Genomic DNA, 57,365 nt, shown 5'->3' with positions numbered 1-57,365 from the left:
AGAGCTTCGTCAGCAGACGATCGCGAACCACTGTATTTTGCTGCCGCACCGGGCGGCTCAATTTCGACGGGATCAGCATTTTTTTCGATTCTTTTGACGGTAGTCAGGAGGCGTAATAATTATTTCGCAGCGTGTAATTAATCACTTTTTCTAAAGTCCTCCTTTGAAACATTGATTGCAAGAATGTTACGTTTTTACATGCCGTTAAGTTGCTCTGCATCACACTTCTAAATACAAATTTTCAGAGCTTCCCCCTGATCCCCCGTCTCCTCCGGCTACGCCCCGTTTCTCCTCCCTGCCTAATCTTTGGCAGGATGATGCTGCTCACAGGCACAAGCGTCAGCATAGTGATAATCAACATCAGACTTCCCTACAAATTCCCGGATAAAGAGGCATGTAATGCAGGTGACTTTGGATAAGACGCAGTTTTTAGCCGCGCTAAAACGCCAGTGGCAGGGATTCGGTTTGCAACAGGCACAGGATATGACACCGCATCAGTGGTGGCAGGCCACCAGTGCCGCGCTGTCCGAACAGCTGAGTGCGCAGCCTGCGCCTGAAGCGACAAAACAGCCGCAACGGCACGTAAACTATATTTCGATGGAATTTCTGATCGGGCGCCTGACCGCGAATAACCTGATCAACCTCGGCTGGTATGAGACCGTTAACCAGGCGCTGAAAGAGCAGGGCGTTGAGCTGGCCGATGTGCTGGAGCAGGAAACCGATCCGGCGCTGGGTAATGGCGGACTAGGGCGTCTGGCGGCCTGTTTCCTTGATTCGATGGCGACCGTCGGACAACCGGCGACCGGCTACGGCCTGAATTATCAATACGGTCTGTTCCGTCAGTCGTTCAGCGAAGGCAAACAGCAGGAAGCGCCGGATAACTGGCATCGCGAAAGCTATCCGTGGTTCAGCCACAACAGCTCGCTGTCTGTTGACGTGGCGTTTGGCGGCAAACTGACCAGGAACGAGAATGGCGAAGAACAATGGCGTCCGGCGTTCTCCCTGCGCGGTGAAGCCTGGGATTTGCCGGTGGTCGGCTATAAAAATGGCGTCACCCAGCCACTGCGTTTGTGGCAGGCGACTGATGTGCATCCGTTTGATCTGACCTTGTTCAACGACGGTGAATTCCTCAAAGCTGAGCAAAAAGGCATTGATGCGGCGAAGCTCACCAAAGTGTTGTATCCGAATGACAACCACGACGCCGGTAAACGCCTGCGCCTGATGCAGCAGTATTTCCAGTGCGCCTGTTCGGTAGGCGATATCCTGCGTCGTCATCATTTCCTCGGTCGCAAAATTGAGGATTTACCGAAATTCGAAGTTATCCAGCTCAACGACACGCACCCGACCATTGCCATTCCTGAACTGCTGCGTATTTTGCTCGACGAGCATCAGCTGGACTGGGACGCTGCCTGGGCAATCACCAGCCAGACCTTTGCGTATACCAACCACACGCTGATGCCTGAAGCGCTGGAATGCTGGGACGAAAAACTGGTACGCAGCCTGTTGCCGCGCCACTTCTCGCTGATCAAAGCCATTAATGCCCGCTTCAAAAAAGTGGTCGAAAAGCAGTGGCCGGGCGATAAAGCGGTGTGGGAAAAACTGTCTGTTCACCAGAACAAACAAGTCCGTATGGCGAACCTGTGCGTGGTCAGCGGTTTTGCGGTGAACGGTGTGGCGGCGCTGCACTCCGAACTGGTGGTGAAAGATCTGTTCCCGGAATATCACCAGCTGTGGCCGAACAAATTCCATAACGTCACCAACGGCATTACGCCGCGTCGCTGGCTGAAACAGTGTAATCCGGCACTGTCTGCGCTGATTGACGACACGCTGAAAACCGAATGGGTGAACGATCTTGATGCCCTGAAAGGGCTGGAAAGTTTCGCCGACGATAAAAAATTCCGTCAGCGTTATCAGACGATTAAGCGCGAGAATAAAATAAAACTGGCGCACTACGTGAAACAGGTGATGGGGCTGACGCTTAACCCTGACGCGATTTTCGATGTGCAGATCAAACGCCTGCACGAATATAAACGTCAGCATCTTAACCTGCTGCACATTCTGTCCCTTTACCGTCAGCTGCGTGATAACCCGGAAATGGACATGGTGCCACGCGTCTTCCTGTTCGGCGCGAAAGCGGCACCGGGTTATTACCTGGCGAAAAACATCATCTACGCTATTAACAAAGTGGCGGAAAAAGTGAATAACGATCCGCTGGTGCGCGACCGCATCAAAGTGGTGTTTATTCCGGATTACCGCGTTTCTGTCGCTGAACTGATGATCCCGGCCGCAGACGTTTCCGAGCAGATTTCGACCGCCGGAAAAGAAGCCTCAGGCACCGGCAACATGAAGCTGGCGCTGAACGGCGCGCTGACCGTCGGCACGCTCGACGGCGCGAATGTCGAGATTGCTGAAGAGGTCGGGGAAGACAATATCTTCATCTTTGGCAACACGGTTGATCAGGTCAAAGCGTTGCAGGCGAAAGGCTACGATCCGCTCAAGATCCGCAAAAAAGACAAGCACCTGGATAAGATCCTCAAAGAGCTGGAAAACGGCTTCTTCAGCGATGGCGACAAACAGGCTTTCAGCCTGATGCTCGACAGTTTGCTGGGTGGCGGCGATCCTTATCTGGTGCTGGCTGACTTTGCCGATTATTGCGCCGCGCAGCAAAAAGTTGATGTGCTGTATCGCGACCAGGAAGACTGGACGCGCAAAACCATTCTCAACACGGCACGTGTTGGGATGTTCAGTTCCGACCGCTCGATCCGCGATTATCAGCAGCGGATCTGGCAGGCGAAACGTTAAGGAGCCCGCATGGAGAACAAAGCACTGGAGCAGGCCGCCAGGGAGGCGGGTATTTCCTCTGGTTTTATCAACGCGCACGGTAAGCAGCAGGCGATTGCGCCCGAAACTAAGCGTGAACTGTTAGCCGCAATGGGTTGGGTGGCGGAAAGCCATCTGGTAGTGACGCCGGTTCCTGCGGTGAAAGTGTTCGTTTCCGGCAGCCGTCTGGCATTGCCAGTCGGGGGGGAAGGTGAATATGCCTGGACACTCAAACTGGAAAGCGGCGCAATCCAGCAAGGGCGAATCAGCGGCAAAATGACCCTGGCGCTGCCGGGCAAAATCCCTGCCGGTTATCACCAGCTGACGCTGACACAAGATGCGCAGCAGTGGGATTGCCGGGTGATTGTCGCCCCGAAACGCTGCTATGAACCTGATGCGTTGCTGGCGGGTAAAAAGCTGTGGGGCGCGTGCGTGCAACTTTATACGCTGCGTTCGGAAAATAACTGGGGGATTGGCGATTTCGGCGATCTCCGGTTGTTGCTGAAAAAGGTCGCTGAGCGTGGCGGTGCGTTTGTCGGGCTGAATCCTATTCATGCGCTGTATCCGGCCAATCCGGTGGCGGCCAGCCCTTACAGTCCGTCGTCGCGCCGCTGGCTGAACGTGATTTATATCGACGTCAGTGCCGTCGACGATTTCAGGCTGAGCGAAGCCGCGCAACAGTGGTGGAATCTGCCGCTGACGCAGCAACGGTTACAGGCCGTACGCGCCAGCGACTGGGTGGATTATGGCGAAGTGATGCCGCTGAAACTCGAAGGTTTACGCCTGGCCTACGCGCAATTCCTGAAGCGTAAAGCGCAGGATGCGCAGGTGAAATCGCTGGCCGCTTTTGTGAAACAGGGCGGGGAAAGTCTGTATCTGCAGGCGGCGTTTGACGCGTTATACGAACATCTGGCGAAAGAGACGGATGTTGCGCTCGGCTGGAACCGCTGGCCGGAGCAATATCATGATGCGCGCGGACCGGCCGTTCGCGCTTTCTGCGAACAACAAGCGCAGGATGTGGAGTTTTACCTCTGGCTGCAATGGCTTGCAGAAACGCAATTTTCCCAATGCTACGAGGTCAGCCAGCAGGGCGACATGCCGATCGGTTTATACCGTGATCTGGCCGTCGGCGTGGTGGAAGGTGGCTCGGAAACCTGGGGCGATGGCGAATTGTACTGCCTGAAAGCCTCGGTCGGTGCACCGCCGGATATCCTCGGGCCGCTGGGTCAGAACTGGGATCTGCGCCCGATGGATCCGCATGTGATGGTGAAACGCGGCTATCAGCCGTTTATCGATCTGCTGCGTTCAAACATGACCAGCTGTGGCGCGTTGCGTATTGATCACGTGATGACGTTATTGCGTTTATGGTGGATCCCGGCCGGTGAAACGGCGGATAAAGGCGCGTATGTGCAATATCCGGTAGACGATCTGCTGGCTATTCTGGCGCTGGAAAGTCAGCGTCACCGCTGCATGGTGATTGGTGAGGATCTGGGCACGGTTCCGGTGGAGATCGTCAGTAAGCTGCGCGAAGGCGGGGTGTATTCCTACAAAGTGCTGTATTTCGAGCGTGATGAGGAAAACAACTTCCGTGCGCCGCAGTCGTATCCGGTTCAGGCGATGGCGACCATCACCACACACGACCTGCCGACGCTGCGCGGATACTGGCAAAGTGACGATCTGGCGCTGGGTAAATCGCTGGGACTGTACCGCGATGAAGATGTGTTGCAGGAGCTGTACGCCGACCGCGCCCGTGCGCGTCAGGGGCTGCTTGACGGCTTACACCACTACGACTGCATCCCTAAAAAAACCGGACGTAAAGCGGCATTGACGGAGATGACGCCGGTGCTCAACCGTGGCCTGCAACGCTACGTCGCTGACAGCGCCTGTGCTTTGCTCGGCCTGCAACCGGAAGACTGGCTCGACATGGACGCGCCGGTCAACGTGCCCGGCACCAGCGACGAATACCCGAACTGGCGCCGTAAACTGTCCACCTCCCTCGAAGAGATGTTCGCCGACGAGCAGGTGAATAAGCTGATTAAAGACCTCGATAAACGCCGCCGGAAAGTTTCGGTAAGCTGAGGTTTAGAGAAAGACAAACTAAGCCCCGTAAGGGGCTTTTTTGTGAATGACTTAAAAAGAAGTATGCGTTTCTGCTTCTGCGTTATTAGCAAGAATACCTACCAGAATTTCGCCGGGATCGAGGATAGCAAACATCATGTCGCCAACGATGCGGCGCTGATCTTTAGTCCGATGATAATTAGCCACTATTTCTGGAGGTAACGTTCTTAAAATCTCTTCAATGGTTCTCATAACTATTCCTTTAGTGTGAATTAGAACACTCTACCGTTTTAATAATTCATTTCCTATACCGGTTCAGTTAAGCCCTTCTTCAGGCCATTCAAAATCGTGTACTCCCCCTCGTTGTCCCAAATGGCGTAATTTATTTAACAGATTTGATTTGTTAACTTTCATATCGCCATGCTCGTCATAAATAAATCCCCAGTACTGGTAAAAAGAGGCCAGCCCTGAAACAGGTCTGTTTATTTTCAGAACTATTACACCAACAATATCTGCAAATAAATACGCGGCAAAAAATGCACAAAAAGCCATGCGTTTTTCTAATGCTGACTTTAAAACGGCATTTTTAAAATGTTCCAGCATGTGAATAGAAACCTGGTTAGCTTTAACATCGTAAGAATATACCGCTGCGCCAATCACTATGGGCGGCCTGCCTTTAGAATGTATTGCCAGGCTGAAGCGGTTTTCAAGAATGAAGTGTTCTTCTTTAAACCATAATCGCCAGTCTAGCATCGTCCGCATGAGTTCAAGATCAATAGCAGAACGCTTATCCAGAAAATTTACCTGAACATTTATCTGGTGATCGTTGAGCCTGTTTTGTAATTCGTTAAATGCCAATTCGGCAATGTCATAAACCCATCCTGAAGTATTCACGGGGACCTCCTTTTAACCGTCTGTCCCGCAGGCATGTTAAGAGGAATACTGGGCAATACCATCCCAGAGAGCCGATCCTGATACTTATTTATCATTCCTGGAATATGTCTACGAAAAGTAGAATGCAATGGAAAGCGGTTTGCATAAGCACAGACACAAAAAAAGGCGGCTTATTCAGCCGCCCAAGACACAGGTAATTGATCAAGTACTACAAAGCGCATTAGCCTTACATTTAACCTTTCACACCGCCTGCAGTTAAGCCGCCGACCAGCCAGCGTTGGGCGATCAGGAATACTGCCGTAATCGGGATGGCGGACAATATTGCCGCCGCCGCGAAATCGCCCCACAGGTAGTTTTGCGGGTTCAGATATTGCTGCATGCCGACCGCCAGGGTGTAGCTGTTCACGTCACGCAGCAGTAAAGATGCCACCGGCACTTCGGTGATGGCTGCGATGAACGACAGAATGAACACGACGGCCAGAATCGGTACCGACAGCGGCAGCAGCACCAGACGGAAAGCCTGCCACGGGGTGGCGCCATCCAGTGCGGCGGCTTCTTCCAGCGAGCCGTCGATGGTTTCGAAATAGCCTTTGATGGTCCAGACGTGCAGGGCGATGCCGCCCATATAGGCGAAGATCACGCCGCCGTGAGTGTTCAGGCCGAGGAACGGCACATACATGCCGAGGCGGTCGAACAGGGCGTATAACGCCACCAGAGACAGCACCGCCGGGAACATCTGGAAGATCAGCATCCCTTTGAGCAGCGAACTTTTACCGCGGAATTTCATGCGGGCAAACGCGTAGGCGCAGGTGGTGGAAAGGGCGACGATGCCGACCGCGGTGATCCCGGCGATCTTGATCGAGTTCCATAACCACAACATCACCGGGAATGGCGGCGGCGTGATGCTGCCGTCGCTGTTGGTGACCGCGATGCCGAGCGCCAGTTTCCAGTGATCCCACGAGACCTGATCCGGGATCAGGCTGCCGGTAGCAAAGTTACCCGGACGCAGCGAGATGGCGAATACCATCAGCAGCGGGAACAGGATCAGCGCCAGAAAACACAGCAGTAAAAGGTGCGTGACCAGCAATCTGACTTTCTGCGACTTAGGTTTAACCATGGGCATTGTCTGTTTCTCCTTAGTCGAATTTCATGCGTGAGGCTTTCAGGTTCACGACAGCCAGCGCACCGACCAGCAGGAAGATCAGCGTGGCAATCGCCGCCGCCAGCCCGAAGTCCTGCCCGCCGCCGCCTTCGAAGGCGATGCGATAGGTGTAGCTGACCAGCAAATCGGTATGACCGGCAGGTGTCGTAGTGCCGAGCATGTCCGGCCCGCCGTTGGTCAGTAACTGGATCAGCACGAAGTTATTAAAGTTAAAGGCAAAGCTGGCGATCATCAGCGGCGTCAGCGGTTTAATGAGCAAAGGCAGCGTGATGCGGAAGAAGTTCTGCATCGGCGTGGCGCCGTCCATTGCCGAAGCTTCATAAAGATCGTCAGGAATGGCTTTCAGCAGGCCCATACACAGGATCATCATGTACGGATAACCGAGCCAGGTGTTGACGATAATGATCATGCTTTTGGCGGTCCACGGATCGCTGAACCATGCCGGTTTAATGCCGAACAACGCGCTGAGCATCAGGTTGATCTCACCGAAACTCTGGTTGAATAACCCTTTGAAAATCAGAATCGAAATAAAGGCAGGCACCGCATAAGGCAGGATCAGCAGGATGCGGTAAGCAGCTTTGCCTTTCAGTTCCTCCCACTGTACGACGCAGGCCAGCACCATGCCGACGGCAACGGTCAGGATCACGGTCAGCAGGGCAAAAACAACGGTCCAGACGAAAATCGACAGGAAGGGTTTCTGGATCCCTTCATCATGCAATACGCGCAGGAAGTTGCCCCAGCCGATGCCGACGGTAAAGCCCGGGCTGAGTTGTTCGGCCTGCCATTCGCCCTGAGCGTTTACTGCCTGATAGAAGCCGGTTTTTGTGTTCGGGCGGTAGATTGTGCCGGTTTCAACGTTAGTCAGCTGCTTTTCATCGTCGCCCAGTTTGTACAGCGGCTGGGTGCCGGAGAACTGGCGCAGTGAACTCATGCGCAGCGTTTCGCCGTCGGGTAATTTCGCCGAGAGTTGTCCCAGCGCCGCACGGTTTTGTGTCACCACGCGCAGACCGGCTTTTTCCGTCGAAGGGGCGGTCTGCGGGAGCATCTCCAGCGTTTGTGGCGCGGAAGCGTTAAAGGCAAAAGGTGGCGAAACCAGCGTCTCGCTGTTATCCGCAGACGTCAGTGCCAGCTGCCATTTATCACCGGCAGACTTTTCACCAGCAGGGAAGAGCGCAAAATTAAGTGCTTTTCCGCCCTGAAATTGACGGTCCATCAGCACCGACTGCGCACGTTCAAACGTCAGCTGGTTGGTGCTGCTGTAGTTGGTGAACGCAATCGCGATGGTGCAGACCAGCGGGAACAGCACAAATAAAGACATCCCGGCGAGGCCAGGATAGACATAGCGCCACGAATAGGCGCGGCGGTTGCCGTAAATGTATAAACCGACGCTGGAAAGAATCAGGGTCAGAACGGCAAAAAGGGTTTCGCCCTGCGCATACATCAGCACGATCAGATAACCGGTAAAGCAGGCGAGCAGGGCGATGACCAGCCATTTGAACGCATTGCTGAACGGCCGTTTTTTGGCTCTTGGCATAAGGACAATCCTTGTGGTGGCGGTACGGAACCCGTGAGTCCCGCACCGTTCATTGAGCTAATGCTTCGGCATTACTTGGTAATGCGTGTTTCTACGTCTTTCAGTGCTTGCGGAACAGTCTGGCGGCCATTCACCGCATTGATGATGGCGCTGCGTTCTGCATACCAGAAGGCGCTCATCTGCGGGATGTTAGGCATGATTTCGCCGTTTTTGGAGTTAGCCATGGTGGCGGCGATGCGCGGATCTTTCTCCAGTTGTTCCTGATACGTTTTCAGTGCCACAGCGCCCAGCGGTTTATCTTTGTTGACCACCGCCAGACCTTCGTCGGTGATCAGATAGTTTTCCAGGAACTCTTTCGCCAGTTCTTTATTCGGGCTGGCGGCGTTGATACCCGCAGTCAGTACGCCAACGAACGGTTTAGACGGTTTGCCGTGGAAGCTTGGCAGCAGCGTCACGCCGTAATTGATTTTGCTCTTGTCGAGGTTTGACCAGGCCCACGGACCGTCGATAGTCATCGCGGTCTGGCCTTTGTTGAAGGCGGCTTCGGCGATGGAATAATCGGTATCGGCGTTGATGTGTTTGTTTTTCACCAGATCGATGATGAATTGCAGGCCAGCCTGAGAACCTGCGTTATTCACGCCCGTGTCTTTGATGTTGTATTTGCCGTTTTCATACTTGAACGCATAACCGCCGTCAGCGGCGATGATTGGCCAGGTGAAGTACGGTTCCTGCAAGTTCCACATGATGGCGCTCTTGCCTTTGGCGCGCAGCTCTTTGTCCAGTGCCGGGATTTCTTCCCAGGTTTTTGGCGCTTCTTTAATGATGTCTTTGTTGTAAATCAGTGACAGCGCTTCAACCGCGACCGGATAGCCGATCAGCTTGCCGTTGAAGGTCACTGCATCCCAGGTGAACGGGAACAGTTTGTCTTTGAAGGCTTTATCCGGGCTGATTTCAGCCAGCAGGCCAGACTGTGCGTAACCGCCGAAACGGTCGTGCGCCCAGAAGATAATGTCAGGGCCGTCGCCGGTGGCCGCCACTTGCGGATATTTTTCTTCCAGCTTGTCCGGATGTTCTACCGTGACTTTAATGCCGGTGTCTTTCTCAAACTTCTTACCGACTTCCGCCAGGCCGTTGTAGCCTTTGTCACCGTTGATCCAGATGACCAGCTTTCCTTCTTCTATTTTGGCAAATGCGGAAGATGACAGCACCAGCGTAGCCAGCGCTGAGAGTGCCAGTGTTTGTTTAACAATCTTTTTAATGCTGAGAGTCATAATCCAATCCTTTTTATTTCCTGTGAGGAGTCGGTTTTCTGTCGTCTGAGACGGGAAAAGACAGGGTACGACGCCAGTGTGGATTCAACCCGACAACGCTTCATCATCCCCCCCTCTACGCCCCCGCCTCTCAGAATGTGATCCCGCCGACACTCTCTGGCGTTATGTGGTTCATCACTCAAAAATATGCGTCGTTTTTTGCCATTCAGATCACGAATTTGATTTTTGCTGTGAACTTTCATCCGGTTGCGCGAATCCGTCATCCTCCCTGCTCCTCCCCCATGAAAAACTTTGTTACGGATGATTACGCTTAGCGGCTATTCCTTCACTCTTCGTTGCATTGAGTTTTCTCGCTGGCAGCAAGTACAGGAGTTCAGGATGGCGAGCGTTTCCCTTAACAGCGTGTACAAAGCCTTTGGTGAAACCGTGATTTCCAGCGACATCAATCTGGAAATCGAAGAGGGCGAGTTTGTGGTGTTTGTCGGGCCATCCGGCTGCGGTAAATCAACCCTGCTGCGCATGATTGCCGGTCTGGAAGACATCACTTCCGGCGAACTGAAGATTGGTGATAAACGCATGAATGAAGTGCCGCCCGCAGACCGCGGCATCGGCATGGTATTTCAGTCTTATGCGCTTTATCCGCACCTGTCGGTGGCTGAAAACATGTCTTTTGGCCTCAAGCTGGCCGGAGCGAAGAAAGCCGAAATCAATCAGCGTGTGAATCAGGTTTCTGAAGTGTTGCAGCTGGCGCACCTGTTAGATCGTCGTCCGAAAGCGCTTTCCGGCGGACAACGTCAGCGCGTAGCGATTGGCCGTACGCTGGTGGCAGAACCGACGGTTTTCCTGCTCGATGAACCGCTTTCCAACTTAGATGCCGCGCTGCGTGTGCAGATGCGTATCGAAATTTCGCGCCTGCATAAGCGCCTGAAACGCACCATGATTTACGTGACCCACGATCAGGTCGAAGCGATGACGCTGGCCGATAAAATCGTGGTGCTCGATGCCGGACATATCGCTCAGGTCGGTAAGCCGCTCGAGCTGTATCACTATCCTGCCAACCGTTTTGTCGCCGGTTTTATCGGCTCTCCAAAAATGAATTTCCTGCCGGTGAAAGTCACCGGTGCTGAACCTGCACGTGTGCAGGTCGAGTTGCCAAACCGCCAGCAAGTCTGGCTGCCTGTCGAAGGCACCGACGTCAAAGTCGGCAGCAACCTGTCACTGGGTATCCGTCCTGAACATCTTCTGCCAAGCGACGTCGCGGAAGTGACGCTTTCCGGTGAAGTGCAGGTCGTCGAGCAACTGGGTAACGAAACACAGATCCACATCCAAATTCCGGCAATTCGTCAGAACCTGGTGTACCGCCAGAACGACGTGGTGCTGGTAGAAGAAGGTGCAACATTCGCCATCGGGTTGCCACCACACCGCTGCCATCTGTTCCGCGAGGACGGAACTGCATGTCGCCGGTTACATCCCGAATCTGGTGTTTGAAAGCACGCGATCCCCTACAGGAGAAAATGATGATTACAATGCGTAGTTCTTCCCTGGCGCTGGCAGTGGCTGCCGGAATCCTTTCTACACAAGCAATGGCAGTCGATTTTACCGGTTATGCCCGTTCGGGCATCGGCTGGACTGGTAGCGGCGGCGAGCAGCAATGTTTCAAAGCGACAGGCGCTGACAGTAAATACCGTCTGGGTAACGAATGTGAAACCTATGCGGAGTTAAAACTCGGTCAGGAAGTGTGGAAAGAAGGGGATAAGAGCTTCTACTTCGACACCAACGTGGCGTATTCCGTATCACAACAGAATGACTGGGAGTCAACCGATCCGGCTTTCCGCGAAGCAAACGTGAAGGGTAAGAACCTGATCGAATGGCTGCCGGGTTCCACCATCTGGGCCGGTAAGCGTTTCTACCAACGTCATGACGTTCACATGATCGACTTCTACTACTGGGATATTTCAGGTCCTGGTGCGGGTCTGGAAGATGTGGATCTGGGCTTCGGTAAACTGTCTCTGGCAGCGACCCGTAACACCGAAAGCGGCGGCTCATACGGCTATATTGCTGACCAGCGTAACGAAGTGCCAACGTCCAACGACGTGTTCGACGTTCGTCTGGCAGGCCTGCAAACTAACCCGGGCGGCGTGCTGGAGTTAGGTGTGGATTACGGTCGTGCCAATGCGCGTGACGGTTATTCCTTCGCGGACAATGCGACCAAAGACGGCTTCCTGGTGACTGCAGAACATACGCAGAGCATCTACAACGGCTACAACAAATTCGTCCTGCAATATGCCTCAGACTCTATGACTGATCCGGGTCAGGGCGCAGCGAACGGCCACTCCAACGGTGCAGCCATCGACAACAACGGCAGCATGATCCGTGTTCTCGACCACGGTGCGATTGACTTCAACGATACCTGGAGCCTGATGTATGTGGCGATGTATCAGGATGTTGACCGCGATAACAATAACGGCACAACCTGGTATACCGTCGGTGTCCGTCCGATGTACAAATGGACCCCGATCATGAGCACCTTGCTGGAAGTCGGTTACGACAACGTGAAATCCCAGCGCACCGGCGACAAAAACGGTCAGTACAAAGTTACCCTGGCGCAACAATGGCAGGCTGGCGACAGCATCTGGTCACGTCCGGCCATCCGCGTGTTTGCAACCTATGCAAACTGGGATGAAAAATGGGGCTACGATACTGACAGCGGCGCAAACAATGGCTTAGCGATGAACGATACCAGCACAAGAACCTTCAGCCGTGGTAATGACGACGAAGTCACCTTCGGCGCCCAGATGGAAATCTGGTGGTAATCCTCTTCGTCCTTTGAGCCGCAGGTACGTTAGCTGCCCTCACTCACCCCGGTCACATACTTGTGTATGCTCCCGGGGATGAGTTCAGTTGCCGCCTTCCTGCAACTCAAATGACTTCGAGGCCTGTGCCAGTTTTTAAAAGTACAAGCAGTAAAGAAGATGTGCTGGCTGGCGGATTATCGCTGATAACCGCCAGCCTTCATGGTGATTTCAAAGGAAACAATAATGAAAAAGAATCTGCTGTCACTGTGTCTGTCGCTGAGCCTGCTGGCTGCTGCACCTGCGGTCGTGGATGCGGCGCAGAATGATGCGAATACCGCACCGGCGATTTCCAGCCAGACCTTACGCAACCTTTCATGGACGCCGCTGGTCCCGCCAGTGACGCAGGATGTGACGCTCGGAACGTCCAGCGCACAGATTAATCAGGGTCAAATTCAGGGCGCCGTCGGGGCATTCGCATTGCCTGCCGACCGGGGTTCACTTGAAATTACGCTGACCAGTATCGCGACCGGTAAAACCGTGTATGCGCCAAATGTTCTGGTGCTGGATGAGCAGATGCGTCCGGCAGCCTTTTATCCTTCCAGCTATTTCCCATATCAGAAACCGGGCATCGTCTCCAGTGACCGTCTGGAAGGCACACTGAAACTGACGCCAGCGCTGGGTCAGAAACAAATTTATCTGCTGGTGTACACCACTCGTCAGGATCTGGCTGAAACGACGCAGATGGTGAACCCGGCTAAAGCCTTTGCCGCGGGCGTGGGTAACGCGGTACCGGATATCCCGGATCCGATTGCCCGTCATACCCCAACCGGCACGCTGAGCCTGAAAGTCACCGCCGAGCAGAAAACCGGTAACGTGATGATTGGTCAGTTCCTCCCGTCATCTGCACCAGCAGCAGCGGCGCCAGTGGTTGTCGGCAGCACCCAGGCACCTGCACCTGCGGCAGCCCCGGCCAAACCGTCTGAACCTATGCTCAGTGATTCCGAAACCTATTTCAACGACGCGATTAAGAAAGCGGTGAAAGCAGGGGACGTGGATAAAGCCCTGAAACTGCTGGACGAAGCTGAACGTCTGGGTTCTAAAACTGCCCGTAAAACCTTTATTGAAAGCGTGAAACACTAAGTTTTCTTAGCGCCTCCCTGCGAAGGGGAGGCGCTAAATCTCCTCATTTCATTTTCTCCCTTCTATTTGTTACCCTGTTGTTAATTCATTCAGCGGGGGATTTATGGCGTCTGCAAACTGGGTCGATTTATCGAAAGATAAAGACAGCGGGATCGAGACGATCCACGCCCATTTCGAAGGCCATGCTTACGATCCTCACTGGCATGACAGCTATCTGGTCGGCGTTACGCAATACGGATTGCAGCAGTTCAGCTGCCGGCGCCAGAAGCACCAGAGCCTGCCGGGTAAAGTGTTTATGCTCGAACCGGGCGAAATCCACGATGGCGATGCCGTGCAGCCCGGCGGTTTTACTTACCACATGCTGTATCTCGATCCGCAATGGCTGAGCCGCGAACTGGCGGCGCGGCGCGATTCTCTGTCGTCTGCCGGTGATCCGAGTTTCGAAAACACCTTAGCGCAGGATCCGCAGCTGGCGCAGGCGACGTCGCTGGCGTTTCAGGCGTTGCATGGCAAAGAACTGCGCATTGTGCGGCAGACCGCGCTCGACGGATTACTCAGCGCGCTGGGTGGACATCTCACCTGGCAACCGCCGCGTTTGCAGGGCGAAGCGCCATGGTCACGTGTGGCGAATCAGGCGCGGGAATATCTGCACGCCCATCTGCACGAGGACATTGGCCTCGAACAACTGGCGGCGGTGACCGGCGAAAGCCGCTTTGTGGTCAGCCGTGCGTTTAAAGCCGAATTTGGATTGCCGCCTCACGCTTATCTTATTCAGCTGAAACTGACCCGCGCCCGCGAAGGGTTAGCGCTGGGACGCACGCCGGCAGCGGTGGCGGCAGACTTAGGGTTTGCCGATCAGAGTCATCTCGGGCGCTGGTTCCGCCGTGCGTATCAGCTCACGCCCGCGAATTACCGGCGTCTGTGCACAAATCTTCCAGATTGAGAAAAAGTGACAGGTTAAGCTCAGATTTCAACTGAACCGGAGCCTGTCACCATGAATACCCCTGCCACAATTTTGCCCTCATCCCCTGAACGCTGCGTTATCGTGATCAACCAGCAACTGGCCGCCGGACACGCCGCCAATGCCGCTGCGGTACTGGCGCTGACGCTCGGACAACGTCATCCGTCTCTGGTTGGCGCGCCGCTGATTGATGCTGATAACCGGGAACATCCGGGGCTGATCCCGATTGGTATCAGCGTGTTAGTGGCCGATGCTCAACAACTCACACAACTTCATCAGCATCTGCTTAATGATGATGAAATGGATGGCATTATTTTCCCGGTGGAAGGGCAGCAAACCACTGATTACGCGGCATTTCGTGAAGCGGTATCTGTTGTGCCGACGGATAACCTGCAACTGCTCGGCATCGCGCTGGCGGGGAATAAAAAAGTGGTGCGTAAGCTGACCGGCAAACTGGGATTACTGGGCTGATGCCTGTCATTTAACCGTCACATTTTTTCTCTATTCTCCTGATATTCAAACTAATATCAGGAGTTTCACCGTGCGTAAGTCCCTCGTCGCTCTGCTGCTTTTCACTCTGGGTTCCACCTTTGCTGTTCAGGCTGCTGAAGAAGCCAAACCGTTTATCACCAGTCAGGAACTGGATCTGACCCAATATCTGCCAGCGCCACCGGCGGATGATTCGGCACAGACCAAAGCTGAGCTGAAAGAATTGCTGGAAATTCAGGCCACCCGTACGCCTGAGCAAGAGAAAGCCGCGATTGCCGATGCCGAAGAAAATGTCTGGCGTTTTGCCAATGTAATGGGCCCGGATTTTGATGCCGCGAAACTGCCGAAAACCGCCGCGCTGTTTGAGCGCATTGTGGCGACAGAAGACGTGGTGGACGATCACGCCAAGAAAGCGTTTAACCGTCCACGTCCTTACATGCTGGATGAACAAATTCATCCGCTGCTGAAAAAATCTAAATCCGGTTCTTGGCCTTCCGGTCATTCCACTATCGGTTATCTGATGGCGACGGTACTGGGTGAAATGGTGCCGGAAAAACGCAATGAACTGTTCACCCGCGCGGCCGGTTACGCTGAAAATCGTCTGGTGGCCGGTTTCCATTACCGTTCAGATACCGTGATGAGTCGTACCGGCGCGGCGCTGATCGCCCAGAAGATGGCAGAGCAGCCTGATTTCAAAACGGAATTTGACGCGGCAAAAGCCGAACTGCGTGCGCAGCTGGGCCTGAAATAATTGTCGTCAGTTCCTGCCTTTCCGGTAAAGTGTGGGGCGTAAAACTCGCAAAGGAAGGGACTGATGGAATACAAATTCAAACGAATGGCATCACCGGTCGGGCTGCTGACGCTGGCGGCAAAAGGTGACAAACTGACCGCCATTTTGTGGGAATGTGAAATCGACGGGCGTGTGCCGTTGGGCGACATGATTGAAGACCCGTCGTTTCCGATCCTGCTGAAAACCGAGCAACAGCTGAACGAATATTTCGCAGGCGAACGTACGCGCTTTGAGCTGGAACTGGATTTCACCGGCACGGAATTTCAGAAAGAAGTCTGGGCGGCGTTGCTGGAAATTCCCTTTGGTGAGACGCGCAGTTATGGCGATATCGCCCGCCGTATTGGCCGTCCGAAAGCCGTCCGCGCCGTCGGTGCTGCCAATGGTCGTAACCCGATTTCCATTGTGGCGCCTTGCCATCGTGTCATCGGTGCTTCCGGTAAGTTAACCGGCTTTGCTGGCGGCCTCGATAACAAAGCGTTATTACTCAAGCTGGAAGGGCGCAAATCCTAGGGTTTTAATCGGGTAAATAAATCACTTGATGTCCGCTTGTCAGTCGATGCATAGTCAAAAAATAAGCAGTAAATAAAAAAGACAACATCACTTACAGACGGAGTTTTAAATCAATGGATCAGATTCAATCCCTCGAACAGTTCTTATCCTCAGTACAACAACGCGACCCGCATCAGGTCGAATTCTCCCAGGCCGTACGTGAAGTTATGACCACGCTATGGCCTTTCCTCGAACAAAATCCGCAATACCGCCGTTCTGCTTTACTCGAACGTCTGGTGGAGCCGGAGCGTGTCATTCAGTTCCGCATCGCGTGGGTGGATGACAAAAATCAGGTGCAGGTGAACCGTGGCTGGCGCGTGCAGTTCAGCTCGGCGATTGGCCCGTATAAAGGCGGCATGCGTTTCCATCCGTCGGTCAATTTATCAATCCTCAAATTCCTCGGTTTTGAGCAGACCTTTAAAAATGCCCTGACCACGTTGCCAATGGGCGGCGGGAAGGGCGGCAGTGATTTCAATCCGAAAGGCAAAAGCGAAGGCGAAATCATGCGTTTCTGTCAGGCGCTGATGCTGGAACTGTACCGTCATCTCGGGCCGGATACCGATGTGCCTGCGGGTGATATCGGCGTCGGCGGGCGTGAAGTCGGGTATATGGCGGGGATGATGAAAAAACTCTCCAATAACACCGCCAGTGTGTTCACCGGCAAAGGGTTGTCGTTTGGCGGCAGTCTGATCCGCCCGGAAGCCACAGGTTATGGCTTGATCTATTTCACTGAATCAATGCTCAAACGCCATGGTCTGGATTTTGAAGGTATGCGCGTTGCGGTATCCGGTTCCGGCAACGTGGCGCAATACGCGATTGAAAAAGCCATGTCACTGGGCGCACGGGTGATTACGGCGTCAGATTCTAACGGTACTGTCGTCGATGAAGCAGGCTTTACTCCTGAGAAACTGGCGCTGCTGACCGAAATCAAAGCCAGCCGCGACGGGCGTGTGGCCGATTATGCAGAAAAACTCGGGCTGACCTATCTCGAGGGCCAGCAGCCGTGGAATGTGCCGGTGGATATCGCGCTGCCTTGCGCCACACAAAATGAACTGGATGCCGATGCGGCACGCGTGCTGATTGCCAATGGCGTGAAAGCCGTCGCCGAAGGCGCGAACATGCCGACAACCATTGAAGCGACCGACTTGTTCACCGACGCGGGCGTGTTGTTCGCACCGGGCAAAGCGGCGAATGCCGGTGGCGTGGCGACGTCAGGTCTGGAAATGGCGCAGAACGCTGCACGTCTGAGCTGGAAAGCCGAAGAAGTGGATGCGCGTCTGCGTCACATCATGCTGGATATCCATCACTCCTGCGTGGAGTACGGCGGTGAAGGTAAACAGACGCAATATGTTCGTGGCGCCAATATCGCCGGTTTCGTGAAAGTCGCCGATGCCATGCTGGCGCAGGGCGTGCTCTGATTTTAGGCAGCCACTTTTGAGGCAATTAATTTAGCTAACAAAAAAGCCACTTCTTGCGAAGTGGCTTAATCGTTTGAATCTGATACTAAAATTTGGTGGCCCTTGCTGGACTTGAACCAGCGACCAAGCGATTATGAGAATTATGCTAGTGTCAATAAATTAAATTATTTCATTATATTTCAGATGGTTAATGCATCAATATTGGTTCATATTGGCTAGTATGCCTAAGTTTGTGCGACACTTTTGAGACACTTACCTGTATGCTGTCATTATCAGCCTTTCGATTCTGTATTTCTGGAAACCGCTTAGTTCATCTGCTCTGAGAGTTAATTCATTTTTTACTTGAGAGAACCATGGTTTTTCGCTTTTTAAATCATTCTCAAGCTGGCCTGCGTCATATCTTAACTTGAGGGATAAAGCAATTACTTGCCAATTTGAATGCTTACTTGAAAGCCAAGCATTAACAAATTCCTTAGCTGGAATGGATGGTAATAAATCCATGTTGCTATATTTTCCTGCACCCTCATAAGAGACACATACCAACTTTCTAAAATTATCTCCATCATTCTTTAAGGCGTCTAGTATTTCTTTGTTGAATTCAGGGTATTTATTTTTTAGGGACTCTGACATCTGCTCAGTTAGATATTTTTTGATATTTTGTATGTGTTCATAATATTCGTTTTCTATCCAAAATCCGTGGCCGCCGTAACTATCACTCCGAATCATTATGTTATAACTATTTGGGTTTTTTGGGGGGAGGAGACCTTTTTGTAGTAGTTCGTCAATATACATTTTGCAATCTGAAAAAACTTTTTCAAAGTTGTCTGAAATAATGTTTTTTAATGACATTAAAAATTTCAAACAAAAAATGTGTATCAACTCCCCATAATTTTTAAGTTCTCTTTTGCTAAATTCAGTATTAAATTTGATGATTAACGACTCAACAACGTCGTCTTCTAAATCATCAAAAGACATTAATTGAAGCCAGGTGGGTTGTTCTTTCTGTGTGCAAAAATAATTGCTATTACTAATGCATTCGTTTATTTTTTTAGAATTATAATAACCTTTTATTAGCGTGTTTATTAGTTCTTGTGTGTTAATTAAATCGCTATTTAGTTTTATTTCTTTATGTTTTTCAGATAAAATATTGAGAGGGTGTGATGGCGTTTTGTTATTCTCATCCGCAATATTGTTCTTGTTAAAAGCAGCGCGAAGTTTTATCTTAAACGCCTCCTCTCTTTCTGCGAGGTGTTTTTCTTTAATTTTCCCTATTCTTATTTCTATGCTCAAAGATGTAAATAATGAGAGTAATTCACTCATGGCTGAATCATTGTGTTTATATTCATTATTTATACATGAAATTAATCTCTCACAGTCATTTATGGTGTGTTTTAAAATTCGAAGTGATTTTGAACCTGAATTTTCAAATGACCGTATTACGATTGGTTTGATCTTGCGCAAGAATGTTGAATTTTTCAAATTATCAATAAATGAATCAAATACTGCGTCAATATTCGATTCAACTCTTATTGTATGTCCAAATACTTTTTCTTTAGTTGAGTGAAATATAGCTGCAATTTTATCATCATGAGCAATCGCGATTACTTTGCAATCATTTTGATCGACATATTTATTTATGGCTCCAAGTATTTCATTGGGTTTTAAAAGGCAACGTTCTAAATCATCAAAAACTATAATTTTGTCATTCTCGACGGTCTCTTTTATAAATGCATTAGCTAAACCGCCTATTAAGCCAACAACCCCTAGACTAAACCCGCCAGCTTCAAGCGTTGTTTCGCTAACCTTTTGGGTCGCTTCTTTAGCAAGTCCTTTAATGGGATGCATTTTTGCATAAACACTAGCATAAATATCAGCTTGGTTTTTTATTCCAAAGAGACTTACATAATGCATTTCTTCTTTATCTAAAAGTTTCTTTATTTGATATGTTTTACCTGATCCCCACTCTCCAGTGATCAATACTGCATAACCAGGGGATTCTTCATTTTTATAAAAATCTAAATATTCTTTTAAATAATTATTTTCCATGTTTTACTCCTGATTATTATTTTTGACGAACGAGAGAGGGTTTAATTTTAAAGCATCTTCAAAGTGTTCTGGGGCGAAATGAGAATAACGCATGGTCATTTTTATATCAACATGCCCCAGGATTCGTTGTAATACTAAAATATTTCCACCATTCATCATGAAATGGCTAGCAAAGGTATGTCGTAATACATGGGATAATTGTCCGTCCGGAAGTGAAATGTCAGTTCTATTTAAAGCCGAACGGAACGCATAATAGCAAGGGGCAAAAAATACCCCTGATTTCTTCCTAGGCAATGAATTGGCAAGCTCATCACTTATAGGGACTGTTCGATTTTTCTTGCCTTTAGTTTTAGTAAAAGTGATTCTATTATCTGAAATTTGAGATTTTTGCAGGCTTTCCGCTTCACTCCAGCGTGCGCCTGTAGAGAGGCAAATTCTCACAATCGTTTCCAAATCTTTTGCACTGCTTTTTTTACATTCTTCCAAAAGGTTGGTTATTTCTTCTTGAGTGAGAAAGGCCATTTCACCTTCCTCAGTACGAAAAGCTCTGACATTTTCTAATGGGTTTGGTAGTTGCCATTCACCTAAACGCCGAAGTTCATTAAAGGCAGCGCGAAAATAGGCCAACTCTAAATTTATAGTACGTGGTGTGACTTTCGAGATTCGTTTTGTTCTGGAAAATTCACCAGATAATCGCTTTGCCCTATAGGCCGAAAAAAGCTGAGCATTAAACTCAGTAGCAAGTGGATGTCCCATACATTCTGAAGCCCACTCCATTGCATCAAGCCTTCTCTGGCCATCCTTTAAAGTGGTGCCATGTCGCTCATACCAAAGTTGAGCAATATCTTTTAAGCGTCTGGTTTCTTTCTTTTCGCCATTCCACGGAGAGTTCTGCGCTTTATCTAATGTATAACGCTCGAAAGCAAGAGCCTCGCCTTTGGTGCTGAATTTCTTGCGAACACGTTTACCGCGTTTCCCTGCACTGCGGTTCTCAGTATAAAAATCGGCTTCCCATTGGCCGTTTTCAAGCTTTCTTACGGGCATGATTATTTACACGTCATAACAATGCGGCCGAACACTGTTATGTCGTCCAGATTGCAATCAAAAGCCATGCCGACGCCACTAACCCGAACTCGTTTCACCGGGACTCTTGTCAGTGTTCTGATGCTTACCTTTCCTTCAATATCTACCAACCACTCACCATCATAAATCTCAGGGAATTTTTGCTCGACGATGAATTGTGTTGAACCATCAATTACGCAGATTGGATCTTCTGGTGTCTGAGTACCAGGAAGGAACAAAACTTTATCGAACAGTAAATAGCCTGACTCATACAGTTGGCCCTCTATTAGCTTTTTGCGAGGGAATCGCATGATGTCCAATTCGCTGTCTTCAAATTTCTTGCCTTGGCCAGTAGCAAGCCACTCAAGATTTGCACCTGTCTCGGCAACGCACCGCACTACGATATCTGCAGGAAATCCGCCGCGCTTATAACGTCCCGCCAAACTACTCGAAGCAATACCAAGATGTTCAGCCAGCAAAATTTTGGAACCAAAGCCATAGGCATCTAAAACACGATCCAATACGGGGGCGCTCTCGCCGTCAAAGTTGAAGATAAATTTAGACATGATTTTACGAAGGATAATCACTCAAAAAGCTACATAAATATTGATTTGTAGTTTTTTGCGAGTTAGCCTAGCTCCGTTTTGTAGTTATTAACGATTATTGACGGATATTGCCGTATCCAATCAAAACAGGAGTTTGCCTTATGCGCCCGAATATTACAATTGTCATCCCCGAACCTTACTTACCTCTCGCAGAATATTGCCGTCGTACCGGTATGGCAGTCGAAACTGCTCGTAATTTGATTGAATATGGAAAGCTTCCAATCAAACCAAAAGGTTTACAAAAGAAAGGCTTAATAGAAATTAATATGGCAGCTCTTACTGTTCAGGCTTTGAGTGAATGCAACATTGCGCTTTCTGCGTAATAACTTGCCCAGATTAGGGGAAAGCGACAATGTTTGATTATCAGACCTCTATACATCCATATCTGGATACCGCTTGCCGCCGCTTCTCTTTGGCGCACAACCTAACTGAGGTTGCTGCTGTTATGGGGATTTCTGCCCAAGTGCTACGCAACAAACTGAATCCAGAGCAGCCCCATCGTTTAACAGTAAACGAACTGATCATGCTGACAGATATCACCGATGATTCGGCGGTTCTGGATGGTTTGTTGGCACAACTGAAATGCTTGCCTGCTGTACCGGTGAATGAAGCAAAGCCAGATAATTTATCGTTGCACACCTTAAGTGCCACGGCTGCAATCGGCGTTAGCGATTACCGACACCGGCACCAAGGCCACCACGCTAAAAGAGAAATACGATCCGGTTATTGGATAAGTATTTCATGCCCACGAAAGCCCGCCGCGTGCGGGTTTTTTATTGCCCGCAGATAACCCGCCTCAATCGCACGCAGTGCCGTGCAGTATCGCATTCAACGCCCTGAACCCTTTCAAAACGATCAAGCCGCCTGAGTGAGACAGCGCGGCCGTGCGTCCACGAAACAAAGCAAGACCAGACGGAAATTGCACTACACCGCACCCGCCTGCGCTTTTTGTGTAGGTAATTTTTTTCAGTTTTAAATTTCTACAAACCAACCCGCCACGCCGCGCCGTGCTTGGGATTCTGCGCGTGATCCCAAACTGAAAAGATTGAAAAGAATTTCAGTAAATTTCACTTTTCTGGATCTGTGAAGGATCGAAGGAAAATAACAAGGCAATGAATTGAAAGGTTTTTATCTGCTTTTTGTCAGTTTGGCGGATCGCTGAGAAGATCAAAACGTCGAGCCTATGAAAAGAGAACAGGCCAGGCGGGGCGTGGGCTACGGGTGATTTGACATTAATTAAAAAACTGAAATTTACGAAACTGATACACTGTGATTACATACAGTAAAGTGAATTCAAAGACGGCAGAGCAAAAGCGGCAAAAGGTGGATTTTATGCGTTCGTTGAAAATTTGCAGCGCGGTGATTTATTTCATGGCGAAGGGGGAAAAATTGACCAGGGAACAGGTTTTCGATCAGCAGGGTAATCCAGTGTATGCGATCTGGCCGGTGGGCAGGAAATGGGGCGTTGCTTATCACAATGGTAGGAGATGGACGTCTTTGTCATGCATCCCGCTGAGAACTGAGCGGGATGCTTATGATTGCACTATTGGGCATTACTATAAAAACTACTAACTGTTTCTTAGTATTTATTATTAAGGTTTTATTTGAATAATTGGCGGGTTATATTCAATAACAAACATTCTGCAGGTACCGGTAACTATCCCATCAAGAGATGACGCATCACGCGAGTCCGAAGATAGTTCATATGATTTTGACAAGACTTGCTCTTCAGTCATTGTCAAATCCCCAATCGAATCAACTATACCGACACTTATATTACTTAGTGCTTCTGCAAATTCATACATCTCTTTTATGTCAAAAAATGATGTGACTAGTGTTGTGTGAGTATCTTTTATATATTTTGATTTCTTATAAGTGGGGAATATAATTCCAAAATAGCTGCAAATTTTTCTTAATTCCATTTCCAGGTCATACCAACATTGGAGTATTTCATCTACAGGAATAGGCTGGTTAGCATCAGCTAACTTGTTAATTTTAGCTAGTGTATTAAAATGAAGGTTTATCTGAATCCAAGATTTTAGGATTAATGCGGTATGGTTCCTATTCGTTGTATATTCCACGCCATTATTTGGATTTGATGACGGGTATAAGTTTTTATAAAGGCCAGTGGGATAAGATATTTTTATTATCTTCTCATTATGTTTTTCCTCAATAACTCTAGATAACGTACTTTCCGGTAGGCTTTTGAAATAATCTGTATAAAATTTTATATGAGAATAATAACTATCTAGCTTGCTCTTATTTTCTGCTTCTATAATCTGTTTTTCGGTTTGTATAGTGCGGTGGATATTATTTACGATAGAGGTCAAAGGGACGGATGCTGCCAAAAACAACAGCGGAAGTTTAGATATTATTAAAAACCTCTCGAATCCATGTGCAGAAAGTACAGGGCATTTTCCCCACCAAACCCATGCACCAAAAGAGATAAAGGTAACAAAAGGAACTGCAATTGCGAGCCAAAAAAGCTTTTGCTTGAATAGGTTTCCATGATTAAGGCTTAACCATCCTTTATTATTGGCAAAATACAAAAATCCGAAAACTGCTGCTGGATAGCCTATCAAGAATAAAAAATACCAAAAACTCATAATACGTACCCTCATTGATTAATGTTGAACGACTTAGTTAAATTATAATTATTAAAGCACTTTGTCATTTGCATTTAGTCGTTACCTTTGCTTAACAGTATGTATTAATATCTCTGTAATTTCATTGGCTAATTCCAGACCTAAAACAAAATTGGAATGACATTCTTTGAGTGATTTTTCGTCATTTCTAATTCTTGAATTCTCCGAATTCAGTACAAGAGCGCCTAATTCCATTATTTTTGCAAACAACTCTTCATTTTTCAGTGTGAAAGCTAGAGCCTGAGTTGCTGTACTTTTACGCAAGTTTGTATCGTAGTGATTTTGTATATCGGCTGGACTTATACTTGGGCGTAGAGGCGGAGTGGGTGAGAAAGTAGCCAAAAAATACACTTTCCGTATTATTTCGACCTCATTGCTGACCCATTCCAGGATAGGTTTTACTACCATGTCCTTATCAACCTGAAAACTAATCTCTGTGATTTTTAGTTTTTCTGCATGTTGAAGATCCATCCTCTTTTGCGCTAAACCAATCCACATAGTAAGAGCTACGCCTGTGAGAGCGATCAACGAAGGGAGAGCTGTCCAAAACACCGCCCGTTGGAAGTGAAATACAACACCTAAACTTACTAAAAAGATGCTTACTGATATGAAGAGAGGATAGTTTTTTTGCACGATTCTCACCTAACACAAAATTTCATGCGACAATTTTGCGACACTAGACATCAGATGTAAAAAAGCCACCGTATAGATGGTGGCTTAATCATATGATTTTAAAGCTAAAATTTGGTGGCCCTTGCTGGACTTGAACCAGCGACCAAGCGATTATGAGTCGCGTGCTCTAACCAACTGAGCTAAAGGGCCGAGGTGCGGGATTATACGGTAAACTCTGCTTACAGGTCTATATGTGTTCGGTTTGTATGCGCGTTTTGTGCACAGTTCTGGCATGTTGTATTCGCAGACTTTTTTTACCGATAACTCCGGTAAATACATCTCAGGAAAGAATAATGATTACAGATATTATCGCCAGGGATCTTTCTGTCGTTTTTTGCGGCATCAATCCTGGTCTATCTACCGCTCATCATGGTTTTCATTTTGCTAATGCCAATAATCGCTTCTGGAAAGTTATCTATCAGGCCGGTTTTACCGCGCGCTTGCTGAAGCCTGAAGAAGAGCAACATTTGCTGGATACGGGTTGTGGCATCACGATGCTGGTTGAGCGCCCGACCGTTGAAGCAACCGAACTGGTACGCGATGAGTTGCGTGAGGGCGGGGCGGTTTTGACGGAGAAAGTCGAACGCTATCAGCCGCGTGCACTGGCTGTTTTGGGTAAGCAGGCGTTCAGTAAAGCGTTTAGGATCAGCAAAGTGAACTGGGGACGTCAGGCGCTGAAAATCGGTGCCACAGAGGTCTGGGTGTTGCCTAATCCCAGCGGACTGAACCGTGCGACGTTAGAGGAACTGACCGCCTCTTACCGCGAACTTTACGATGCGCTTAATTCCTGAGCCTAAACTTCAAATAATAAAAAAAGCCCCGCCATTTCCTGAGAAAGGCGGGGCTTTTTATTGGCTGACAGCCTGAGGACGATTAATCGTCCAGGAAGCTGCGCAGCACTTCGGAGCGGCTTGGGTGGCGCAGTTTACGCAACGCTTTCGCTTCGATCTGACGGATACGTTCACGGGTAACGTCGAACTGTTTGCCCACTTCTTCCAGAGTGTGGTCAGTGTTCATATCGATACCGAAACGCATACGCAGAACTTTCGCTTCACGTGCGGTCAGGCCAGCCAGAACGTCATGTGTCGCAGAACGCAGGCTTTCAGACGTTGCAGAATCCAGTGGCAGCTCGAGGGTAGTATCCTCGATAAAATCGCCCAGATGCGAATCTTCATCGTCGCCGATTGGCGTTTCCATGGAGATTGGCTCTTTAGCGATTTTCAGCACTTTACGGATTTTGTCTTCCGGCATCAGCATACGCTCAGCCAGCTCTTCCGGTGTTGGCTCACGACCCATCTCTTGCAGCATCTGACGGGAGATACGGTTGAGTTTGTTGATGGTCTCAATCATATGCACCGGGATACGGATGGTACGTGCCTGGTCGGCGATGGAGCGGGTAATAGCCTGACGGATCCACCAGGTCGCATAAGTTGAGAACTTATAACCACGGCGATATTCAAACTTATCAACGGCTTTCATCAGGCCGATGTTACCTTCCTGGATCAGGTCAAGGAACTGCAGACCACGGTTGGTGTATTTCTTGGCGATAGAAATAACCAGACGTAAGTTTGCTTCAACCATCTCTTTCTTCGCGCGACGGGCTTTCGCTTCGCCGATCGACATGCGACGGTTGATGTCTTTAACCTGCTCGATAGTCAGGCCAGTTTCTTCTTCGATCTGACGCAGTTTCATCAGGCCGCGCTGCACGTCTTCGGTCACTTCTTTCAGCTTCTCAGACCATGGTTTACCCATTGCCAGAGCTGCATCGAACCAGGTATCGCTGGTTTCGTTACCGGCGAACAGATTGACGAAGTTTTTCTTCGGCATTTTGCACTGTTCAACGCACACTTTCATGATCAGACGTTCCTGAGCACGTACGCGATCCATCATGGAACGCATGCTGTTAACCAGGAAATCGAACTGTTTTGGCACTAAACGGAACTGTTTGAACACATCGGACAGCTTCAGGATTTCTTCTGCTGCGCTCTTGTGACTACGGCCGTTTTTCTTGATGACCAGACGTGTCGCTTCATGTTGTTCACGCAGTTCGGTGAACTTCTGGCGAGCCAGTTCAGGGTCGATGCTGTTGTCGTCTTCAGCGTCGTCGTCTTCATCTTCGTCTTCGTCGTCATCATTCTGCTCTTCAGTGGTCAGTTCAGAACCCACATGAGTCGCAGTTGGTGCGATTTCTTCTTCGGCGTTCGGGTCAACAAAACCGGTGATCAGGTCAGACAGACGTACTTCGCCTGCTTCCACACGGTCATATTGCTCTAACAAATAAGTGATAGCTTCAGGATATTCAGCAACGGAGCACTGGACCTGATTGATACCGTCTTCGATACGTTTGGCGATGTCGATTTCGCCTTCACGGGTCAGCAGTTCAACGGTACCCATCTCGCGCATATACATACGCACTGGGTCGGTGGTACGGCCAATTTCGGATTCAACGCTGGAAAGTACCTGCGCCGCCGCTTCTGCAGCGTCTTCGTCGGTATCTGGGCGGTTTTCGGCCAGCATCAAATCATCGGCGTCCGGAGCTTCTTCAAGAACCTGGATGCCCATGTCGTTAATCATCTGGATGATGTCTTCGATCTGGTCGGAATCGACGATATCTTCCGGCAGATGGTCATTGACCTCAGCATAGGTCAGATAGCCTTGCTCCTTACCACGGGTGACAAGTAGCTTAAGCTGTGACTGCGGGTTTTGCTCCATAAGACGGTATCCACACTTCAGAGTATTTGGGTTGGTGTCGGTCGGGTAACATCGCCAACAATAACGTTAGGGGCGTTTATTGTGCCGCGGCCCACCAGGGCGGCTCTGCGCAGGGCCGTGCCCCGCTTTTTATCGGCACTTAAGCCGTGTTCTGTTTTGCCCGTCATACTTCGAGCCGCAGGTGCGTTAGCTGCCTTCCCGTCACTCGAGTTATCCGGGTAAATATATGTTCTTGTTATTAAATTTTTAACTCTTTCTCGCTAACACCTGATTCAGGGAACTCACTTCGGTGCGTTCCTCTGGACTCAGGCCATGCGTCCTGGCTTTTGCAATCAAAGTTTCAAGCCGTTGCTCTAAAATCGAGTCATACAGGCTGGCTAGCGTGGCACGAAATTCCTCTTCGACCATGTCCTCTACGATCATGTGGTTCCATGTCGCCAGAGTTTCAAGTTGTTGGTAGAACTTATTGTCGCGATAAAGTTCCAGTAACTGGCCTGTTGTCAGGCCCGGCTGGGCTAAGCAAGTGGTGACTAACTCGCTGAAAAGATCCAGTCCTGGTTGCTTCGCTTGCTCCAAACCTTGCAGCGAGGGTATAAGTGTAGCCAGTTGTGGATTTTGTACCAGTAACCCTATAAGTATACGCATGGTTGTGCGTTTTAGCTGGGGCGCCTGATAGACATTGCTATTTTCTGCCTGTTTAGGCATCAGCTTTTCAAGCTGGCTGTCATCCAAAATCCCGAGCTTATTCCCTAACTGCTGACGTAAATACATCCGTAACGTTTCACCGGGTACCTGACGGATCAGCGGCAATGCCAGCATGCTCAATTTGGTGCGCCCGTCAGGGCTGCTCAAATCAACCTGCGGCATCAGCGAATCAAACAGGAAAGTGGACAGCGGCATCGCCTGCTCCATTCTTTGTTCGAACGCTTCTTTGCCTTCTTTTCGCACCAGCGTGTCTGGATCTTCGCCATCGGGTAAAAACATAAAACGCAGCTGGCGACCATCATTAAGATAGGGCAGTGCTGTTTCCAGCGCGCGCCATGCAGCTTCACGTCCCGCCCGGTCGCCGTCGTAACAACAAACGACGTTATCGGTGCTGCGGAACATCAGCTGAATGTGGTCAGCCGTCGTGGACGTACCCAGTGAGGCCACGGCGTAATCAATGCCGAACTGCGCCAGTGCGACAACGTCCATATACCCTTCAACAACCAGCAAACGCGCCGGCGTCGGGTGCTTTAACTGTGCTTCATACAGGCCATACAACTGGCGGCCTTTATGGAAAATTTCGGTTTCCGGCGAGTTGAGGTATTTCGGCGTACCGTCGCCCAAAACCCTGCCGCCAAAGGCAATCACGCGGCCACGTTTATCACGAATAGGGAACATCACCCGTTCGCGGAAACGGTCATAGCTGCGGCCATTGTCATTGGTGACTAACATGCCGGCGTCAATCAGAGACGCTTTATCATCGGCATTTTTGCCGAAACGCTTTAATGCGTTGTCCCAGCCCGGAGGGGCGAAACCAATAGCGAAGTGACTGATGACGTCTTCACTCAAACCGCGTCGGGCAAGATATTCCCGTGCGGGGGCACCTGCAGGCTGTTTAAGTGATTGCTGATAGAACTCGCTAAGCGGTGCCATCAACTGGTAGAGGCTTTGACGCTGATGACGCTCCATCTGGCTTGGACCGGTGCCTGCTTCGTACGGCACTTCCAAACCCTGCATTGTCGCCAGTTCCTCAATGCTTTCGACAAACTCAAGCCTGTCATAGTTCATCAGGAAATCGACGGCATTGCCGTGGGCACCACAGCCGAAACAGTGATAAAACTGCTTATCGCCATTTACGGTAAATGAGGGTGTTTTCTCATGGTGGAAAGGGCAGCACGCGTGATAATTTTTACCCTGTTTCTTGAGCTTTACACGTGCGTCGATCAAATCGACGATATCGATGCGAGCCAGCAAGTCATTGATAAATACGCGCGGAATTCTCCCAGCCATAAGCCCCTTACTCACTAGCCTATAAACGAGAACAAGCCGCGCATTCCTTTCGGAAAGCACGGCCTTCGTATGCTACTACGCAGTCTGCGCGTTCTTAATATTGCAAATCACGCGATTTGGGGTTGCCCCCGAAGATTAATACAGACGAGTGCGGCGTGCGTTTTCGCGAGCCAGTTTCTTGGCGTGGCGTTTTACTGCAGATGCTTTAGCGCGTTTACGTTCGGTAGTCGGTTTTTCATAGAATTCACGACGACGAACTTCTGCCAAAACACCTGCTTTTTCGCAGGAACGCTTGAAGCGACGCAGAGCTACGTCGAACGGCTCGTTTTCACGTACTTTAATTACAGGCATGTGCCTCTCACCTCGATAAAATCGGTTTGTTTGCTGATGTTGTACCAGCACATTTCAAAATGGTGCGGAATTTTACTCCAATTCGCCTCGTCTTGTAAAGCATAACGGCAAATTGAAACAGGCGCGTTCAGCAACCCTTCTGCAACATCGTGCGCTCGCTTTTGCGTCGGGCGGCGATTATATACCAATCAATCGAAATTGCTCGACATTAATTGGCTCAGGAAGCAAGGAATTCCCACTCCGGTGCAGCACCCGCTAAGGCTTGTGTGCTAAACTGCGCGCCGCGAGTTAGCGCCAAACTATGATGGAAAGAGTGATGCGAGTACTGGGTATTGAAACGTCCTGCGATGAAACCGGAATTGCAGTTTATGACAGCGAAGCCGGTTTGTTAGCCAACCAACTGTATAGTCAGGTAAAACTGCATGCAGATTACGGCGGCGTGGTGCCCGAACTGGCCTCGCGTGACCATGTGCGCAAAACAATCCCTTTGATTCAGGCCGCGCTGAAAGAAGCCGGGCTGACCGCACAGGACATCGATGGCGTGGCGTATACCGCCGGTCCTGGTCTGGTCGGCGCATTGCTGGTCGGGGCAACTATCGGCCGTTCTCTGGCGTTTGCCTGGGATGTGCCTGCGGTGCCGGTTCATCATATGGAAGGTCATTTGCTGGCACCGATGCTTGAAGATAATCCGCCTGATTTCCCGTTTGTCGCGCTGCTGGTTTCCGGCGGGCATACGCAGTTAATCAGCGTCACCGGTATCGGTGAATATACCTTACTGGGCGAGTCTATTGATGACGCTGCCGGTGAAGCCTTTGATAAAACGGCAAAATTGCTGGGTCTGGATTATCCGGGTGGCCCGCTGCTGTCAAAAATGGCGGCTCAGGGTGTGGCTGGGCGCTTTACATTCCCGCGTCCGATGACCGATCGTCCGGGGCTGGATTTCAGCTTCTCCGGTCTCAAAACGTTCGCTGCAAATACCATTCGTGGCAATGACAGCGACCCGCAGACGCACGCTGATATCGCCCGCGCTTTTGAAGATGCCGTGGTCGATACGCTGGCGATTAAATGCAAACGCGCGCTGGATCAGACCGGTTTTAAACAGCTCGTCATGGCTGGTGGCGTCAGCGCGAACCGCACATTACGCGCCAAACTTGAAGACGTGATGACCAAACGTGGCGGTAAGGTATTTTATGCCCGACCTGAATTCTGTACCGACAACGGCGCGATGATTGCTTACGCCGGTATGGTGCGGTTGAAAACCGGAGCAACACCTGATCTTGGTGTGACCGTTCGCCCGCGCTGGCCGTTAGCGGAGCTTCCGCCAGTCTGAGCGGGGCTGCGGCTGTGTTGCTGCGTCGACCCGAAATGCTCACATACTTGAGTATGCTGCGCTTTCAGGTTTCCTGGCGCCTTGTCTCGCTCGCGCTCAGCCAGGCTGGCTGAGGCTGAGGCTGAGAAAAACAATAAAAAAACGACCCGCATGAGGTCGTTTTTTTATGTCTGGAATGTACCGGTTATTCGGTCTTATCTTCTTGCGCCGCTTTGCGTTTCTTCTTCAGCTTATCCCAGATTTTTCCTTCCTGGCCCCGCCAAAGACGCTGGATGTTATCGTGATGACGCAACAGTATCAGACAGGAAAGCATGGCGACCGGGAAGGTAAATTCTGGTTTGAACCACCAGACGTAAAAAGGTGCGATCAGCGCACTGACAATCGCGCCCAACGAAGAGTATCCGCTTAGCAGCACGGTCAGCAACCATGTCCCCATCATCAGCCCGGTTAAGTCCCAGCCGATAGGCGCAATGGCACCGAAAGCAGTTGCCACGCCTTTACCGCCTTTGAAGCGGAAAAATACCGGATAGATGTGACCCAGACAGGCTGCGATAGCGGTCAGCCCAAGGTACATTGGCGGAATATTCAGGCGATAGGCCAGCCAGACAGGCAACATACCTTTCAGAACATCGAAGATGAGAACAGACGCCGCGGCCAGCCGGCCACCCAGCCGCAAGACATTTGTGGCACCGGGATTGCCAGAGCCCGCTGTGCGCGGATCAGGCAACCGGGCTACCCGGCAGACCAGAATCGCACTGGAAATCGAGCCGCAGAGGTAGGCGAAAATAATCATTCCAAGCGCGGTAGCACTCATAAAGCAGTTCCGTCTAATAAGGGTCGTTTTAATCGCAACATCCATGGATAATACGCATTTTCTGCTGGAAGTGGTATCCGGCTGGGCCAAAAACAGAGAATCACGTGATGGATATCGTATTTATTGAGCAACTAAATGTAATCACCACGATTGGCGCTTACGACTGGGAACAGACGATTAAACAGAAACTAGTGTTCGATATCGAAATGGCCTGGGATAACCGAAAATCCGCTGCCAGCGACGATGTGAATGACTGTTTAAGCTATGCGGACGTCAGTGATGCGGTGATTGAACATGTGGCATCGCAAAATTTTGCGCTGGTAGAGCGTGTGGCCGAAGAAGTGGCGACATTGCTGCTGACCCGTTTTAACACGCCATGGGTGCGGATTAAGCTCAGTAAACCCGGCGCGGTGGCTCATGCGGCCAATGTCGGCGTGATTATTGAGCGCGGAAAACGAATTTAGTCCGGTTACGGATACAATTTAAAAAATGCTTGTCTATTTAATGTCATATAGAAGCGTTAAAAGGAAAGTCCGGACTACCGGGCTTCCTTTAATGAAGCGGCTCAGCGTGATGCCGCTTTTTTTATTGTCTGTACTTTGAGCATGTTTTCCCATCTGCGGATATTTTATAGGGTAGGGTGCGATAATGATCGTTGAAAGTCATTCTTTGCTTGTAGCAGCAATTTTGGGTGTTGTTGAAGGGTTGACTGAGTTTTTACCGGTTTCATCTACCGGCCATCTGATCATCGCGGGAAATCTTCTGGGCTTTACCGGTGATACCTCGAAATCATTTGAAGTGGTTATCCAGTTAGGGTCCATTCTGGCTGTGGTAGTGATGTTCTGGCGTCGTTTGTTTGGCATGATTGGCCTGCACTTTGGCAAGCCGCCTGTTCATGAAGGCACGGGTAACCGCCGTCTGAATTTATTGCATATTATTTTAGGGATGATCCCGGCAACGATCCTGGGCTTGCTGCTGCACTCGCAGATTAAGTCCTTGTTTGAGCCGAAATTTGTGATGATTGCACTGGTCGTCGGTGGTGTTTTGCTGATTGCAGCCGAACTGCTGAAACCGAAAAAACCGCGTGCAGAAGGGGTGGATGACATCACTTACCTGCAGGCATTTATGATTGGTGTTTTCCAGTGTCTGGCGCTCTGGCCGGGATTCTCCCGTTCGGGTGCGACCATCAGCGGCGGGATGTTAATGGGCATCAGCCGTTTTGCGGCATCAGAGTTCTCTTTCCTGCTGGCGGTGCCGATGATGATGGGCGCGACAGCGCTGGATCTGTATAAGAGCTACAGCTTCCTGACGCTGGCTGATTTACCGATGTTCGCTACCGGTTTTATCAGCGCATTTATCGTTGCCCTGATTGCTATCAAAACCTTCCTGGCGGTGATTAAACGTATTTCGTTTATTCCGTTCGCCATCTATCGCTTCTTTGTAGCGATCGCGGTGTACTTCGTCTTTATCGCCTGATTTTCGGTTTATTGGCGACAAGAAATAATGGCGAGAAAAAAAGCCCCGGCGCAAAACGCACGGGGCTTTTTTTAATCGTTGATGCGGTTTAAATCGCCGCTTCCTGCGTTTGTTTCCAGTCTGCCAGAGCTTGTGTTCGACGCTTTTTCAGCTCATCGCGGATTTCAATTCCCTGAAAACCTGCATCCAGCACTTCTTTATTGGTAATGCTGTTCGCCACTTTGAAAGCCTCACGGAGATAATCACCTTGAGGATAAGGGTTGTTTTCAAAGGTGGTACGCCCGCGGGCGTCGGCTTCACTGGTCATAATCATCTGCTCAAGCCGCTGTGGTTTACGCCACACGTCGATGGTGTCGAACAGTTTTAACAGGGTTTCCGGACGCAGCTTGTTCACGGTATGGATCAGGTCGTGGAACTCCGCCACCAGTTTGGCTAAATCTCGGATATGCGTCGGGACTTTCAGGCGCTGGCAAATATTTTCCACCAGTTTCACACCTGCCGGACCGTGGCCGTGATGCGCTGGCCAGAATTGCGGCGGGGTAAGCGCCTTGCCCAAATCATGGCAAAGCGCAGAGAAACGCACATCTACTTCCGGCGTCAGCGTGCTGGCGATTTTCAGCGTCATCAGCGTATGAATACCGGTATCAATTTCCGGATGCCATTTTTCTGGTGCCGGAACGCCAAACAGCGCATCGATTTCCGGGAACAGCACTTTGAGCGCGCCACAGTCACGCAGCACCTGGAAATAGACCTGGGGATCCTGCGTCTGCAAGGCTTTTTCGGTTTCTTTCCACACACGTTCTGGTGTCAGCGCTTCCAGTTCACCGCTTTCCGCCATCTGCTGCATCAGCGTCTGCGTTTCCGGAGCGACGGTGAAACCTAAATGAGCAAATCGCGCGGCAAAACGGGCGACACGCAACACACGCAGCGGATCTTCACCGAAGGCATCCGAAACGTGACGTAACAGGCGCTGTTCGATATCGCGCTGTCCGTGATAGGGGTCGACAAGTTCGCCATCTTTGCTTTTGGCGATCGCATTGATGGTCAGATCACGTCGCATCAGATCCTGTTCCAGCGTGACGTCCGGCGCGGCATAACAGGTGAAACCGTTATAACCGGAACCTGATTTTCGCTCTGTGCGGGCCAGGGCATATTCATCACGGGTGCGGGGATGCAGGAAGACCGGGAAATCTTTCCCGACCTGCTGATAGCCGTTTTCCAGCATGTATTCAGGCGTTGCGCCGACCACTACCCAATCGTGTTCAGACACAGGCAGGTTTAATAAGCTGTCTCGGACTGCGCCGCCGACCAGGTAAATCTCCACGCGATAACTCCTGAAATAGGCCAAAGGGACTCTTTGTTCATCATAGCAAAGTTGGGCTGAAGATTTCCTGATTGATGGAAACACGAAAAGGCACCGAAGTGCCTTATGGAGTTAATCAGGATGTTGAGCTTTTAGCTCATCCAGCGATCTTTCTTCCTGCGACGTGGGATCAGATGTGGCAACAGCAGACCCAGAACCAGACCGACACCCGCGACACCGCCGCCGTACATAAACCATTGCAGAATAATGGTTCTTTGTTTGTCGTCGAGCTGGACATTGACCGCGTCAACTTTCTTCTTCGCCACGATCAGCTGATTTTTCAAATCCTGATTTTCTTTCTTCAGGCCATTGATAATGCCATCGCTGGAAGACACCTTGCTCTGCATTTCCGCCGTGCGCTGGTTCCAGCTGGAATCAATGTTGGTCAGTTTGTCAGTCAGCGTTTTCACCTGTTGTTCCAGATCCGGAACGCGGGTACGCAGGCTCGGCACATTGCTTAACTGATCCAGTGGGATCCAGGCCGTTTTGCCTTTTGAATCAACAATCTCACCATATTTAGTACTGTCGTTAACGCTGCGCAGGGTGACTTCTTCACCGGCATTCAGGGTGCCAACGATGCGATACTGATTGCCCGGACCGCTGTGGATATAGGTGATCAAATCGTCGGAGATATAGCGCTTCTCATCAGCGTGAGCGCCCCATGTGATGCTTAAACCAAGCAAAGCGAAACCAATTAGGCGTAATTTCTGCATTATTTCATCGTTTCTTTGTGAATTTAGGGAACGTGAAGTGTGCATCCGTTTAATCAGGATACGTCTTCTGGCAACCGCCTCTGTTGGCCATTGCACTAATTCAGAGTCCAAAAGTTGGGTTCATAGACCAAAAGTTGGGTGACCGATAGTAAGGGCAACAGTGTGACGACGCAATGTATAAACCGGAATGAGAACTATCTTACAATCCCGCAACATGCGGCTTGCGCGCTGTGCTTATGATAGAATTGCAGCGACGCGTTTATCCCTTTTGGCAGCAAAGAATCGGTGTGAAGACTCCTATGACCGTAGAAATAGAATTAAAATTTATCGCCACCCCGGCAGCAATCGCCGAATTACCTTCGCAACTCGCTGGATTTAACAGCGAGCACACCGCGCCTTCGAAACTGACCAACATCTATTTTGAGACTGCGGAAAACTATTTACGTTCGCACGATATTGGCCTGCGTATCCGTGGTTTCGACGATCAGTACGAAATGACCATTAAAACCGGCGGGAAAGTGGTGGGCGGCCTGCATCAGCGCCCTGAATACAATGTCGAGCTGAAAAAACCGGTGCTGAAACTCAGCGCGTTCCCGAAAGATATCTGGCCGGAAGGCTGCAAACCTGCCGCGCTGCAAAAAGAACTGGCACCGCTGTTCCGTACGGATTTCACCCGTGAGAAGTGGGTGATCACTTACGGCGAAAGCGAGATTGAGCTGGGTCTGGATCAGGGTGAAGTGGTGGCCGGTGAGCTTTCTGAAGCACTGGCAGAAATTGAGCTGGAATTGAAAAAAGGCAACACCGCCGATCTGCTGGCTCTGGCCACTGAGATTGGCGCGCATGGCGGTTTACGTCAGGGCGGATTCAGCAAAGCCGCTCGGGGTTATCATCTGGCGAAAGGCAATCCGGCGCGTGAAATCAAACCGTTGCCGGTTTTTAAAGCCCAGCCGAAAGCGACCGTGGAACAGGCAATGTCCGCTATGTTCGAGCTGGCATTGGATCACTGGCAATATCATGAAGAGCTGTGGGTGCGTGGCGATAAAACTGCGCGTCTGACCGTGTTACAGGCCGTGGAAACTGTGCGTCAGGTGCTGGTGTTGTTTGGCGGGCTGGTGCCGCGTAAAGCCTCGTCTGAACTGCGTACTCTGCTGACCGATCTGGTGCCGGTGCTGGAACAGAAATCTGCCGATGCACAGGAAATTTGTTACAGCGCCAGCTACCTGAAATGCAAGTTAGTGCTTACTTCCTGGCTGGCAACCTCAGGCTGGACGCCTTTCATTGATGACAAATCGGCGAAAAAACTGGAAGGTTCTTTCAAACGCTTCGCCGACATCATGCTGGGTCGTACCGCTGCTGATCTGAAAGAGGCGTTTGCACAGCCGCTGACCGAAGAAGGCTACCGCGACCAGCTGGCGCGTCTGAAACGTCAGATTATCACCTTCCATTTGCTGGGCGGTGCTTATCCTGAAAAAGACGTTGCCGCGTACATTGCGGGCTGGGCCGATCTGCAACAGGCCATCGTGCAGCAGCAACACGCCTGGGAGGATTCCGCCCGTTCTCATGCGGTAATGATGGATGCATTCTGGTTAAACGGACAACCTCGTTAATTGACTGATAAGCCTGGGCCAATAGCCCGGGCTTTTTTTTGCAAGGAATCTGATTTCATGTTGCCACTCTCTTCTGTTTTGCAAAGTCATGCTCAGAGTCTGCTTGAGCGCTGGCGTGAACATCCTGAAAACCTCCCGCTTCCCGATGATCAACAGCTGGCCGTATTAACCAGCAGTGAATTCGTCGCGGACAGTTTGCTGGCGTTTGGCCAGTGGTGGCATGAAATCAATGAAACCCCGCCTCAGTCCCAGGAATGGCAGCTTTATCGCCCGTGGCTTGAAGAAGCACTGACCGGTGTGACGGATGAAAACGGGCTAATGAAAGCGCTGCGTTTGTTCCGTCGCCGTATTCTCACCCGTATCGCCTGGTCGCAATCGGCACAAACCAGCGAAGCAAAAGACACGCTTCATCAGCTGAGTGAACTGGCTGAACTGCTGATCGTCAGTGCCCGCGACTGGCTTTACGATGCCTGTTGCCGGGAGTTTGGTACGCCGGTCAATGCTGCTGGCGAACCGCAAAGAATGCTGATCCTCGGGATGGGTAAACTCGGCGGCGGGGAGCTGAATTTCTCTTCGGATATCGACCTGATTTTTGCCTACCCGGAAAACGGTCAGACCCGCGGCGGGCGACGCGAACTGGATAATGCCCAGTTCTTTACCCGCCTTGGACAGCGGCTGATCAAAGCGCTGGATCAGCCGACCATCGACGGTTTTGTTTACCGTGTCGATATGCGTCTGCGTCCGTTTGGTGACAGCGGTCCGCTGGTGATGAGTTTCCCGGCGCTGGAAGATTATTATCAGGAACAGGGGCGCGACTGGGAACGTTACGCGATGGTGAAGGCGCGGCTGATGGGCGGCGCGGAAGATATCAGCAGTCAGGAACTGCGCAAAATGTTGATGCCTTTTGTGTTCCGCCGTTACATCGATTTCAGCGTGATCCAGTCATTACGTAATATGAAAGGGATGATCGCCCGTGAAGTCCGCCGCCGGGGGTTGAAAGACAACATTAAACTCGGCGCAGGCGGCATCCGCGAAATTGAATTTATCGTGCAGGTCTTCCAGCTTATCCGCGGCGGGCGTGAACCGGCATTGCAGCAGCGTGCATTGCTGCCGACGTTGCAGGCGCTGGAAAATCTGAGCATCCTGCCGGTCGAGCAGGTGTTGCAACTGCGCAGCAGTTATCTGTTCCTGCGTCGCCTGGAAAACCTGTTGCAGGCTATAGCGGACGAACAGACGCAGACTTTGCCTTCCGATGAACTGAATCAGGCGCGTCTGGCCTGGGGCATGGATTATGCCGACTGGCCACAACTTCTGGATGCAGTGAATGCTCACATGCAGGCCGTGCGTGCGGTGTTTAATGATTTGATTGGCGATGACACGCCTGACTCTGAAGACGATCAGCAACAGGCGCAATTCAGCAGTTTGTGGATTGATTTGCTGGAACCTGCCGAACTGGCGCCTCTGGTTCCACTGCTCGATGAAAACGCGCAGCGTCATGTTTTGCAGCAGATTGCCGAGTTTCGTCGTGATGTCGATAAGCGCACCATCGGACCGCGCGGACGTGAGCAACTCGATTTACTGATGCCGCGTCTGCTGGCGCAGGTGTGTACCTATAAAAATGCCGATGTGACACTTCAGCGCCTGATGCAACTGCTGCTCAATATTGTCACGCGGACCACTTATATCGAGCTGCTGGTGGAATATCCCGGTGCGCTCAAACAGTTAATCCGCCTGTGTGCCGCGTCACCGATGGTCGCGACGCAGCTGGCCCGCCATCCTTTATTGCTCGATGAACTGCTCGATCCGCGTACGTTGTATCAGCCGATTGAACTGACCGCCTATCGCGATGAACTGCGTCAGTATCTGATGCGTGTGCCGACAGAAGATGAAGAGCAGCAACTTGAAGCCGTGCGGCAGTTCAAGCAGGCGCAGCATCTGCGTATCGCCGCCGGAGATATTTCCGGGGCGCTGCCGGTGATGAAAGTCAGCGACCATTTAACCTATCTTGCCGAAGCTATCCTCGACGTGGTGGTGCAGCAGGCGTGGGAACAGATGGTCGCGAAATACGGTCAGCCGACGCATCTTCAGCACCGTGAAGGCCGTGGTTTTGCCGTCATTGGTTACGGCAAACTCGGCGGCTGGGAGCTGGGTTACAGTTCCGATCTGGATCTGGTCTTCCTGCTCGATTGCGCGCCGGAAGTCATGACCGACGGCGAGCGCGTCATCGACGGCCGTCAGTTTTATCTGCGGCTGGCGCAACGCATTATGCATTTATTCAGCACGCGCACATCGTCGGGCATTCTTTATGAAGTTGATGCGCGTCTGCGGCCTTCCGGCGCGTCCGGTATGCTGGTCAGTACCATCGAAGCGTTTGCCGATTATCAGGCCAATGAAGCCTGGACGTGGGAACATCAGGCGCTGGTGCGCGCTCGCGTGGTTTACGGCGATCCGCAACTGACGCAGCAATTTAACGCCACGCGCCGCGATATTTTATGTCGCCAGCGTGATGACGACGGGTTGCGCAAAGAAGTGCGCGAGATGCGCGAGAAAATGTATGCGCACCTGGGCAGTAAAAAGGCTGACCAGTTTGATCTGAAAGCCGATCCGGGTGGCATCACCGATATTGAATTCATTGCACAATATCTGGTCTTACGCTTTGCTCATGACGAGCCAAAGCTGACCCGCTGGTCCGATAATGTGAGGATTTTTGAGCTGATGGCGCAACACGACATCATGCCGGAAGACGAGGCACGAAATCTGACGCAGGCTTATGTCACGCTGCGCGACGAAATTCATCACCTCGCTTTACAGGAACATAGCGGAAAAGTGGCCGCAGACAGCTTTGCGGCAGAACGCGCACAAATCCGCGCCAGCTGGGCGAAGTGGCTGGGCTGAGGGTTTTTATTCGGGTAACAGGCGCTTGTGATATTATCCGGCGCATTGTGTTTACCCGATTTGATTTATCTGTTTTGGAGTCTTGGGATGAAAGTGACTTTGCCTGATTTCCACCGTGCCGGTGTGCTGGTGGTCGGTGACGTAATGTTAGACCGCTACTGGTATGGCCCGACCAACCGTATTTCTCCGGAAGCGCCGGTACCGGTCGTGAAGGTGAATACTATCGAGGAACGTCCAGGCGGCGCGGCAAACGTGGCGATGAACATTTCGTCTCTCGGTGCTTCTTCGCGTCTGATCGGCCTGACCGGCGTGGATGACGCGGCACGTGCGCTAAGCGAACGTCTGGCGGAAGTGAAAGTAAATTGCGATTTCGTGGCGTTGCCCTCGCATCCGACCATCACCAAATTGCGTATTTTGTCCCGTAACCAGCAGCTGATCCGCCTCGACTTTGAAGAAGGTTTTGAAGGCGTGGATCTCCAGCCGATGCTGACCAAAATCGAACAAGCCTTGCCGCAAAGTGGCGCGCTGGTGCTGTCTGACTACGCCAAAGGCGCGCTGACGGAAGTGCAGAAAATGATCCAGCTGGCGAGAAAAGCCGGTGTGCCGGTGCTGGTGGATCCCAAAGGTTCTGATTTCGAACGTTATCGCGGTGCGACATTGCTGACGCCAAATCTGTCCGAATTCGAAGCCGTTGTCGGCCGTTGCAAAAACGAAGATGAAATCGTCACGCGCGGTATGCAACTGATTGCTGATTTCGAGCTTTCTGCGTTGCTGGTGACCCGTTCTGAACACGGTATGACGCTGTTGCAGCCAGGCAAAGCGCCTTTCCATATGCCAACGCAGGCGCAGGAAGTGTATGACGTGACCGGTGCCGGTGACACGGTGATCGGTACGCTTGCCGCGGCGCTTGCCGCCGGGAATACGCTGGAAGAGTCCTGCTTCCTGGCCAATGCCGCCGCCGGTGTGGTGGTCGGTAAACTGGGTACGTCTACGGTTTCTCCGGTTGAGCTGGAAAATGCTATCGGCGGGCGTTCAGACGTCGGCTTTGGCGTGATGAATGAAGAGCAACTGAAAGCGGCTGTGGCGATGGCCCGTCAGCGCGGCGAAAAAGTCGTAATGACCAATGGCATCTTTGACATCCTCCACGCGGGACATGTCTCCTATTTAGCGAATGCCCGCAAACTCGGCGACCGTCTGATTGTTGCCGTTAACAGCGATGCCTCGACCAAGCGTCTGAAAGGCGAAACCCGTCCGGTGAATGCGCTGCAAAACCGCATGATCGTGCTGGGCGCGCTGGGTGCGGTCGACTGGGTGGTTTCTTTTGATGAAGACACGCCGCAGCGTTTGATCGCCGGGATCTTGCCTGATCTGCTGGTGAAAGGCGGTGACTATAAGCCTGAGCAAATCGCCGGTTGTCAGGAAGTCTGGGCGAATGGCGGTGAAGTGCGTGTGCTGAATTTTGAAGATGGTTTGTCCACTACCAAAATCATCAATCAGATTAAAGCTCAGGACTGATTTCCACATCGTTTATTTGCATGAAAGGGCTTATCTGATAAGCCCTTTTTCTTTTTGATGATGTCGTCAATAACACTAAACGGAAGTGACTTTGCTGTGGGCGGATTAACGTTGTGAGCGGATTAAAACAGGAGTTAAGCCTGGCACAGGGCGTCGGGCTGTTATCTACGTCGCTGCTGGGAACGGGTGTTTTCGCGGTGCCCGCGCTGGCGGCGCAACTGGCGCAAAATGACAGCCTGTGGGCGTGGCCGGTGCTTATCCTGCTGGTGTTTCCTATTGCCATCGGTTTTGCCGCACTCGGACGCCATTTCCCCAGCGCAGGCGGGGCGGCGCATTTTGTCGGCAAAGCTTTTGGCCCCCACATGGCGCGAGTCACCGGCTGGTTATTCCTGTCCGTGATCCCGGTCGGCTTACCCGCCGCGCTGCATATCGCGGCCGGATTCTGGCAGGCGGCATTCGGCTGGAGCAGCGAAAATCTTCTGCTGGTTCAGCTCGGTACGTTGCTGGTTATCTGGTTTCTCGGTACACGCAGTGCCGGTTCGAGCGCCAATATCCAGACGCTGATCGCTTTGCTGGTCATCGCGCTGGTGATTGCTATCTGGTGGAAAGGGGGAATTTCCCTGCCTGAAATCCCATTGCCTGCGATACGTGACGTTTCACCCGCAAACCTGTTCGATGCACTGGCAGTAATGTTCTGGTGCTTTGTCGGGCTTGAAGCGTTTGCCCATCTGGCGACAGAGTTCCGCAATCCGGAACGGGATTTTCCGCGTGCGCTGCTGATTGGCATGCTGGTGGCGGGCGCCGTGTACTGGGGTTGTACGGTCGCTGTGCTGAAATTCCATGCCTGGGGAGAAGGGCGGGAAGCGGGGGCTTCTCTCCCCGGCATCGTCGTGCAACTGTTCGGGCAAAAAGCGCTGTGGGTGGCCTGCATCATTGGCTATCTGGCGTGTTTTGCCAGCGTGAATATTTATACCCAAAGCTTTGCCCGGCTGGTGTGGTCGCAGGCTCAGCTCAAGCCGCAAAGTAAGCTGGCGCAGCTTTCTTCTCAGCAGGTGCCGGTCGCGGCGCTCAATCTGGTGGTCGGCAGTTGTATGCTGTTTACCCTGCTGATTTACTGGCTGCATCTGCCATTGGGCGCGCTGATCACTTATGCGAACGGGATTTTCATCCTGATATACCTGCTCTGTATGCTGGCGGGGACGCGACTTTTGAAAGGGCGTTCAAAATGGATGGCGATGCTGGGTGCCGTGTTGTGCTGCGGATTACTGGCGATGGTCGGCTGGAAAGCATTGTATGCCGTGGTGGTATTTGCTGCGCTTTCGCTGTTATTGCCCCGCGCTAAAACGGTACTCAATACACAATAAGCCGTACGTACACAGCAAAAAGGCCTGCTTAGCAGGCCTTTTCTGTTTCTACTTCAGCAATCCGCGTAACTCGTGCAAATCAGGCCGGATCTTGCGGTTTTTCCGCTTCAGCTTGTTTGCCTTCCAGCGCTGCGAGACGTTGTTCCAGTACGGCCAGCTTTTCGCGGGTGCGCAGTAAAACTTGCGTCTGCACGTCAAACTCTTCGCGATTGACTAAATCCATACGGCTGAACTGCGCCTGTAATACCTGGCGGATTTTCTTTTCGGCATCTTCACCAAACTCACGGATCCCTTTAGGCATAGATTCGTGAACCTGGCGGGCAATTTGTTCAATTTTTTTCGGGTCAATCATGATTATTCCTTTTCTCGAAGGAGGTGCTTTTCCTTAGTGTAATCGCTGACGCCGTTTCTATAAACCTTCAGGGGCACTAATTGGCCAATCCGCAGGATTGCCCTGTACATTTATTGGCGCTATAGTTGTTTTGCTTATTCTCAGGGCGGGGTGAAAGTCCCCACCGGCGGTAAACCACGGAATATCGGAAGGACCATAATCCCTTCCATGTGGAAGCCCGCGAGCGCTCAATCCTTCGGGGTTAGAGGTCAGCAGATCCGGTGTAATTCCGGGGCCGACGGTTAAAGTCCGGATGGGAGAGAGTAACGATTCAAGCCGGGCACAGTATTGCCCGCTGCGTTATTTTTTATAACTGTAGCACGCCATACGGCTGCTTCAGCTAGCCTCCTCAAGACGCCCTGATTCTGGTAATCCACATACAGAACATGAGGTTATTTTTACCATGAATCAGACCCTACTTTCCGAATTCGGTACATCAACTGAACGTGTTGAGCGTGCTCTTGACGCCATGCGTAACGGCGTTGGTGTGTTAGTACTGGATGACGAAGATCGTGAAAACGAAGGCGATTTAATTTTTGCCGCTGAAAACATGACCGTTGAGCAAATGGCGCTGACCATTCGTCACGGCAGCGGAATTGTGTGCCTCACCATGAATGAAGACAGCCGTAAAAAGCTGGATTTGCCAATGATGGTTGAGAACAACTCCAGCCCGTTCCAGACGCCGTTTACCGTGACTATCGAAGCGGTTGAAGGCGTGACTACCGGTGTTTCTGCGGCTGACCGCATCACCACTATCCGTGCGGCAATCAAAGACGGCGCAAAACCTTCTGACCTTAACCGCCCGGGGCATATCTTCCCGCTGCGCGCGCAGGCTGGTGGCGTGCTGACCCGTGGCGGTCACACCGAAGCGTCTATCGATCTGGCGACACTGGCAGGCCTGAAGCCTTTCGGCGTGTTGTGTGAACTGACCAATGACGATGGCACCATGGCGCACGCGCCTGAAGTGATTGTCTTTGCCCGTCAGCATAATATGCCGGTCGTGACCATCGCCGATCTGGTGGCTTATCGTCAGGCGCAGACCCGTCAGGCAAGCTGAATCAACACCGATCGTGCGTAACAAAAAGGCCGCTTATGCGGCCTTTTGCTTTTGAATCCTGCAATTTGTCTTTAGCGCAATTTTTCATCATCTTCTTTTGATTTGTCTCATCAAATTTATTGAACATCTCCTTCACGGTTATCCGGCTGTAACCCGCAATCAAAAAGAGTACCGTAATCACATCTTGCGGAGGCTGCTTAACAGCCCGCTCACTTTTATTTGCGGTAAGGAATTTATGATGACAACTCAACGTATGCCCGCACTTTTCTTAGGCCACGGCAGCCCGATGAACGTGCTGGAAGATAACACTTATACCCGTGCCTGGCATGCGCTGGGCGAATCATTACCACGGCCAAAAGCGATTCTGGCAGTTTCTGCTCACTGGTTCACCCGCGGCACGGCGGTAACGGCGATGGAGAATCCGCGCACTATTCATGACTTTGGCGGGTTCCCGCAGGCGTTGTTTGATAAACGTTATCCGGCACCGGGTTCACCGGCTCTGGCGAAACGGGTTCAGGAATTGCTCAGCCCGGTGAATGTGATGGCCGACACCAGCGAGTGGGGTTTTGACCACGGGACCTGGGGCGTGCTGATCAAGATGTATCCGGATGCCGATATTCCGGTTATTCAGCTGAGTATCGACGGAACGCAACCGCCGGAATATCACTATGAGTTAGGCAAGAAACTGGCTGTTCTGCGTGACGAAGGGGTGATGATTGTCGCCAGCGGAAACGTGGTGCACAACTTGCGCATGGTGAAATGGGATGGTAACGGCGAGCCGTATCCGTGGGCGATTGCGTTTGAGAAATATGTGAAAGATAACCTGAGCTGGAAGGGCGAGGCTAAAGATCACCCTCTGGTGAAGTTTATGGAACATGAGGGCGGCGCGTTATCGAATCCGTCTCCGGATCACTATCTGCCATTGCTGTATGTTTTAGGTGCATGGGATGGTGCAGAACCGATCACACAGCCAACGGACGGGATCGTGATGGGATCGCTTTCTATGCTTTCCGTTCAGGTTGGGTAATCCGGTAAATAAAAAGGATAATGAAAAATCTCATTATCCTTTTTTAGTTTTTTTATCCGACAATGGTATGCGGATAAAAACGTGACAGATCCTGCGTGATCAGCGCTTTATCTTCACGGATGCCGATCCCACAAGGCTGATCGTTGACCAGCCAGCTGCCGATCAGCGTGTAACTGCCTTCAAACACCGGCAACGGATGGAACTGCTGCACAATCATGCCTTCAGCGCCATATGGGCCTTCAACGCTCGCCACTTCCTGACCTTTTTCGATCACTTTGATGTTAGCGCCTTCGCGTGAAAACAGCGGTTTCACAACGTAGTGATCCAGCTCCGGATGCGGGTCTTCGGCGAAATAAGCCGGTAACAGATTCGGGTGATCCGGGAACATTTCCCACAGCAACGGAAGCAGGGCTTTATTCGACAGAATCGCTTTCCAGGCCGGTTCCAGCCAGCGGACACCCGCGTCTTCCAGTTTGGTGGCAAACACTTCGCGGAACATGAATTCCCACGGATATAGCTTGAACAGGTTAGAAATCACCTGATCCTGCGTGTCAGTGAATTGTCCGCGTTCGCCCAGACCGATTTCCTCGATGAACAGGAATTCACTGGCCAGTTCAGCTTCCAGCGCGCAGTCCTGCAAATATTGCACCGTACCGCGATCTTCTTCAGTGTCCTGGCAGCAGGCGATGTGCAGCAGCGAAAAACCGTGCTGATTTTTCAGCTCAGCAAAACGCTCGATCAGCTTTTCCTGCAAACTGTTGTACTGGTCAGCATCCTGAGTCAGGTTGCCAGCCGCGATTTGATCTTCCAGCCACAGCCACTGGAAGAAGGCCGCTTCGTACAAAGATGTCGGCGTGTCGGCGTTATTTTCCAGCAGTTTAGGCGGATTGACACCGTCGTAGGCCAGATCCAGACGTGAATACAGCGAAGGTTGTTGCGTGCGCCATGAACTGCGGACAAAGTCCCAGACGTGCTTTGGGATCTGGAATTTCGCCATCAGTTTGTCGTCGTTCACCACGCGCTCAACCACTTTCAGGCACATCTGGTGAATGTCGGCGGTGGCGTCTTCGATCTCTTCAATCTGCGCCAGTGTGAACTGGTAATACGCATCTTCACACCAGTACGGCTCGCCATACATGGTGTGAAAGTTGAAGCCAAACTCCGTGGCTTTTTCGCGCCAGTCCGGACGCTCATTAATGGCTAAACGTTTCATCTGATTCTCTTAGCCACCCATGCTGCGGCCAGGGCTGCGTGTCGCTGCGGTAGAGCTGCGCTGCATCGAGGTTTGTTTGGCTACGCTGTCGCCGAAACCGCCACGGGTGATGGTGTTGGTGACGGCAGGTTTTGGTGCCATCGCTGTTTTCGGTACGTTCATGGTACGTCCGCCCGCAGTGGCAGGACCGTAGTTTTTACCGGTCGCATCGACGAATTTGCCGTTCGCCGGGCTGGCCGGATTTTTTGAACTGAACAGAGGCTGTTGCGCGTAGCCGCCGCCGCCCATCATGCGTCCCATCATGTAGCCCGCCATCAGTGGCATCCACATGCTGCCGCCGCTGCTCTGGTTTTCAGCCGTGGCCACGCCCGCCTGCGCCGGAGCCTGAGTACACTGGCCTTCGCCAAACTCAGCGATACAGTCTTCACGGCTGGCATATTTTGGCGCGGTTTTTGCGGCTTCCTGTTTAGCGGCATCGTAAGCGGCGACACATTGCGCGCTGCCAGACGGATTGGCTTTCGAGCAGTCGTCCGCATTCTGATACAGAGAAACTGTTTCGTCGGTTTTCTCGCAGCCGGCCAGCATAAAGACCGCACTGACTGCCAGAGCGACAGGAGTGATTCGAGAGCTACGCCATGATTTACGGAAGGTAGCTAAGTTGACTTGTTGTGTCCGTTTCATCGTTCTTATCCCATGTGTAGGGCTTTTTCGCCCTTTCCCAGTAGGGCCTAAGAATAGGGGAAAGTTGGTTAATGTTAAAGCAGCGACAGGCAATTGTTACGAGACTTTACAGAGCGGCGTGATACAGGCAAAAAAAAGCAGCCTTTTCAGGCTGCCTTAGGGAAAATGCGGAGGGACTTTTCAGGATCAGTTCTGGAAAGGATTGCCGCTTTTCCTGGTGGTGTTAGCAGAGGTCGTTGCACTGGCTTGCTGAGCGCGTGGTGCAGGTGCTGCTGCAGTTTTGTTACCGTAACCGTCTGCCGCTGCATCCTGGTCTGGCGTTTCCGGCGCAACCTGATCAGGCGCTGTCGGAACCGGTTTACCCAGAGCACCGTTCAGTGCCAGCAGGTCGCTTTCGTTCAGTGTACCCAGCGCTGACTTGATGTTCAGCTGGTTGATCAGGTACGTGTAACGTGCGCTGGAAAGCTGTTGTTTGGCGTTATACAACGTGGTGGTCGCATCCAGCACATCAACGATGGTACGTGTACCCACCTGATAACCGGCTTCCATCGCATCTAAAGAACTCTGAGCAGAAACAACGGCTTGTTTATACGCGTTGATGCTGCTGATTGAGGCAGAGATGTTGTTGAAGGAAGAACGAACGGTCTGAACAACGCTGCGGTGCGCGCTTTCCAGCTGTTCGCTGGCGCCAACGAAGTTGTACTGAGCTTGTTTGACCTGTGAGGTCACAGAACCGCCGCTGTACAGTGGCAGGGAGAAGCTCAGACCAATTTTGTTCTGGCCCGCATCGGCATCCTGGTAGCTTGAAGAACCACCGGTTTTGTCGCCGTGATACTTGGTGTTGCTGATGCCGGTAGAGGCAGTCAGATCCACCGTTGGCATGTGGCCGGTTTCCGCATAACGGATTTGCTCACGTGCCAGATCCTGTGACAGACGCGCAGACAGCAAGCTCAGGTTGCGGCTTTCTGCTTCTTTCAACAGCGTCGCGACCGGTTGCGGACGCGTAGTGTTGAAGTTGTCGACATTCAGGGAAGACAGTTGCGGATAATACATACCGGTCACCTGACGCAGGGATTCCAGTGCGTTATCCAGGTTATTACGGGCAGTCACTTCGTTAGCCAATACGGTGTCGTATTGTGAACGGGCATTCTGCACATCGGTAATCGCAACCAGACCCACGTTAAAACGCTGAGTGGTTTGATCCAACTGACGGTAAATTGCCTGTTTCTGCGCTTCGGTATAAGAGAGTGAATCGATCGCACTCAAAACGTTGAAATAAGCCGTTGCGGAATTCAGGATCAATGATTGCTGATCAGTCTGATATGACACATCCTGAATACCGGCAGTTTTTTCCTGCAAAGTCAGGGCGCGCCATTTTGACATATCAAAAATGGTCTGCGTTAATTGCAGGCTGGCGCTGCCAACATCGCTGTTAACGCCATTGGCATCACGGTAGCCATTGGTATATCCATAATCCGCACCCAATCCGAGTTGCGGTAATAAAGGACTGCGGCTTTCGTTGATTTTTTCGAATGCAGCATCCCGGTCAGCAGCAGATTTGCGCAGGTCCGGGTTACTTGTCCTGGCTTGCTGATAGACCTGCATCAGGTTTTCGGCCTGGCTTATCGTACTGAAGCCGCCCAGGCTGAGTCCGATGAGAAGGGGGAGCAGTTTCTTCATTTGCATTCCTTGTTGTGCAGCAATGTTGTTATGTATGGTGGCGCAGTCAAATTATCAATAGACGCGGATTCTAGCAGAGTCAGGCTAGCGGGGCGGTTGGCTTAACGTGCCTTCCCGACTGAATGAGCCTAAATCTATCACAAACAACCTTGATTATTATTAACGCATTTTCATCAAATTGACCTCAAAGGGCGATAAATTACCTTTAAGAGGCATTAAGGAAACATTCCATGTCTTCATTTAAACGGTCACCGGTTACTTTCGGTAAAGATGATGTAGAAATTATTGCACGTGAGACGCGATATAAAGGTTTTTTTTCTATTATTGCATATCGGTTTCGCCATCGGCTGTTTAATGGGGAAATGAGCGGGGAAGTTGTGCGCGAAGTTTTCGAGCGCGGACATGCCGCCGTACTATTACCTTATGATCCGCAACGGGATGAAGTGGTGCTGATTGAGCAGATCCGTATCCCCGCACTGGATTCAAGTGATACCCCTTGGCTTCTGGAGATGGTCGCCGGTATCATTGAAGAGGGCGAGACAGTCGAAGATGTCGCCCGCCGCGAAGCACTCGAGGAAGCGAACATTGTGGTGAAGCGTTGCAAACCGGCTCTGAATTACCTGGCAAGTCCGGGCGGAACCAGCGAGCGTCTTTCCATTATGGTCGGTGAAGTCGATGCCACGACGGCAGAAGGAATTCACGGTCTGGAAGCAGAGAATGAAGACATCCGGGTACATGTGGTCAGCCGCGAACAGGCTTACCGCTGGGTGGAAGAAGGAGCGATAGACAATGCAGCGTCAGTGATTGCCCTGCAATGGCTGCAGCTGCACCATGAATCCCTGAGAAAAGAGTGGGCCAACTAATGATTAAGCGCTATACCCCTGATTTCCCTGAAATGATGAGATTGTGCGAAACCAATTTTGCACAATTGCGCCGTTTAATGCCACGCACCGATGAGCCTGGTGAAACCGTGACATATCAGGTGAGTAGCGCGACGTATTGCCTGACGATCCTCGAATCAACGCGTTATACCTCGCTGGTGGAAATCAAACAGACGGCGCCGGCTGTCAGTTACTGGAGTCTGCCTTCGCTCACTGTTCGCCTGTATCACGATGCGATGGTGGCTGAAGTGTGTGCAAGTCAGCAGATCTTTCGTTTCAAAGCACGCTATGATTACCCGAATAAAAAGTTGCATCAGCGTGATGAAAAGCATCAAATTAACCAGTTCCTGGCGGACTGGCTGCGTTATTGCCTTGCGCATGGAGCGATGGCAATTCCGGTTTGTTAGACAGACTTCAACAACAAAGGAAACGATTTGGAAAGCCTGTTTACACTGCCTTTGGTGAATGGGGCCAAAGTCAGGATTCTACAAATTACTGATACCCATCTCTTTGCCGGTGAAGATGAAACGTTGTTAGGCGTGAATACGTTTAACAGCTATCGCGCAGTGCTGGACGCTATCAAAGCCCAGCAGCGCGACGTCGATATTATCGCGGCAACCGGTGACCTGGCGCAGGATCAGTCCGTGGAAGCCTACCATCAGTTTGCGCGCGGCATCTGTGAACTGACGGCGCCTTGCGTCTGGCTGCCCGGCAACCATGATTTCCAGCCGGCGATGGTCAATGCCTTGCAGGATGCGGGTATTAGCCCTTCCAAGCATGTTCTCCTCGGTGAACACTGGCAGATTGTCCTGCTCGATACACAGGTCTTCGGCGTGCCTCACGGCGAGCTGAGCGAATATCAGCTGGAATGGCTGGTGCGCTGCCTGGATGCTTATCCGGATCGTTTTACATTGCTGATGCTCCATCATCATCCGCTGCCTTCCGGCTGTACGTGGCTGGATCAGCACAGCCTGCGCAATGCGCATATGCTGGCGAACACGCTGGTGAATTACCCGAAAGTGAATACGCTTTTGTGCGGACATATTCATCAGGAGCTGGATCTCGACTGGTATGGCCGTCGTCTTTACGCGACGCCGTCAACCTGCGTACAGTTCAAACCGCATTGCACGAATTTCACGATTGATACTGTTGCGCCGGGCTGGCGCTATCTCGATTTGTATCCGGATGGCCGCGTGGAGACTGAAGTCTTCCGTCTGGAAACCAGCGAGTTTCATCCTGACACGGAGTCGGACGGCTACGAATGAACACCTTACTTTACCTGCACGGATTCAACAGTTCTCCCAACTCGGCGAAAGCGACGGCGTTGAAAAACTGGCTGGCGGTCAATCATCCCCATATTGATATGGTTGTCCCGCAGTTACCGCCTTATCCGGCCGATGCGGCCGAACAACTTGAGAGTCTGGTGATCAGCAATGCGGGTAAAAAACTGGGGATTGTCGGCTCGTCGCTGGGCGGGTATTACGCGACCTGGTTGTCGCAATGTTTTGCCGTGCCTGCGGTGGTGGTGAACCCTGCGGTGAAGCCGTATGAGCTGCTGATCGACTTCCTCGGGCAAAACGAGAACCCCTACACCGGACAACAATATGTGTTAGAGTCACGCCACGTTTACGATCTGAAAGTGATGCAGGTCGAACCGCTGGAGTCACCGGATTTACTCTGGTTGCTGCAGCAAACGGGCGATGAAATTCTCGATTACCGTCAGGCTGTGACGTATTACACCACCTGTCGCCAGACGGTCGAACCCGAAGGAAATCATGCATTTGTCGGCTTTGAGCGTTATTTTTCGCCGATTGTAGATTTCCTTGAGCTGGCCGCAGACTAACATCGTCAGGGTGATTTTATCCCCGGATTAATCGCGTCTGCTTGCTGCCAGTGCTGATACCCGCCCAAATACTGTATCGTTAGCCCACAAACCTATGAGCCACGAATAATCAACGATGAGCCAATCAACTTATAACGCGGATTCCATAGAGGTCCTCAGCGGACTCGAACCGGTGCGCCGCCGTCCGGGCATGTATACCGATACCACCCGGCCAAACCATCTCGGCCAGGAAGTTATTGATAACAGCGTGGATGAGGCATTAGCCGGTCACGCGAAACGCATCGAAGTGATCCTTCACGAAGACCAGTCTCTGGAAGTCATCGATGATGGCCGTGGTATGCCCGTGGATATCCACGCAGAAGAAGGCGTCCCGGCAGTTGAACTGATTTTCTGCCGTCTGCACGCAGGCGGTAAATTCTCGAATAAAAACTACCAGTTTTCCGGCGGCCTGCACGGCGTAGGGATCTCGGTGGTCAACGCCTTGTCTAAACGCGTCGAAGTGGCGGTAAAACGCGGCGGCGAAGTGTATGAAATGGCGTTTGAAAACGGCGATAAAGTGCAGGATTTGCACGTGACCGGCACCTGCGGTAAACGCAATACCGGAACCAGCGTACATTTCTGGCCAGATGGCAGCTTCTTCGACAGCCCGCGTTTTTCGGTCAGCCGCCTCAGCCATTTGCTGAAAGCCAAAGCCGTACTGTGTCCTGGCGTAGAAATTCTGTTCAAAGACAAAGTGAATAACACCGAGCAACGCTGGTGTTATGAAGACGGTCTGACTGACTACCTGATGGAAGCCGTCAACGGCCTGATCACACTGCCTGAAAAAGCCTTTGTCGGTAATTTTGCCGGTGATACGGAAGCCGTAGACTGGGCGCTGTTGTGGCTGCCGGAAGGCGGCGAACTGCTGACTGAAAGCTATGTCAACCTGATCCCGACCATGCAGGGCGGTACGCACGTCAACGGTCTGCGTCAGGGGCTGCTCGACGCCATGCGTGAGTTCTGCGAGTTCCGCAATATCCTGCCGCGCGGCGTGAAACTGTCTGCTGAAGATATCTGGGAACGCTGCGCCTATGTGCTGTCAGTGAAAATGCAGGATCCGCAATTCGCCGGTCAGACCAAAGAACGTCTGTCTTCGCGCCAGTGCGCAGCGTTTGTTTCCGGCGTGGTGAAAGATGCGTTCAGTCTGTGGCTGAACCAGAACGTTCAGGCGGCAGAACAGCTGGCTGAACTGTGCATTTCCAGCGCTCAGCGTCGTCTGCGCGCAGCGAAAAAAGTCGTGCGTAAGAAACTGACCAGCGGCCCTGCGCTGCCGGGCAAACTGGCAGACTGTACCTCGCAGGATCTGAACATGACCGAACTTTTCCTGGTGGAAGGGGATTCCGCGGGCGGTTCTGCCAAACAGGCACGTGATCGTGAATATCAGGCGATCATGCCGCTCAAAGGTAAGATCTTAAACACCTGGGAAGTCTCTTCTGATGAAGTGCTGGCTTCGCAGGAAGTGCATGACATTTCCGTGGCGATCGGTATCGATCCGGACAGCGAAGATCTGACCCAGCTGCGTTACGGCAAAATCTGTATCCTTGCGGATGCGGACTCCGACGGCTTACATATCGCCACGCTGCTGTGCGCATTGTTTGTCCGTCACTTCCGGTCTCTGGTGCGCGGCGGTCATGTGTATGTCGCGATGCCGCCTTTATACCGTATCGATCTGGGCAAAGAAGTGTTCTACGCGCTGGATGAGCAGGAAAAAGAAGGCGTGCTGGATCAGCTGAAACGCAAGAAAGGCAAACCGAACGTACAGCGCTTTAAAGGTCTGGGTGAAATGAACCCGCTCCAACTGCGCGAAACCACGCTGGATCCGAATACCCGTCGTCTGGTGCAACTGACAATCGATGAAGAGGATATCGATCAGACACTGCGCATGATGGATATGTTGCTGGCCAAGAAGCGTTCAGAAGATCGCCGTAACTGGTTGCAGGAAAAAGGCGACACTGCCGAACTGGACGTCTGATCCTTTTCATTTCGCTGCACCCATAAAAAATGCCGGACGCTTCACAGCTCCGGCATTTTTGTTTTCTGAACTGCGCAGGTCTTACGACTACGCTTTCTCAATAATATGGATCACCACATCCAGCACGTCGGCTTTGATGTTTTCGCGGTGCTTGTCCATATGTTCAGCCTGCTGATGCGCTTCGAGATGCGCCAGGCTTTCCCAGTCTTCCAGCATAAAGATGGAATCAGGTACGGTTTTACGCCACGGGATCTGCCCGTTGAAATCAACGTAAGGCTCGTAACGATGGCAGCCTTTTTCAGCCTGAACCTCCGGCAGCAGGGCGATGATTTTTTCCATAACCGAATCGCGACGGCCTGGTTTTACTTTGATTTCAGCAATAACAGTGATCATAAAAAACCTCTTTCCCGGGTGACCCTAAACCTTAAGCCTGACCGAATACATTTTCAAGGTGAGCACGGTAGCGCGCAAAATCACCTTCTACATCAGGCTGTTTAATCACGTCGTTACACATAAAGGTCGGCAGCGTATCGAGGCCGACAAACTGGTTGGCCTTGTGTTGTGCCAGATAAACGCCGTCAACGCCAACGCCGTGGAAGAACTGTTCTTTATCTTCGAACGCTTCCAGAGGTGCGTTCCAGGTCACGGACAGCATGTAGCACTTGCCATGCAGCAGGCCACCGGAACCGTATTTTTTCGATTCATCAGAACGGGTACGTCCATCGCTGGCGTACAGTTTGCCGTGGCCTTCAGTGAACACTTCATCGATGTATTTTTTCAGCGTCCATGGCATCCCCATCCACCAGCCCGGCTGCTGATAAATAATGGCATCTGCCCACAGATAGCTTTCGATTTCGGTTTGCACGTCATAACCGTCTTCCAGCACGGTCACACGCACGTCGTGGCCTTTATCACGCAGGAAGCTGGTTGCGACTTCAGTCAGGCTGTTGTTCAGTGCGCCTTTGGAATGGGCAAATGTTTTGCCGGCATTGATAATCAGGATATTGCTCATGGAGTTCCCTTAAATAGAATTCTGGTGGTCAGGCTGTTATCACGTAGTGTACTTAACTCTGTCCCGCAGAAAAATGTGATATCGCGCACAAGACTATTGACTCAGATGCAATAATGGAAGAAACAGCACGGCAATTGAGCCATTTTATTGCGGAATAATTGTTTAAAAAGAAGGCATAAACACAGCAACTGTGACAGCCATACGGCAGATGATGTACTATCGCGGACATCATTGCCTCGTGTACGCCGCCTTATTATGCGCCAGCGGGTGCAAGCTTCCTTAATTTCCAAAACGATAACGCCACGGGTCTGAGGATTAAACATCAATGAGCGAAATGACTCATGACGGAACAGAGCGTTTAGCCCTGCACACGTTTACTGAGAACGCCTATCTCAACTATTCCATGTACGTCATCATGGACCGCGCGCTGCCGTTTATCGGTGACGGGCTCAAGCCGGTACAGCGTCGTATTATTTATGCGATGTCCGAGCTGGGCCTGAGTAATAACGCCAAATTCAAAAAATCCGCGCGTACCGTCGGTGACGTGCTGGGTAAATACCATCCGCACGGCGACAGCGCCTGTTATGAAGCGATGGTGCTGATGGCACAGCCTTTCTCTTACCGTTATCCGCTGGTTGACGGGCAAGGGAACTGGGGTGCGCCGGATGATCCGAAATCATTTGCTGCGATGCGTTATACCGAATCGCGTTTGTCGAAATATGCCGACGTTCTGTTACGTGAATTAGGGCAGGGGACGGTCGATTACGTGCCGAACTTTGACGGCACTATGCAGGAGCCGAAAATGCTGCCTGCGCGTCTGCCGAATATTCTGCTCAATGGCACCACCGGCATTGCGGTCGGGATGGCGACGGATATTCCGCCGCATAACATCCGTGAAGTGGCTGCCGCTGCGGTCGCATTGCTGGAAAAACCGAACAGCTCGCTGGAAGATTTGCTGGAATTCGTTCAGGGGCCAGATTTCCCGACCGAAGCCGAAATCATTACGCCACGCAATGAAATCCGCAAAATGTACGAATCGGGCAAAGGCTCGGTGCGTATGCGTGCGGTCTGGCACAAAGAAGATGGCAGCGCGGTGATTACCGCGTTACCTCATCAGGTGTCCGGTGCGAAAGTGTTGGAGCAAATTGCCAACCAGATGCGTGCCAAAAAGCTGCCGATGGTCGAAGATCTGCGTGACGAATCCGATCACGAGAACCCGACGCGTCTGGTAGTGGTTCCGCGCTCTAACCGTATCGACCTGGATCAGGTGATGAATCATCTGTTCGCGACCACGGATCTGGAACGCAGCTACCGCATCAACATGAATATGATCGGCCTCGATCACCGTCCGCAGGTGAAAGGGCTGCTGGAAATTCTGACCGAATGGCTGGTTTATCGTCGCGATACCGTACGCCGTCGTCTGAACTACCGCCTCGATAAAGTGCTGAAACGCCTGCATATCCTCGAAGGTTTGCTGACGGCGTTCCTGAATATAGATGAAGTCATTCACATCATCCGTAGCGAAGACGAGCCAAAACCGGTGCTGATGCAGCGTTTTGAGCTGTCAGATACTCAGGCAGAAGCGATTCTCGAGTTGAAATTACGTCATTTGGCGAAACTCGAAGAAACCAAGATCCGTGGTGAGCAGGATGAACTGGCGAAAGAGCGCGATCAGCTGCAGGCGCTGCTGGCCTCTGAACGCAAACTCAGTACACTGATCCGCAAAGAAATTCAGGCTGACGCCGAAGCCTTTGGTGACGATCGTCGTTCGCCGATCACTGAACGCGAAGAAGCTAAGGCGATGAGCGAGCACGATTTCATCCCGTCTGAGCCTGTCACGATTGTGTTGTCCGAATCAGGCTGGGTGCGCAGTGCTAAAGGTCATGACATTGATGCTTCCGGCCTGAGCTACAAAGCGGGAGACAGTTTCCGTGCTGCAGCGAAAGGCAAGAGCAATCAGCCGGTGGTGTTTATGGATTCCACCGGGCGCAGTTACGCGCTGGATCCGACCACGTTGCCATCGGCGCGCGGTCAGGGTGAACCACTGACCGGTAAACTGACACCGCCGCCGGGCGCGACCATTGAACACGTGCTGATGGCTGCCGACGATCAGAAGTTACTGATGGCTTCCGACGCCGGTTACGGTTTCGTTTGTACCTTCAATGATTTAGTGGCGCGCAACCGTGCCGGTAAAGCGATGATCACCTTGCCGGAAAATGCGAAAGCGTTCCCGCCAATGGAGCTTCATGGCGCTGATGATATGTTGCTGTCAATCACAGCCGCGGGCCGGATGCTGATGTTCCCGGTGGCTGATTTACCGCAGTTGTCGAAAGGCAAAGGTAACAAAATTGTTTCAATCCCTTCTGCGCAGGCAGCAAGTGGTGAAGATAAACTACAATGGCTGCTGGTGTTGCCACCGCAAACATCAGTTACCCTGCATGTGGGTAAACGTAAGCTGGTTCTGCGTCCGGAAGATTTGCAAAAATTCCGTGCTGAACGTGGCCGCAAGGGAACCCTGCTGCC

At 51.4% G+C, this 57,365-nt stretch carries 52 protein-coding genes, 1 tRNA gene and 1 riboswitch (2 of these 54 only partly in view); of the genes, 29 read left to right on the top strand and 24 right to left on the bottom strand.

Going from position 1 to position 57,365, the window contains the following annotated elements:
• Window positions 1-79 carry the start of an HTH-type transcriptional regulator MalT gene (malT, locus tag ACM615_RS13625; RefSeq protein WP_113877145.1) on the bottom strand. 2,648 nt of this gene lie to the left of the window's left edge, so the window shows 79 of its 2,727 coding nt (coding positions 1-79); it begins with the start codon at window positions 77-79; its stop codon lies off the left edge, out of view.
• A gap of 320 nt (window positions 80-399) precedes the next feature.
• Here malT and malP point away from each other — a divergent pair, with 320 nt between their 5' ends.
• Both malP and malQ read left to right on the top strand, forming a co-directional pair.
• A complete protein-coding gene (malP, locus tag ACM615_RS13620; protein ID WP_129639302.1) occupies window positions 400-2,802 on the top strand; it encodes a maltodextrin phosphorylase in 2,403 nt (800 codons plus the stop codon).
• 9 nt (window positions 2,803-2,811) lie between these two features.
• Window positions 2,812-4,899, top strand: a complete 2,088-nt coding sequence (gene malQ, locus ACM615_RS13615; RefSeq protein ID WP_431012037.1) for a 4-alpha-glucanotransferase — start codon at window positions 2,812-2,814, stop codon at window positions 4,897-4,899.
• Between the two features lie 51 nt (window positions 4,900-4,950).
• On the opposite strand, the gene ACM615_RS13610 is transcribed toward malQ, so the two are convergent.
• The 5 genes from ACM615_RS13610 to malE form a co-directional block, all read right to left on the bottom strand.
• The gene (locus ACM615_RS13610) at window positions 4,951-5,130 is read right to left on the bottom strand and encodes a hypothetical protein (RefSeq protein WP_132965764.1); all 180 of its coding nucleotides are present in this window, start codon (window positions 5,128-5,130) and stop codon (window positions 4,951-4,953) included.
• 63 nt (window positions 5,131-5,193) lie between these two features.
• Window positions 5,194-5,772 (bottom strand): hypothetical protein, encoded by a 579-nt coding sequence (locus ACM615_RS13605; RefSeq protein WP_279919524.1) that lies wholly within the window; start codon window positions 5,770-5,772, stop codon window positions 5,194-5,196.
• A 232-nt stretch (window positions 5,773-6,004) separates the two neighbouring features.
• A complete protein-coding gene (malG, locus tag ACM615_RS13600; RefSeq protein ID WP_112286742.1) occupies window positions 6,005-6,895 on the bottom strand; it encodes a maltose ABC transporter permease MalG in 891 nt (296 codons plus the stop codon).
• A 13-nt stretch (window positions 6,896-6,908) separates the two neighbouring features.
• Entirely contained in the window at window positions 6,909-8,468 is a 1,560-nt protein-coding gene (malF, locus tag ACM615_RS13595) for a maltose ABC transporter permease MalF (RefSeq protein WP_120162360.1), read from the bottom strand.
• 71 nt (window positions 8,469-8,539) lie between these two features.
• The gene (malE, locus tag ACM615_RS13590) at window positions 8,540-9,739 is read right to left on the bottom strand and encodes a maltose/maltodextrin ABC transporter substrate-binding protein MalE (protein ID WP_112286740.1); all 1,200 of its coding nucleotides are present in this window, start codon (window positions 9,737-9,739) and stop codon (window positions 8,540-8,542) included.
• 378 nt (window positions 9,740-10,117) lie between these two features.
• Between malE and malK the strand changes: the two genes are divergently transcribed.
• The 8 genes from malK (at window position 10,118) to gdhA (ending at window position 17,881) form a co-directional block, all read left to right on the top strand.
• Window positions 10,118-11,227: a maltose/maltodextrin ABC transporter ATP-binding protein MalK gene (malK, locus tag ACM615_RS13585; protein ID WP_112286738.1), complete on the top strand. Its 1,110-nt coding sequence runs from the start codon at window positions 10,118-10,120 to the stop codon at window positions 11,225-11,227.
• A 26-nt stretch (window positions 11,228-11,253) separates the two neighbouring features.
• Entirely contained in the window at window positions 11,254-12,552 is a 1,299-nt protein-coding gene (locus ACM615_RS13580) for a maltoporin (RefSeq protein WP_162940769.1), read from the top strand.
• A gap of 225 nt (window positions 12,553-12,777) precedes the next feature.
• Window positions 12,778-13,674 (top strand): maltose operon protein MalM, encoded by an 897-nt coding sequence (gene malM / locus ACM615_RS13575; protein WP_431012036.1) that lies wholly within the window; start codon window positions 12,778-12,780, stop codon window positions 13,672-13,674.
• A gap of 103 nt (window positions 13,675-13,777) precedes the next feature.
• Complete coding sequence (locus ACM615_RS13570; protein ID WP_431012035.1) at window positions 13,778-14,617, top strand: AraC family ligand binding domain-containing protein; 840 nt, start codon at window positions 13,778-13,780, stop codon at window positions 14,615-14,617.
• Window positions 14,618-14,668: 51 nt separating this feature from the next.
• The gene (locus ACM615_RS13565) at window positions 14,669-15,106 is read left to right on the top strand and encodes a DUF2000 domain-containing protein (RefSeq protein WP_113877155.1); all 438 of its coding nucleotides are present in this window, start codon (window positions 14,669-14,671) and stop codon (window positions 15,104-15,106) included.
• Window positions 15,107-15,176: 70 nt separating this feature from the next.
• Entirely contained in the window at window positions 15,177-15,875 is a 699-nt protein-coding gene (locus ACM615_RS13560; RefSeq protein ID WP_431012034.1) for an acid phosphatase, read from the top strand.
• Window positions 15,876-15,938: 63 nt separating this feature from the next.
• Complete coding sequence (locus ACM615_RS13555; protein ID WP_129639288.1) at window positions 15,939-16,424, top strand: methylated-DNA--[protein]-cysteine S-methyltransferase; 486 nt, start codon at window positions 15,939-15,941, stop codon at window positions 16,422-16,424.
• Between the two features lie 113 nt (window positions 16,425-16,537).
• Window positions 16,538-17,881, top strand: a complete 1,344-nt coding sequence (gene gdhA, locus ACM615_RS13550; protein WP_120163275.1) for an NADP-specific glutamate dehydrogenase — start codon at window positions 16,538-16,540, stop codon at window positions 17,879-17,881.
• Between the two features lie 252 nt (window positions 17,882-18,133).
• On the opposite strand, the gene ACM615_RS13545 is transcribed toward gdhA, so the two are convergent.
• Genes ACM615_RS13545 through ACM615_RS13535 form a run of 3 tightly spaced genes read right to left on the bottom strand, consistent with a single transcriptional unit; the run spans window position 18,134 to window position 21,555 of the window.
• Window positions 18,134-19,927: a P-loop NTPase fold protein gene (locus tag ACM615_RS13545; RefSeq protein WP_431012033.1), complete on the bottom strand. Its 1,794-nt coding sequence runs from the start codon at window positions 19,925-19,927 to the stop codon at window positions 18,134-18,136.
• 3 nt (window positions 19,928-19,930) lie between these two features.
• A complete protein-coding gene (locus tag ACM615_RS13540) occupies window positions 19,931-20,971 on the bottom strand; it encodes a phage integrase (RefSeq protein WP_431012032.1) in 1,041 nt (346 codons plus the stop codon).
• 2 nt (window positions 20,972-20,973) lie between these two features.
• On the bottom strand, window positions 20,974-21,555 hold the full coding sequence (locus tag ACM615_RS13535) for a phage repressor protein CI (RefSeq protein WP_431012031.1): 582 nt from the start codon (window positions 21,553-21,555) through the stop codon (window positions 20,974-20,976).
• Between the two features lie 140 nt (window positions 21,556-21,695).
• On the opposite strand from ACM615_RS13535, the gene ACM615_RS13530 reads away from it, so the two are divergent.
• From ACM615_RS13530 to ACM615_RS13520, 3 genes are all read left to right on the top strand, one after another.
• Window positions 21,696-21,917: a regulator gene (locus ACM615_RS13530; RefSeq protein WP_112152073.1), complete on the top strand. Its 222-nt coding sequence runs from the start codon at window positions 21,696-21,698 to the stop codon at window positions 21,915-21,917.
• A 29-nt stretch (window positions 21,918-21,946) separates the two neighbouring features.
• On the top strand, window positions 21,947-22,384 hold the full coding sequence (locus tag ACM615_RS13525) for a phage regulatory CII family protein (protein ID WP_431012030.1): 438 nt from the start codon (window positions 21,947-21,949) through the stop codon (window positions 22,382-22,384).
• Window positions 22,385-22,926: 542 nt separating this feature from the next.
• Window positions 22,927-23,166, top strand: a complete 240-nt coding sequence (locus ACM615_RS13520; RefSeq protein WP_431012029.1) for a hypothetical protein — start codon at window positions 22,927-22,929, stop codon at window positions 23,164-23,166.
• A 20-nt stretch (window positions 23,167-23,186) separates the two neighbouring features.
• Here the strand turns inward: ACM615_RS13520 and ACM615_RS13515 are convergent, their stop codons facing one another.
• From ACM615_RS13515 to ACM615_RS13505, 3 genes are all read right to left on the bottom strand, one after another.
• Window positions 23,187-24,200 carry a hypothetical protein gene (locus ACM615_RS13515; protein ID WP_431012028.1) on the bottom strand — a complete coding sequence of 338 codons (1,014 nt, stop codon included), beginning with the start codon at window positions 24,198-24,200 and terminating at the stop codon, window positions 23,187-23,189.
• An 81-nt stretch (window positions 24,201-24,281) separates the two neighbouring features.
• Window positions 24,282-24,872, bottom strand: a complete 591-nt coding sequence (locus tag ACM615_RS13510) for a hypothetical protein (protein WP_431012027.1) — start codon at window positions 24,870-24,872, stop codon at window positions 24,282-24,284.
• Between the two features lie 112 nt (window positions 24,873-24,984).
• Window positions 24,985-25,061 (bottom strand) — tRNA-Ile (locus ACM615_RS13505).
• Window positions 25,062-25,204: 143 nt separating this feature from the next.
• Here ACM615_RS13505 and mug point away from each other — a divergent pair.
• Window positions 25,205-25,702 (top strand): G/U mismatch-specific DNA glycosylase, encoded by a 498-nt coding sequence (gene mug / locus ACM615_RS13500; RefSeq protein WP_431012026.1) that lies wholly within the window; start codon window positions 25,205-25,207, stop codon window positions 25,700-25,702.
• Window positions 25,703-25,784: 82 nt separating this feature from the next.
• Here mug and rpoD read toward each other — a convergent pair whose 3' ends face one another.
• The 3 genes from rpoD to rpsU all read right to left on the bottom strand — a co-directional run bounded on the left by rpoD (window position 25,785) and on the right by rpsU (window position 29,969).
• On the bottom strand, window positions 25,785-27,623 hold the full coding sequence (gene rpoD / locus ACM615_RS13495) for an RNA polymerase sigma factor RpoD (protein WP_095923569.1): 1,839 nt from the start codon (window positions 27,621-27,623) through the stop codon (window positions 25,785-25,787).
• Between the two features lie 246 nt (window positions 27,624-27,869).
• Complete coding sequence (gene dnaG / locus ACM615_RS13490) at window positions 27,870-29,618, bottom strand: DNA primase (protein WP_112286729.1); 1,749 nt, start codon at window positions 29,616-29,618, stop codon at window positions 27,870-27,872.
• 135 nt (window positions 29,619-29,753) lie between these two features.
• Window positions 29,754-29,969, bottom strand: a complete 216-nt coding sequence (gene rpsU, locus ACM615_RS13485) for a 30S ribosomal protein S21 (RefSeq protein WP_001144069.1) — start codon at window positions 29,967-29,969, stop codon at window positions 29,754-29,756.
• A 316-nt stretch (window positions 29,970-30,285) separates the two neighbouring features.
• On the opposite strand from rpsU, the gene tsaD reads away from it, so the two are divergent.
• A complete protein-coding gene (gene tsaD / locus ACM615_RS13480) occupies window positions 30,286-31,299 on the top strand; it encodes a tRNA (adenosine(37)-N6)-threonylcarbamoyltransferase complex transferase subunit TsaD (RefSeq protein ID WP_112286728.1) in 1,014 nt (337 codons plus the stop codon).
• Window positions 31,300-31,483: 184 nt separating this feature from the next.
• Here the strand turns inward: tsaD and plsY are convergent, their stop codons facing one another.
• Complete coding sequence (plsY, locus tag ACM615_RS13475) at window positions 31,484-32,113, bottom strand: glycerol-3-phosphate 1-O-acyltransferase PlsY (protein WP_431012025.1); 630 nt, start codon at window positions 32,111-32,113, stop codon at window positions 31,484-31,486.
• A gap of 107 nt (window positions 32,114-32,220) precedes the next feature.
• Here plsY and folB point away from each other — a divergent pair, with 107 nt between their 5' ends.
• The gene (gene folB / locus ACM615_RS13470; protein WP_431012024.1) at window positions 32,221-32,577 is read left to right on the top strand and encodes a bifunctional dihydroneopterin aldolase/7,8-dihydroneopterin epimerase; all 357 of its coding nucleotides are present in this window, start codon (window positions 32,221-32,223) and stop codon (window positions 32,575-32,577) included.
• 187 nt (window positions 32,578-32,764) lie between these two features.
• The gene (bacA, locus tag ACM615_RS13465; protein ID WP_112286837.1) at window positions 32,765-33,589 is read left to right on the top strand and encodes an undecaprenyl-diphosphate phosphatase; all 825 of its coding nucleotides are present in this window, start codon (window positions 32,765-32,767) and stop codon (window positions 33,587-33,589) included.
• An 88-nt stretch (window positions 33,590-33,677) separates the two neighbouring features.
• On the opposite strand, the gene ACM615_RS13460 is transcribed toward bacA, so the two are convergent.
• Both ACM615_RS13460 and ACM615_RS13455 read right to left on the bottom strand, forming a co-directional pair.
• The gene (locus tag ACM615_RS13460; protein ID WP_129639278.1) at window positions 33,678-34,913 is read right to left on the bottom strand and encodes a multifunctional CCA addition/repair protein; all 1,236 of its coding nucleotides are present in this window, start codon (window positions 34,911-34,913) and stop codon (window positions 33,678-33,680) included.
• Window positions 34,914-35,044: 131 nt separating this feature from the next.
• Window positions 35,045-35,665 carry a TIGR04211 family SH3 domain-containing protein gene (locus tag ACM615_RS13455; protein ID WP_112286724.1) on the bottom strand — a complete coding sequence of 207 codons (621 nt, stop codon included), beginning with the start codon at window positions 35,663-35,665 and terminating at the stop codon, window positions 35,045-35,047.
• A 299-nt stretch (window positions 35,666-35,964) separates the two neighbouring features.
• Between ACM615_RS13455 and ACM615_RS13450 the strand changes: the two genes are divergently transcribed.
• From ACM615_RS13450 to yjeH, 4 genes are all read left to right on the top strand, one after another.
• Entirely contained in the window at window positions 35,965-37,272 is a 1,308-nt protein-coding gene (locus tag ACM615_RS13450) for an inorganic triphosphatase (protein WP_129639276.1), read from the top strand.
• Window positions 37,273-37,329: 57 nt separating this feature from the next.
• The gene (glnE, locus tag ACM615_RS13445) at window positions 37,330-40,167 is read left to right on the top strand and encodes a bifunctional [glutamate--ammonia ligase]-adenylyl-L-tyrosine phosphorylase/[glutamate--ammonia-ligase] adenylyltransferase (RefSeq protein ID WP_431012023.1); all 2,838 of its coding nucleotides are present in this window, start codon (window positions 37,330-37,332) and stop codon (window positions 40,165-40,167) included.
• A gap of 87 nt (window positions 40,168-40,254) precedes the next feature.
• On the top strand, window positions 40,255-41,682 hold the full coding sequence (gene hldE, locus ACM615_RS13440; RefSeq protein WP_112286721.1) for a bifunctional D-glycero-beta-D-manno-heptose-7-phosphate kinase/D-glycero-beta-D-manno-heptose 1-phosphate adenylyltransferase HldE: 1,428 nt from the start codon (window positions 40,255-40,257) through the stop codon (window positions 41,680-41,682).
• Between the two features lie 113 nt (window positions 41,683-41,795).
• The gene (gene yjeH / locus ACM615_RS13435; protein ID WP_113877375.1) at window positions 41,796-43,046 is read left to right on the top strand and encodes an L-methionine/branched-chain amino acid transporter; all 1,251 of its coding nucleotides are present in this window, start codon (window positions 41,796-41,798) and stop codon (window positions 43,044-43,046) included.
• 79 nt (window positions 43,047-43,125) lie between these two features.
• Here yjeH and ubiK read toward each other — a convergent pair whose 3' ends face one another.
• Complete coding sequence (gene ubiK / locus ACM615_RS13430) at window positions 43,126-43,398, bottom strand: ubiquinone biosynthesis accessory factor UbiK (RefSeq protein ID WP_112286719.1); 273 nt, start codon at window positions 43,396-43,398, stop codon at window positions 43,126-43,128.
• A gap of 132 nt (window positions 43,399-43,530) precedes the next feature.
• Window positions 43,531-43,706, top strand: a riboswitch (FMN riboswitch).
• Between the two features lie 134 nt (window positions 43,707-43,840).
• Between ubiK and ribB the strand changes: the two genes are divergently transcribed.
• Window positions 43,841-44,494 (top strand): 3,4-dihydroxy-2-butanone-4-phosphate synthase, encoded by a 654-nt coding sequence (gene ribB, locus ACM615_RS13425; protein ID WP_113877376.1) that lies wholly within the window; start codon window positions 43,841-43,843, stop codon window positions 44,492-44,494.
• 238 nt (window positions 44,495-44,732) lie between these two features.
• Complete coding sequence (ygiD, locus tag ACM615_RS13420; RefSeq protein ID WP_431012073.1) at window positions 44,733-45,521, top strand: 4,5-DOPA dioxygenase extradiol; 789 nt, start codon at window positions 44,733-44,735, stop codon at window positions 45,519-45,521.
• Window positions 45,522-45,573: 52 nt separating this feature from the next.
• Here ygiD and ACM615_RS13415 read toward each other — a convergent pair whose 3' ends face one another.
• The 3 genes from ACM615_RS13415 to tolC form a co-directional block, all read right to left on the bottom strand.
• Entirely contained in the window at window positions 45,574-46,734 is a 1,161-nt protein-coding gene (locus tag ACM615_RS13415) for a glutathionylspermidine synthase family protein (protein ID WP_112286716.1), read from the bottom strand.
• Window positions 46,735-46,743: 9 nt separating this feature from the next.
• Window positions 46,744-47,415, bottom strand: coding sequence for a DUF1190 family protein (locus tag ACM615_RS13410; RefSeq protein ID WP_112286715.1), 672 nt, complete (start codon window positions 47,413-47,415; stop codon window positions 46,744-46,746).
• A gap of 186 nt (window positions 47,416-47,601) precedes the next feature.
• The gene (tolC, locus tag ACM615_RS13405) at window positions 47,602-49,101 is read right to left on the bottom strand and encodes an outer membrane channel protein TolC (protein ID WP_276320306.1); all 1,500 of its coding nucleotides are present in this window, start codon (window positions 49,099-49,101) and stop codon (window positions 47,602-47,604) included.
• A 224-nt stretch (window positions 49,102-49,325) separates the two neighbouring features.
• Between tolC and nudF the strand changes: the two genes are divergently transcribed.
• From nudF to parE, 5 genes are all read left to right on the top strand, one after another.
• Window positions 49,326-49,958: an ADP-ribose diphosphatase gene (gene nudF / locus ACM615_RS13400; RefSeq protein WP_112286713.1), complete on the top strand. Its 633-nt coding sequence runs from the start codon at window positions 49,326-49,328 to the stop codon at window positions 49,956-49,958.
• The gene (locus tag ACM615_RS13395; protein WP_095923552.1) at window positions 49,958-50,383 is read left to right on the top strand and encodes a DUF1249 family protein; all 426 of its coding nucleotides are present in this window, start codon (window positions 49,958-49,960) and stop codon (window positions 50,381-50,383) included. Before nudF ends, ACM615_RS13395 begins: the two co-directional genes overlap by 1 nt.
• A 27-nt stretch (window positions 50,384-50,410) precedes the next feature.
• Window positions 50,411-51,241 carry a 3',5'-cyclic-AMP phosphodiesterase gene (gene cpdA / locus ACM615_RS13390; protein ID WP_113877379.1) on the top strand — a complete coding sequence of 277 codons (831 nt, stop codon included), beginning with the start codon at window positions 50,411-50,413 and terminating at the stop codon, window positions 51,239-51,241.
• The gene (gene yqiA, locus ACM615_RS13385) at window positions 51,238-51,819 is read left to right on the top strand and encodes an esterase YqiA (RefSeq protein WP_132965787.1); all 582 of its coding nucleotides are present in this window, start codon (window positions 51,238-51,240) and stop codon (window positions 51,817-51,819) included. Before cpdA ends, yqiA begins: the two co-directional genes overlap by 4 nt.
• A gap of 115 nt (window positions 51,820-51,934) precedes the next feature.
• On the top strand, window positions 51,935-53,830 hold the full coding sequence (parE, locus tag ACM615_RS13380; RefSeq protein WP_112286710.1) for a DNA topoisomerase IV subunit B: 1,896 nt from the start codon (window positions 51,935-51,937) through the stop codon (window positions 53,828-53,830).
• Between the two features lie 87 nt (window positions 53,831-53,917).
• Here the strand turns inward: parE and ACM615_RS13375 are convergent, their stop codons facing one another.
• Both ACM615_RS13375 and ACM615_RS13370 read right to left on the bottom strand, forming a co-directional pair.
• Entirely contained in the window at window positions 53,918-54,223 is a 306-nt protein-coding gene (locus ACM615_RS13375) for a putative quinol monooxygenase (protein WP_431012022.1), read from the bottom strand.
• Window positions 54,224-54,254: 31 nt separating this feature from the next.
• Window positions 54,255-54,842, bottom strand: coding sequence for an NAD(P)H-dependent oxidoreductase (locus ACM615_RS13370; protein ID WP_129639271.1), 588 nt, complete (start codon window positions 54,840-54,842; stop codon window positions 54,255-54,257).
• A gap of 325 nt (window positions 54,843-55,167) precedes the next feature.
• Here ACM615_RS13370 and parC point away from each other — a divergent pair, with 325 nt between their 5' ends.
• A protein-coding gene (gene parC, locus ACM615_RS13365; RefSeq protein WP_129639270.1) for a DNA topoisomerase IV subunit A crosses the window boundary here: on the top strand, window positions 55,168-57,365 show its 5' portion. Its footprint extends 76 nt past the window's final position; only the first 2,198 of its 2,274 coding nucleotides appear in the window; it begins with the start codon at window positions 55,168-55,170; its stop codon lies beyond the right edge, outside the window.

It is taken from the genome of Rahnella sp. PAMC25617, from assembly GCF_050606005.1.
GTDB lineage: Bacteria > Pseudomonadota > Gammaproteobacteria > Enterobacterales > Enterobacteriaceae > Rahnella > Rahnella variigena.
Note: the sequence above shows the minus strand (reverse complement) of the source record. Positions and strands in the feature narration are given on the sequence as shown.

What these genes read in the sequence shown, in the direction of transcription:
- ACM615_RS13410 (WP_112286715.1), bottom strand. Translation starts at nt 47,415, where the DNA reads ATGAAACGGACACAACAAGTCAACTTAGCTACCTTCCGTAAATCATGG.
- ACM615_RS13555 (WP_129639288.1), top strand. Translation starts at nt 15,939, where the DNA reads ATGGAATACAAATTCAAACGAATGGCATCACCGGTCGGGCTGCTGACG.
- nudF (WP_112286713.1), top strand. Translation starts at nt 49,326, where the DNA reads ATGTCTTCATTTAAACGGTCACCGGTTACTTTCGGTAAAGATGATGTA.
- folB (WP_431012024.1), top strand. Translation starts at nt 32,221, where the DNA reads ATGGATATCGTATTTATTGAGCAACTAAATGTAATCACCACGATTGGC.
- ribB (WP_113877376.1), top strand. Translation starts at nt 43,841, where the DNA reads ATGAATCAGACCCTACTTTCCGAATTCGGTACATCAACTGAACGTGTT.
- tolC (WP_276320306.1), bottom strand. Translation starts at nt 49,101, where the DNA reads ATGCAAATGAAGAAACTGCTCCCCCTTCTCATCGGACTCAGCCTGGGC.
- ACM615_RS13520 (WP_431012029.1), top strand. Translation starts at nt 22,927, where the DNA reads ATGCGTTCGTTGAAAATTTGCAGCGCGGTGATTTATTTCATGGCGAAG.
- plsY (WP_431012025.1), bottom strand. Translation starts at nt 32,113, where the DNA reads ATGAGTGCTACCGCGCTTGGAATGATTATTTTCGCCTACCTCTGCGGC.
- malM (WP_431012036.1), top strand. Translation starts at nt 12,778, where the DNA reads ATGAAAAAGAATCTGCTGTCACTGTGTCTGTCGCTGAGCCTGCTGGCT.
- rpoD (WP_095923569.1), bottom strand. Translation starts at nt 27,623, where the DNA reads ATGGAGCAAAACCCGCAGTCACAGCTTAAGCTACTTGTCACCCGTGGT.
- yqiA (WP_132965787.1), top strand. Translation starts at nt 51,238, where the DNA reads ATGAACACCTTACTTTACCTGCACGGATTCAACAGTTCTCCCAACTCG.
- malG (WP_112286742.1), bottom strand. Translation starts at nt 6,895, where the DNA reads ATGCCCATGGTTAAACCTAAGTCGCAGAAAGTCAGATTGCTGGTCACG.
- ACM615_RS13580 (WP_162940769.1), top strand. Translation starts at nt 11,254, where the DNA reads ATGATGATTACAATGCGTAGTTCTTCCCTGGCGCTGGCAGTGGCTGCC.
- ACM615_RS13565 (WP_113877155.1), top strand. Translation starts at nt 14,669, where the DNA reads ATGAATACCCCTGCCACAATTTTGCCCTCATCCCCTGAACGCTGCGTT.
- tsaD (WP_112286728.1), top strand. Translation starts at nt 30,286, where the DNA reads ATGCGAGTACTGGGTATTGAAACGTCCTGCGATGAAACCGGAATTGCA.
- ACM615_RS13570 (WP_431012035.1), top strand. Translation starts at nt 13,778, where the DNA reads ATGGCGTCTGCAAACTGGGTCGATTTATCGAAAGATAAAGACAGCGGG.
- ygiD (WP_431012073.1), top strand. Translation starts at nt 44,733, where the DNA reads ATGACAACTCAACGTATGCCCGCACTTTTCTTAGGCCACGGCAGCCCG.
- ACM615_RS13540 (WP_431012032.1), bottom strand. Translation starts at nt 20,971, where the DNA reads ATGCCCGTAAGAAAGCTTGAAAACGGCCAATGGGAAGCCGATTTTTAT.
- ACM615_RS13530 (WP_112152073.1), top strand. Translation starts at nt 21,696, where the DNA reads ATGCGCCCGAATATTACAATTGTCATCCCCGAACCTTACTTACCTCTC.
- ACM615_RS13415 (WP_112286716.1), bottom strand. Translation starts at nt 46,734, where the DNA reads ATGAAACGTTTAGCCATTAATGAGCGTCCGGACTGGCGCGAAAAAGCC.
- ACM615_RS13450 (WP_129639276.1), top strand. Translation starts at nt 35,965, where the DNA reads ATGACCGTAGAAATAGAATTAAAATTTATCGCCACCCCGGCAGCAATC.
- glnE (WP_431012023.1), top strand. Translation starts at nt 37,330, where the DNA reads ATGTTGCCACTCTCTTCTGTTTTGCAAAGTCATGCTCAGAGTCTGCTT.
- ACM615_RS13375 (WP_431012022.1), bottom strand. Translation starts at nt 54,223, where the DNA reads ATGATCACTGTTATTGCTGAAATCAAAGTAAAACCAGGCCGTCGCGAT.
- malK (WP_112286738.1), top strand. Translation starts at nt 10,118, where the DNA reads ATGGCGAGCGTTTCCCTTAACAGCGTGTACAAAGCCTTTGGTGAAACC.
- gdhA (WP_120163275.1), top strand. Translation starts at nt 16,538, where the DNA reads ATGGATCAGATTCAATCCCTCGAACAGTTCTTATCCTCAGTACAACAA.
- malE (WP_112286740.1), bottom strand. Translation starts at nt 9,739, where the DNA reads ATGACTCTCAGCATTAAAAAGATTGTTAAACAAACACTGGCACTCTCA.
- malQ (WP_431012037.1), top strand. Translation starts at nt 2,812, where the DNA reads ATGGAGAACAAAGCACTGGAGCAGGCCGCCAGGGAGGCGGGTATTTCC.
- ACM615_RS13515 (WP_431012028.1), bottom strand. Translation starts at nt 24,200, where the DNA reads ATGAGTTTTTGGTATTTTTTATTCTTGATAGGCTATCCAGCAGCAGTT.
- ubiK (WP_112286719.1), bottom strand. Translation starts at nt 43,398, where the DNA reads ATGATTGACCCGAAAAAAATTGAACAAATTGCCCGCCAGGTTCACGAA.
- hldE (WP_112286721.1), top strand. Translation starts at nt 40,255, where the DNA reads ATGAAAGTGACTTTGCCTGATTTCCACCGTGCCGGTGTGCTGGTGGTC.
- mug (WP_431012026.1), top strand. Translation starts at nt 25,205, where the DNA reads ATGATTACAGATATTATCGCCAGGGATCTTTCTGTCGTTTTTTGCGGC.
- malF (WP_120162360.1), bottom strand. Translation starts at nt 8,468, where the DNA reads ATGCCAAGAGCCAAAAAACGGCCGTTCAGCAATGCGTTCAAATGGCTG.
- rpsU (WP_001144069.1), bottom strand. Translation starts at nt 29,969, where the DNA reads ATGCCTGTAATTAAAGTACGTGAAAACGAGCCGTTCGACGTAGCTCTG.
- ACM615_RS13535 (WP_431012031.1), bottom strand. Translation starts at nt 21,555, where the DNA reads ATGTCTAAATTTATCTTCAACTTTGACGGCGAGAGCGCCCCCGTATTG.
- ACM615_RS13370 (WP_129639271.1), bottom strand. Translation starts at nt 54,842, where the DNA reads ATGAGCAATATCCTGATTATCAATGCCGGCAAAACATTTGCCCATTCC.
- dnaG (WP_112286729.1), bottom strand. Translation starts at nt 29,618, where the DNA reads ATGGCTGGGAGAATTCCGCGCGTATTTATCAATGACTTGCTGGCTCGC.
- ACM615_RS13525 (WP_431012030.1), top strand. Translation starts at nt 21,947, where the DNA reads ATGTTTGATTATCAGACCTCTATACATCCATATCTGGATACCGCTTGC.
- ACM615_RS13545 (WP_431012033.1), bottom strand. Translation starts at nt 19,927, where the DNA reads ATGGAAAATAATTATTTAAAAGAATATTTAGATTTTTATAAAAATGAA.
- ACM615_RS13455 (WP_112286724.1), bottom strand. Translation starts at nt 35,665, where the DNA reads ATGCAGAAATTACGCCTAATTGGTTTCGCTTTGCTTGGTTTAAGCATC.
- ACM615_RS13610 (WP_132965764.1), bottom strand. Translation starts at nt 5,130, where the DNA reads ATGAGAACCATTGAAGAGATTTTAAGAACGTTACCTCCAGAAATAGTG.
- ACM615_RS13395 (WP_095923552.1), top strand. Translation starts at nt 49,958, where the DNA reads ATGATTAAGCGCTATACCCCTGATTTCCCTGAAATGATGAGATTGTGC.
- parE (WP_112286710.1), top strand. Translation starts at nt 51,935, where the DNA reads ATGAGCCAATCAACTTATAACGCGGATTCCATAGAGGTCCTCAGCGGA.
- malP (WP_129639302.1), top strand. Translation starts at nt 400, where the DNA reads ATGCAGGTGACTTTGGATAAGACGCAGTTTTTAGCCGCGCTAAAACGC.